The 57,671-nt window shown below is 70.8% G+C and carries 42 protein-coding genes and 1 pseudogene (2 of these 43 only partly in view); 20 read left to right on the top strand and 23 right to left on the bottom strand.

Translation table 11 applies throughout. The annotated features are described in order from the left end of the window. On the top strand, nt 1-2,405 hold the 3' portion of the coding sequence (locus FNV62_RS08395) for a helix-turn-helix transcriptional regulator (protein WP_143611084.1). It extends 487 nt beyond the left edge of the window; 2,405 of the gene's 2,892 nt are visible here — the last part of the coding sequence; its start codon lies off the left edge, out of view; the stop codon is at nt 2,403-2,405. A 215-nt stretch (nt 2,406-2,620) separates the two neighbouring features. Continuing rightward, entirely contained in the window at nt 2,621-3,118 is a 498-nt protein-coding gene (locus tag FNV62_RS08390; protein ID WP_054232928.1) for a hypothetical protein, read from the top strand. A 16-nt stretch (nt 3,119-3,134) separates the two neighbouring features. Here the strand turns inward: FNV62_RS08390 and FNV62_RS08385 are convergent, their stop codons facing one another. Further along, nucleotides 3,135-4,154, bottom strand: a complete 1,020-nt coding sequence (locus FNV62_RS08385) for an LLM class flavin-dependent oxidoreductase (RefSeq protein ID WP_054232927.1) — start codon at nt 4,152-4,154, stop codon at nt 3,135-3,137. 257 nt (nt 4,155-4,411) lie between these two features. Between FNV62_RS08385 and FNV62_RS08380 the strand changes: the two genes are divergently transcribed. Both FNV62_RS08380 and FNV62_RS08375 read left to right on the top strand, forming a co-directional pair. Next, on the top strand, nt 4,412-8,233 hold the full coding sequence (locus tag FNV62_RS08380) for a S8 family serine peptidase (RefSeq protein ID WP_144314984.1): 3,822 nt from the start codon (nt 4,412-4,414) through the stop codon (nt 8,231-8,233). A gap of 126 nt (nt 8,234-8,359) precedes the next feature. Then, nucleotides 8,360-9,364 carry a helix-turn-helix domain-containing protein gene (locus tag FNV62_RS08375; protein ID WP_144314982.1) on the top strand — a complete coding sequence of 335 codons (1,005 nt, stop codon included), beginning with the start codon at nt 8,360-8,362 and terminating at the stop codon, nt 9,362-9,364. A gap of 193 nt (nt 9,365-9,557) precedes the next feature. On the opposite strand, the pseudogene tnpA reads toward FNV62_RS08375, so the two are convergent. Next, a pseudogene (tnpA, locus tag FNV62_RS08370) lies at nt 9,558-9,958 on the bottom strand (IS200/IS605 family transposase). Between the two features lie 53 nt (nt 9,959-10,011). Here tnpA and FNV62_RS08365 point away from each other — a divergent pair. Then, nucleotides 10,012-11,226 (top strand): RNA-guided endonuclease InsQ/TnpB family protein, encoded by a 1,215-nt coding sequence (locus FNV62_RS08365; RefSeq protein WP_144314980.1) that lies wholly within the window; start codon nt 10,012-10,014, stop codon nt 11,224-11,226. 55 nt (nt 11,227-11,281) lie between these two features. Beyond that, nucleotides 11,282-11,626, top strand: a complete 345-nt coding sequence (locus FNV62_RS08360; RefSeq protein ID WP_205523139.1) for a hypothetical protein — start codon at nt 11,282-11,284, stop codon at nt 11,624-11,626. Nucleotides 11,627-11,686: 60 nt separating this feature from the next. Here the strand turns inward: FNV62_RS08360 and FNV62_RS08355 are convergent, their stop codons facing one another. Then, nucleotides 11,687-13,678, bottom strand: coding sequence for an N-acetylmuramoyl-L-alanine amidase (locus tag FNV62_RS08355; protein ID WP_144314976.1), 1,992 nt, complete (start codon nt 13,676-13,678; stop codon nt 11,687-11,689). Nucleotides 13,679-14,006: 328 nt separating this feature from the next. After that, nucleotides 14,007-15,149, bottom strand: a complete 1,143-nt coding sequence (locus tag FNV62_RS08350; protein ID WP_144314975.1) for an aminoglycoside phosphotransferase family protein — start codon at nt 15,147-15,149, stop codon at nt 14,007-14,009. 233 nt (nt 15,150-15,382) lie between these two features. On the opposite strand from FNV62_RS08350, the gene FNV62_RS08345 reads away from it, so the two are divergent. Beyond that, the gene (locus tag FNV62_RS08345) at nt 15,383-16,885 is read left to right on the top strand and encodes a hypothetical protein (RefSeq protein ID WP_143600515.1); all 1,503 of its coding nucleotides are present in this window, start codon (nt 15,383-15,385) and stop codon (nt 16,883-16,885) included. Nucleotides 16,886-16,965: 80 nt separating this feature from the next. On the opposite strand, the gene FNV62_RS08340 is transcribed toward FNV62_RS08345, so the two are convergent. Next, nucleotides 16,966-18,396: a PP2C family protein-serine/threonine phosphatase gene (locus tag FNV62_RS08340; RefSeq protein WP_143607255.1), complete on the bottom strand. Its 1,431-nt coding sequence runs from the start codon at nt 18,394-18,396 to the stop codon at nt 16,966-16,968. Between the two features lie 445 nt (nt 18,397-18,841). On the opposite strand from FNV62_RS08340, the gene FNV62_RS08335 reads away from it, so the two are divergent. Then, nucleotides 18,842-20,863: a phosphocholine-specific phospholipase C gene (locus FNV62_RS08335; RefSeq protein ID WP_144314973.1), complete on the top strand. Its 2,022-nt coding sequence runs from the start codon at nt 18,842-18,844 to the stop codon at nt 20,861-20,863. Nucleotides 20,864-20,881: 18 nt separating this feature from the next. On the opposite strand, the gene FNV62_RS08330 is transcribed toward FNV62_RS08335, so the two are convergent. Both FNV62_RS08330 and FNV62_RS08325 read right to left on the bottom strand, forming a co-directional pair. After that, a complete protein-coding gene (locus tag FNV62_RS08330) occupies nt 20,882-21,895 on the bottom strand; it encodes a Gfo/Idh/MocA family protein (RefSeq protein WP_054232918.1) in 1,014 nt (337 codons plus the stop codon). Between the two features lie 51 nt (nt 21,896-21,946). Next, complete coding sequence (locus FNV62_RS08325) at nt 21,947-23,044, bottom strand: chemotaxis protein (protein ID WP_054232917.1); 1,098 nt, start codon at nt 23,042-23,044, stop codon at nt 21,947-21,949. Nucleotides 23,045-23,172: 128 nt separating this feature from the next. Between FNV62_RS08325 and FNV62_RS08320 the strand changes: the two genes are divergently transcribed. After that, entirely contained in the window at nt 23,173-24,591 is a 1,419-nt protein-coding gene (locus FNV62_RS08320; RefSeq protein ID WP_144314971.1) for a basic amino acid/polyamine antiporter, read from the top strand. Nucleotides 24,592-24,624: 33 nt separating this feature from the next. Continuing rightward, nucleotides 24,625-25,887, top strand: a complete 1,263-nt coding sequence (locus FNV62_RS08315; protein WP_097283289.1) for an arginine deiminase — start codon at nt 24,625-24,627, stop codon at nt 25,885-25,887. Nucleotides 25,888-25,891: 4 nt separating this feature from the next. Here FNV62_RS08315 and FNV62_RS08310 read toward each other — a convergent pair whose 3' ends face one another. Beyond that, complete coding sequence (locus FNV62_RS08310) at nt 25,892-27,406, bottom strand: FMN-binding glutamate synthase family protein (RefSeq protein WP_205523138.1); 1,515 nt, start codon at nt 27,404-27,406, stop codon at nt 25,892-25,894. A gap of 368 nt (nt 27,407-27,774) precedes the next feature. On the opposite strand from FNV62_RS08310, the gene asnB reads away from it, so the two are divergent. Further along, a complete protein-coding gene (gene asnB / locus FNV62_RS08305; RefSeq protein ID WP_143600509.1) occupies nt 27,775-29,616 on the top strand; it encodes an asparagine synthase (glutamine-hydrolyzing) in 1,842 nt (613 codons plus the stop codon). Here asnB and FNV62_RS08300 read toward each other — a convergent pair. Both FNV62_RS08300 and FNV62_RS08295 read right to left on the bottom strand, forming a co-directional pair. Next, nucleotides 29,609-30,109, bottom strand: coding sequence for a DUF4232 domain-containing protein (locus FNV62_RS08300; RefSeq protein WP_143600508.1), 501 nt, complete (start codon nt 30,107-30,109; stop codon nt 29,609-29,611). The genes asnB and FNV62_RS08300 overlap by 8 nt on opposite strands. Before the next feature lie 113 nt (nt 30,110-30,222). After that, a complete protein-coding gene (locus tag FNV62_RS08295) occupies nt 30,223-31,785 on the bottom strand; it encodes an alpha/beta hydrolase (protein WP_143605263.1) in 1,563 nt (520 codons plus the stop codon). 218 nt (nt 31,786-32,003) lie between these two features. On the opposite strand from FNV62_RS08295, the gene FNV62_RS57530 reads away from it, so the two are divergent. Next, nucleotides 32,004-32,687: a chaplin gene (locus FNV62_RS57530; protein ID WP_143600507.1), complete on the top strand. Its 684-nt coding sequence runs from the start codon at nt 32,004-32,006 to the stop codon at nt 32,685-32,687. Nucleotides 32,688-32,763: 76 nt separating this feature from the next. Here the strand turns inward: FNV62_RS57530 and FNV62_RS08285 are convergent, their stop codons facing one another. Continuing rightward, complete coding sequence (locus FNV62_RS08285; RefSeq protein ID WP_097283283.1) at nt 32,764-33,291, bottom strand: GNAT family N-acetyltransferase; 528 nt, start codon at nt 33,289-33,291, stop codon at nt 32,764-32,766. Nucleotides 33,292-33,403: 112 nt separating this feature from the next. Between FNV62_RS08285 and FNV62_RS08280 the strand changes: the two genes are divergently transcribed. Further along, nucleotides 33,404-34,258 (top strand): GNAT family N-acetyltransferase, encoded by an 855-nt coding sequence (locus FNV62_RS08280; RefSeq protein WP_143600506.1) that lies wholly within the window; start codon nt 33,404-33,406, stop codon nt 34,256-34,258. 34 nt (nt 34,259-34,292) lie between these two features. Here the strand turns inward: FNV62_RS08280 and FNV62_RS08275 are convergent, their stop codons facing one another. Then, nucleotides 34,293-35,321: an aldo/keto reductase gene (locus FNV62_RS08275; RefSeq protein WP_143600505.1), complete on the bottom strand. Its 1,029-nt coding sequence runs from the start codon at nt 35,319-35,321 to the stop codon at nt 34,293-34,295. Between the two features lie 114 nt (nt 35,322-35,435). Here FNV62_RS08275 and FNV62_RS08270 point away from each other — a divergent pair, with 114 nt between their 5' ends. Then, complete coding sequence (locus tag FNV62_RS08270; protein WP_143600504.1) at nt 35,436-36,062, top strand: TetR/AcrR family transcriptional regulator; 627 nt, start codon at nt 35,436-35,438, stop codon at nt 36,060-36,062. 44 nt (nt 36,063-36,106) lie between these two features. Here FNV62_RS08270 and FNV62_RS08265 read toward each other — a convergent pair whose 3' ends face one another. Then, nucleotides 36,107-37,306, bottom strand: a complete 1,200-nt coding sequence (locus FNV62_RS08265; protein WP_144314967.1) for an MFS transporter — start codon at nt 37,304-37,306, stop codon at nt 36,107-36,109. 74 nt (nt 37,307-37,380) lie between these two features. On the opposite strand from FNV62_RS08265, the gene FNV62_RS08260 reads away from it, so the two are divergent. Beyond that, nucleotides 37,381-37,758, top strand: a complete 378-nt coding sequence (locus FNV62_RS08260; protein ID WP_060898043.1) for a MerR family transcriptional regulator — start codon at nt 37,381-37,383, stop codon at nt 37,756-37,758. Between the two features lie 22 nt (nt 37,759-37,780). On the opposite strand, the gene FNV62_RS08255 is transcribed toward FNV62_RS08260, so the two are convergent. After that, nucleotides 37,781-38,530: an MBL fold metallo-hydrolase gene (locus FNV62_RS08255; protein WP_097288766.1), complete on the bottom strand. Its 750-nt coding sequence runs from the start codon at nt 38,528-38,530 to the stop codon at nt 37,781-37,783. A gap of 247 nt (nt 38,531-38,777) precedes the next feature. On the opposite strand from FNV62_RS08255, the gene FNV62_RS08250 reads away from it, so the two are divergent. Continuing rightward, a complete protein-coding gene (locus FNV62_RS08250; RefSeq protein ID WP_143600501.1) occupies nt 38,778-40,784 on the top strand; it encodes a ricin-type beta-trefoil lectin domain protein in 2,007 nt (668 codons plus the stop codon). A 104-nt stretch (nt 40,785-40,888) separates the two neighbouring features. After that, the gene (locus FNV62_RS08245) at nt 40,889-41,662 is read left to right on the top strand and encodes a GNAT family N-acetyltransferase (protein WP_144314966.1); all 774 of its coding nucleotides are present in this window, start codon (nt 40,889-40,891) and stop codon (nt 41,660-41,662) included. Nucleotides 41,663-41,714: 52 nt separating this feature from the next. Here FNV62_RS08245 and FNV62_RS08240 read toward each other — a convergent pair whose 3' ends face one another. Beyond that, nucleotides 41,715-41,978 (bottom strand): GlsB/YeaQ/YmgE family stress response membrane protein, encoded by a 264-nt coding sequence (locus FNV62_RS08240; protein WP_054232904.1) that lies wholly within the window; start codon nt 41,976-41,978, stop codon nt 41,715-41,717. A 233-nt stretch (nt 41,979-42,211) separates the two neighbouring features. On the opposite strand from FNV62_RS08240, the gene FNV62_RS08235 reads away from it, so the two are divergent. Next, nucleotides 42,212-43,663 (top strand): hydrolase, encoded by a 1,452-nt coding sequence (locus FNV62_RS08235; RefSeq protein ID WP_143600499.1) that lies wholly within the window; start codon nt 42,212-42,214, stop codon nt 43,661-43,663. A 102-nt stretch (nt 43,664-43,765) separates the two neighbouring features. Here the strand turns inward: FNV62_RS08235 and FNV62_RS08230 are convergent, their stop codons facing one another. Together FNV62_RS08230 and FNV62_RS08225 are read right to left on the bottom strand one after the other, a co-directional pair. Further along, complete coding sequence (locus FNV62_RS08230; protein WP_225900201.1) at nt 43,766-46,522, bottom strand: glycoside hydrolase family 2 protein; 2,757 nt, start codon at nt 46,520-46,522, stop codon at nt 43,766-43,768. Between the two features lie 188 nt (nt 46,523-46,710). Further along, nucleotides 46,711-47,910, bottom strand: coding sequence for an ROK family transcriptional regulator (locus FNV62_RS08225; RefSeq protein ID WP_375336696.1), 1,200 nt, complete (start codon nt 47,908-47,910; stop codon nt 46,711-46,713). A 116-nt stretch (nt 47,911-48,026) separates the two neighbouring features. Here FNV62_RS08225 and FNV62_RS08220 point away from each other — a divergent pair, with 116 nt between their 5' ends. After that, a complete protein-coding gene (locus FNV62_RS08220; protein ID WP_143600497.1) occupies nt 48,027-49,481 on the top strand; it encodes an APC family permease in 1,455 nt (484 codons plus the stop codon). A 176-nt stretch (nt 49,482-49,657) separates the two neighbouring features. On the opposite strand, the gene FNV62_RS08215 is transcribed toward FNV62_RS08220, so the two are convergent. The 3 genes from FNV62_RS08215 to FNV62_RS08205 form a co-directional block, all read right to left on the bottom strand. Next, nucleotides 49,658-50,869, bottom strand: a complete 1,212-nt coding sequence (locus FNV62_RS08215; protein ID WP_225900200.1) for an aminoglycoside phosphotransferase family protein — start codon at nt 50,867-50,869, stop codon at nt 49,658-49,660. A 246-nt stretch (nt 50,870-51,115) separates the two neighbouring features. Next, the gene (locus FNV62_RS08210) at nt 51,116-51,922 is read right to left on the bottom strand and encodes a hypothetical protein (RefSeq protein ID WP_144314963.1); all 807 of its coding nucleotides are present in this window, start codon (nt 51,920-51,922) and stop codon (nt 51,116-51,118) included. A gap of 29 nt (nt 51,923-51,951) precedes the next feature. Beyond that, nucleotides 51,952-53,745 carry an Hsp70 family protein gene (locus FNV62_RS08205; RefSeq protein WP_143607245.1) on the bottom strand — a complete coding sequence of 598 codons (1,794 nt, stop codon included), beginning with the start codon at nt 53,743-53,745 and terminating at the stop codon, nt 51,952-51,954. 5 nt (nt 53,746-53,750) lie between these two features. On the opposite strand from FNV62_RS08205, the gene FNV62_RS08200 reads away from it, so the two are divergent. After that, nucleotides 53,751-55,679, top strand: coding sequence for a helix-turn-helix domain-containing protein (locus tag FNV62_RS08200; RefSeq protein WP_143600494.1), 1,929 nt, complete (start codon nt 53,751-53,753; stop codon nt 55,677-55,679). Nucleotides 55,680-55,803: 124 nt separating this feature from the next. Here the strand turns inward: FNV62_RS08200 and FNV62_RS08195 are convergent, their stop codons facing one another. The 3 genes from FNV62_RS08195 to FNV62_RS08185 form a co-directional block, all read right to left on the bottom strand. Beyond that, a complete protein-coding gene (locus FNV62_RS08195; RefSeq protein WP_097283268.1) occupies nt 55,804-56,616 on the bottom strand; it encodes an SAM-dependent methyltransferase in 813 nt (270 codons plus the stop codon). Nucleotides 56,617-56,734: 118 nt separating this feature from the next. Continuing rightward, complete coding sequence (locus FNV62_RS08190) at nt 56,735-56,947, bottom strand: DUF397 domain-containing protein (RefSeq protein WP_054233852.1); 213 nt, start codon at nt 56,945-56,947, stop codon at nt 56,735-56,737. Between the two features lie 24 nt (nt 56,948-56,971). Beyond that, nucleotides 56,972-57,671: the 3' portion of a helix-turn-helix domain-containing protein gene (locus FNV62_RS08185; protein ID WP_097283267.1), read on the bottom strand. 176 nt of this gene lie beyond the right edge of the window; only the last 700 of its 876 coding nucleotides appear in the window; its start codon lies beyond the right edge, outside the window; it ends in the stop codon at nt 56,972-56,974.

Raw genomic sequence — 57,671 nt, 5'->3', positions numbered from 1 at the left:
ACGACGCGCACTGGGCCGACCCCGAGTCACTGAGCTGGCTCGCCGCCTTCGCGCCGCGCGTCGAGGAACTTCCGCTGCTGCTCGCCGTCGCCTACCGGCCCGACGAACTCCCCGACCACGCCGAGGCGTTCAGGAGCCTTCCCGGACGCGCGGGCCTGCGTCCCCTCGACCTCGAACCGCTCAGCGCCGCCGCCGTCGCCGACCTCGTCCGCGAGGACCTCGGCACCCAGGCCGACGACGTGTTCTGCCGCGAGTGCTGGGCGGTCACCGCGGGCAACCCCTTCGAGGCGGTGGAGCTGACCGCGAAGGTCCGCGACCGCGGGCTGGTCCCGACCGAGGAGGGCGCGCACCTGCTGCGCGACCTCGCCGCCGCCGTCAAGGGCAGCGGCCTGATCGCCCGCCTCGAACGCCTCGGCGCCTCCACCGTGCGCTTCGCCTGGGCCTGCGCCGTCCTCGGCACCGAGATCCCGCCGACCCTGGCCGCCGCCGTGGCCGGCCTCGGCTCCGAGGAGGCCGCCGACGCCGCGGACGCCCTGCGCGGCGCCCGTATCCTCGCCGGCGCCGACACCCTGGAGTTCGTCCACCCCCTCATCGCCACCGCCGTCTACCGCGCCATCCCCGCCGCCGTCCGCGTGGCCCTGCACGGCCAGGCCGCCTGGTGCGTCATCAACGAAGGGCTCGGCCCCTCCGCCGCCGCCCGCCACCTCATGGAGACCCACCCCGAGGGCGACAACTGGGTCGTCCAGCAGCTGCGCGCCGCCGCCCGCGAGACCCAGCGCGCCGGAGCCCCCGACGCCGCCCGCCGCTACCTCGCCCGCGCCCTGCGCGAACCGCCACCCCTCAAGGAGCGGGCCGCGGTCCTCCACGAACTGGGCTGCGCCTCCCTGCTCACCGAACCGGCGACCACCGTCAACCACCTCCGGGCCGCCCTGGAAGAACCCATCACCGACCCGGAACTGCGCCACAACATCGTCTACCGGCTCTCCCAGGTCCTCGCCCACAGCGACCGGCTCGCCGAGGCCTCCGAGACACTGGCCCGTGAGATCCGTATGACCGGCGACGCCCGGGTGCGGCTGCGGATGCAGTCCGAACAGTTCATGTGGGACGCCTTCCGCGCCGACGAACCCGACTCCCCGGCCCGCTCCCGCCGCCTGACCCGCCTCGCCGACCGGCTCACCGGCCGCGACCTCACCGAGCGCTATGTCATCGGCCTGCGCGCCTGGGACGCCACGCTGCGCGGCGAGCCCGCCCACGTCGCGCTCCACCACGCCGAACGCGCCCTCGCCGGAGGGATCCGCTGGGCCGAGGCCGACCGCGGCTTCGAGGTGCCCGTGCTGGTCGCCTTCACCTTCATGTACGCCGACCGCCCGGGCCGCACCGAGGAACTGTTCGCCGCCGGGATCGCCGACTTCGAGTCCCAGGGCTGGCACGGCGCCCACCTCTCCTTCGGCTACACCCTCCTCGGATACGTCCGCTACCGCCGCGGCCGACTCGCCGAAGCGGAGGACTTCGCCCGCGCCGGCCTCAGGCTCGCCGAACGCGTCGGCGCCCGAACCCCCGTCCACTGGTACGCCGTCGGCGTCATCATCCAGATCCTGCTCGCCCGCGGTCGCGTCACCGAGGCCGCCCAGATCGGCGAGGAGCACGCGTTCGGCGCGCCCTTCCCGGCCGCCGTCACCTTCCCCGACGTCCAGACCGTGCACGGCGAACTGCTGCTCGCCCGCGGCCTCACCAAGGAAGCCGCCGCCGAGCTCGAAGCGGCCGGACGCCGCCTGGACCCGCGCGGCATGCGCAACCCCTCCTGGTGCCCCTGGCAGCTCCACCTCGCCCGCGCCGAAAAGCACGACGCGCCGGAACGCGCCGTCGCCACGGCACTCGAAGCGGTGCACCGCGCCCGCCAGTTCGGCGCCCCCTCGGCCGTCGGACAGGCACTGCGGGCCGCGGCCGACGTCTCCTCCGGCTCGACCCGCGTCAAGCTCCTCGAAGAGTCCGTCAGTCACCTGGAGCGCTCCCCGGCCGCCTATGAACTGGCCTGCGCGCTGGTCGCCCTGGGTACCGAACTGCGCCGCTCGGGCTCTCCCAAGGAAGCCGCCGAACATCTCTACCGAGGACTGGACGCGGCCATGCAGTGCGGCGCCGACGGCCTCGGCGACGAGGCCCGCGCCGAGCTGGCCGCCGCCGGACTGCGCCCGCGCCGCCTGCACAGCACCGAGACGGACACCCTCACCGCCCGTGAACGCGCGGCCGCCGCGCTCACCGCACGGGGCCGCACCACGACCGAGGTCGCCGAGGAGCTGGGGACCGAGGAGCCGACCGTCGTCCGCCTGCTCTCGGCGGTCTACCGGAAGGTGGGCACGGACCGTACGGGACTGGCGGCGGCGCTGGGCCAGCAAACGGCCCGGTAACCACGCGCGCCCGGTCCGGCAACCCTCCACAACCGGTCCGGCGACCGCGCACAGCCGGTCCGGCAACCAGGCACAGCCGGGGCCGGGGGCCACGCGCGCCCGGTCCGGCAATCATCCGCAACCGGGTCCGGCAGCCACGCACAGCCGGGGCCGGGGGCCACGCACGGGGGACGCCCCCGAGGCCCGGTTCGCGCCCGGGCACGTACCATTGCGGCATGTCCTTCCTCCGCCGCCGCAGCGCCACGCCCGCCGGGCCCGACTTCGACGTTCTGGCCATGGATCCGGGTGACTGGCCGGGCAATCTCGGTGCCGGTCTGCTGCCCGCCCCGGACGGCAGCTGCCAGGGTGTCTTCCTGCGCTACGACCTGTTCGGCGGCCGTGGGCCCGCGATGATCATCGGCAATCTGCCCGAGGGCTCCCCGGCCCGCGAGGTCGCCGAGGACGAGATCCCCTTCGAGGTGGCCCAGCTGCTGCTGGCGCTGGAGAACGACGAGGAGGTCACCGTCACCGGGACCGAGGACATCCCGGTGATGCAGGGCGACGGTCTCCTCATCGTGCGCCGTCTCAAGCTCTCCGAGACCCGCATCTCCTGCGTGCAGTTCGACCGCAGCGACAACGTCCTGGTGACCATCGCCGCCTGGGACCGTCCCATCACCGACGACCTGTACGCCCTGCTGAAGCCGCTGCCGCCGGAGCTTTTCCAGCAGGGCTGAGGCCCCGGCGCCGCCTTCAGGCGGCCGGCTGCCACCCGAGTGCCGGACCGAGCCGGGTGGCGAGGTCGGTGAGGATCTGCACGTAGTCCTCGTGCCCGAACGTGAACGGCAGCGCGAACGCGACCTCGTCGACCTCCCGGAACGCGGCGTGGGCGTACAGCCGTTCGGCGATCTCCTCGGAGGTGCCGACGAGATCGGGCGCGAACATCATCCGGGCCGGGCCCTGCGGGGTCGCGGTACGAGGAGTGCGCTTCAGGGCGTACTCCTCGTACTTCTCGCGCTGCTCGGGTGAGGCGCTGTCGGTGGGAATGACGACGAGGCCCTGGGAGACCCGGGCACGGTCGCCGTCGGGGTGGTGGGCGCGGAACGTCCGGATGTGCGACCGCTGGATCTCGGCGAAGTCCTCGGACTCCTCCGCCTTGACGACACTGCTGGTCAGCAGGTTCATCCCGTGCTCGCCCGCCCACTGCGCGGAGCGCAGGCTGCCGCCCCCGTACCACATGCGCCGGCCCAGACCCGCGGCGTGCGGCTGGACGCGGTCGGAGAACACCTCGAAGCCCTCGACGCCGCTGAAGTCGGTCGCCGACTTGCCGCGCACGAAGTCCAGCAGCCGTTCCACGCGGGCGTAGCCGAAGTCCTCGACGTCGCCGGTGTCGGGGTAGAGGGCCTGCTTGACCTGGTCGTAGTGCATCGGCGGGCCGACGCTGACGCCCGGGTTGAGGCGGCCCCCGGACAGGATGTCGACCGTGGCAAGGTCCTCGGCCAGCCGCAGCGGGTTCTCCCACCCCACCGGGATGACCGCCGTCCCCAGCTCGATCCGGCTGGTGCGCTGCGAGGCCGCCGCCAGTACGGCCACGGGGGAGGAGATCCCGTACTGGAGATGGCGGTGTCGCACCCACGCGCTGTCGAATCCCAGCCGCTCACCGAGCTCGATGATCTCCAGCGTCGACTCGTGACCCCGCCGCGGGTCGGCCTCGTCGAACAACCCGATGGTCAAGAAGCCCAGCTTCCGCAAGGGGTGTGAGGGCAGTGGCACGAGGCTCCTCCAACGTTCGCGACGATCTCTGTTGAACAGTCGAACGTCAGCGCCACGGCGGCTATGCCCAGGGTGGCAGGCGCTTTCCGCGCTCCCGCCCCGACGTCCACGGAGTCCGCGGGGTGGCGCGGTTGCGACATGTCCCATCCGCGCCATCGGGAAACGGTGACATCGCGTCCGGCGGCAGCGGATTCTGTGCAGCACCCGAATGAAGATCTCCTCACGCGCACGACCATGCACGGAAAGGTGCCGATCAGATGAGACGCATCCGCCTCGCGGCGGTGATATCGGCCGGCCTGGCGCTGACCGCCGGCGGCATGCCATCGGCGGCCGGCGCGGCTGGTGTGTCCGGTACGGCCGGGACGACCACGACGGCAACGGCAGCCACGGCTGTCTCGGGGAGAGGCTCGGCGGGTGGCAGCGCCACCGTGCGGCTGATCACCGGCGACCGTGTGACCGTCACGACGGACGGCGACGGCAAGCGGATCGCCGCCGTCGAGCCCGGCAGCGGCAGGCGCGGCATCCTGTTCCGGACCGTGGAACAGGACGGTGACCTGACGGTTCTGCCCTCCGACGCCCAGGACCTGGTCTCCGCCGGGCGCCTGGACCGGCAGCTGTTCAACGTCAGCGCACTCATCAAACAGAAGTACGACGCGGCGCACACCGACACGCTCCCCCTGATCATCGGCCGCCCGGCCGGTGTCCCGGCCACCGCGGTGCGCAGGCTCACCACGCTGACCGAGGACGACGCGCCCGTCCGCGCGCTGGACAGCATCGACGCGCAGGCGGTCCGGATCTCCGACGACGACCTGGGCCGGTTCTGGAAGCAACTCGCCCCCGCCCCGAACAGGGTGAGTGCCGCGGGCGTGGCCGCCACGCCCAGGATCTGGCTCGACGGCCGGGTGGACGCCACCCTCGACCGCAGCACCGGACAGATCAACGCCCCGGCGGTCTGGAAGGCCGGGTACGACGGTACCTCCGTCAAGGTCGCGGTACTCGACACCGGTGTCGACCAGACACATCCGGACCTGGCCGGACGCATCAGCCAGGCGAAGGACTTCTCGGGCAGTTCCGGGACCGGTGACGTCTTCGGTCACGGCACCCACGTCGCCTCCACGGTCGGCGGGACCGGCGCCGCGTCCGGCGGCACCCGCAAGGGGGTGGCACCGGGCGCCGACCTGCTGATCGGCAAGGTTCTCGGGGACGACGGCTACGGAACCGAGTCGCAGGTCATCGACGGCATGGAGTGGGCCGCCGCCGAGGGCGCCAAGGTCGTCAACATGAGCCTGGGCTCGGACGAGGTGAGCGACGGCACCGACCCGATGAGCCTCGCCGTCGACGAACTCAGCAGCACCAGCGGCGCCCTGTTCGTGGTGGCGGCCGGCAACAGCGGAGAGCAGGGCCAGGAAACCATCGGCTCGCCCGGCGCCGCGGACGCCGCACTGACCGTGGGCGCGGTGGACCGCGACGACTCACTCGCCCCGTTCTCCAGCCGCGGTCCGCGCCACGGCGACCGTGCGGTCAAGCCCGATGTCACCGCGCCGGGCGTGGGCATCGTCGCGGCCCGCGCGGCGGGCACCACCATGGGCGAACCGGTGGACCAGTACTACGTGGCCGCCTCCGGTACGTCGATGGCCACCCCGCATGTGGCGGGCGCCGCCGCCCTGCTCGCCCAGGCGCATCCGACCTGGAGCGGACAGCGGCTCAAGGACGCGCTCATCAGCACGGCGCACACCGTCGGGGGACAGCAGGTGACCGAGGAGGGCGGCGGCCGGGTCGACGTGGCCGCGGCGGCGCTCGGACCGGTCACCGCCACCGGGAGCGTGGCCCTGGGACCCTATGGGACCGGCGGCGACAACGGCGCCCCGCGCACGGCCACCGTCCGCTACACCAACACCTCGGACAAGGACGTCACCCTCGCGCTCGCGGCCCACCTCGCCACCACCGGCGGCCGGGAACTCACGACCGGTGCGCTGCGGCTCGGCTCCGACGCGGTGCGGATCGCCGCCGGTGCCACCGTGGACGTGCCGCTGACGGTGGACCCCTCCCGGGCCGGCCGGGGCGACTACTACGGCTATGTCACCGCCACCACGACCGACGGCGCGGTCAAGGTCCACACCACGGTGAGCATCGTGGTGCACGGCCCCACCCACAAGCTCACCGTCACCACCTACGACCACGACGGGAACCGCGTCCAGGCACTGCCCACCATCTGGGGCACGGACGGATTCGTCGGCTACGTCAGCACCGAGCCCGCCGTCGCCGAAGTCGAGGAAGGCACCTATCAACTCGACTACTCCAGCCTGGACACGGCCGACGACGGACAGGAACTGCGCCACGTCGTCCTGCCCGAGGTGAAGGTCACCAAGGACACGGCCGTCACCCTGGACGCGCGCAAGACCACCAAGGTCGACATCCGCACGCCGCGGCCCGCCGAACAGCGCGGCATCCTCGACTACCAGACCTACCGGCAGATCGACGGACACAGCCTCCTCCAGGGCACGATGTACTTCGACCTGGCCAAGCGGCTCTACGTCAGCCCCACCGCGGCCGTCACCGACGGCACCTTCGAGTTCGCCTCGCGCTGGCAGCTGGTCGCCCCGCTGCTCGAGGCGAAGGTGTCGGGCAGCGACCTCGCCCTCAATGCGTACTACATGCCGAGTTCACCGCTGTTCGACGCCGACGGCACCACCCTGACCGCCGTGGACGCGGGCACCTTCGCCAAGCCCGACTTCAGCCGGGCCCGCGGCAAACTCGCGATCGTCCGCAACGAAGAGGGCACGGACGAGCGGGAGTTGACCCGGCAGGCGGCCGCGGCGGGCGTACGCGGACTGCTGATGACCCACTTCGCCGACATCGCCTGGACGCGCTGGAGCCCCGACGGCGAACGCACCGCGGTGCCGACCGTCCGCGTCGGCAAGGCGGTAGGCGCCGCCCTGCTCGACCGGCTGAAGAAGCACCCGACCACCACCGTCAGGTTCACCGGAACGGCGAAGAGCCCCTACCTCTACGACGTCATGCAGACGTCGTCCCAACAGATACCCCGGCAGGTCGTGTACACGGTGTCCGAGCGCAACAGCGCGGTACTGCGGACCACATACGCCGACAACGGAGGAGCGCCCTGGGCCAGTGAACAGCGGTTCGCCCGGCGCCCCTACCAGGACACCGCCTGGTTGCAGTACACCCGCTATGTGCCGACGGGCTTCGTACGCACCGAGTACGTCAGCGCGAACGGCACGGCCTGGCTCCACCGGGTCCATCACACGACCACGTTCGACGTCGACATGCCGCTGGCCGTGGGCATGCACGACGCGCCGCGCACCTACCGACCCGGCGAGCACCTCGACGAGCGCTGGCAGGGGGCAGTGGTGCGCCCCTCGATCCCCCGGGGCACCACGACGCCCTCGGTACGGACCGGAGACGTACTGGCCCTGCGCATCCCGGAGTTCACCGACTCCACGGCGGGTCACTGGTCACGGCTGCTCGCCGGTGACGGCGGCGGGGTGGGCGGACTCGCCACGGCGGCCGACGCGCCGGGCGGTGACACGGCAGCCGCGGCGCTCTACCGCGACGGGGTGAAGGTCGCCGACGCCGACAGCGCCTGGACCGATTTCGAGGTCTCCCCGGGCGCGGCCGACTACCGGCTGGACCTGACGACCTCGCGCGTGGACGACGAGTGGGCGTTCGCCGCCCGTACGGACACCTCCTGGTCCTTCCGCTCCGCGACCACGGCCACGGCGACACCGCTGTCCCTGCTGCAACTCGACTACGACGTACCGGTCGATGCGCACAACGCGGTGCGAGGCGGACGGACGCACACCATCGGCCTGGCCGTCCGCGCCCAGGACGGGCAGCCCGCCCCGCAGGGAGTGTCCCTGCGCGTGGAGGTGTCCTACGACGACGGCAAGCACTGGGGCGGTGCGGCGGTCCAAGGCCGCGGACACAACGCCTTCCGGGCCACCGTCACCAGGCCCTCCGGCCACGGCGACGCGTATGTGACCCTGCGGGTCACGGCCCGGGACCGGCTCGGCAACAGTGTCCGACAGACGGTGCAACGCGCCTACCTGCAAAGGGGGTAGACACGGCCGCGCACAACGCGCACGGCGGGTGCACGGCGAAGCGACGCGGCCGTGCACCCGCCGCCCGTCCACACGGATGCAGTACGGTGTTCAACCGTTGGACGGGGTGGGACCAAGGAGAGCGCCGTGACACTGGAAGCCGCCGGGGTCACCGATGCCGAGGAGTCCGCCTACCGGATCCTGGTGACGATGAGCAACACCTCGGCGCGCGAATTCGCGATCCGCTCGGGTGCCACCACCGCGGACGCCGCAGGGACCCTCGAGGCGCTCACGGCCAGGGGACTGGCCAGTCACACCGACGGATCACCACGGCTCTACCGGGCCACGCCACCCGATGTGGCCCTCATGCCCCGGCTCAAACGCAACGCCGACGCCCTCGACCAGGCCCGCGCCACGGCCACCGCCCTGCTGGCGACCTACCGGGACACCATGCGCCGGCGCGACGCCGGCGAGCTCATCGAGGTGATCACCGGGGCGGACGCGCTGCGCCAGCACCTGCGCCGCATCCAGGCGGACACCCAGGACGAGATGCTGTGGTTCTGCAAGGCCCAGTACGTCGCCATGCCGTCGGGCAGCAACGAGGCGGAGTTCGACGCCCTGGCCCGCGGGGTGCGCTATCGGGTCCTCTACGAGAAGGCGTTCTTCGACGACGAGGGAGCCGTGGACAACGTTATCGAGGGCGTACGGGCGGGTGAGGTCGCCCGCGCGGTACCCCATCTGCCCCTGCGACTCGCCGTGTCCGACCGCGCCATCGCCATCTGCCCCCTCGTACCCGGTGGTCCGCACGGCAGCCCCGAGGAACCCACCGCGGCCCTGGTGCGCGACAGCAGCCTCCTCGCCGCGCTCATCGCACTCTTCGAACGCTACTGGGACGACGCCATCCCCCTGCACGTCGACGACACTGGAACGGTCAGCGGCACTGACGGGACATCCGGCGCCGACTCCCTCTCCACCACGGACCGACGGCTGCTCTCCCTGCTCGTCGCAGGCGTCACGGACAAGGCGATCGCTTCGCAACTGGGCCTGAGCAGGCGTACGGTCCAACGTCATATCCAGCAACTGATGACGTTCGCCGGGGCGGCCACCCGTATGCAACTGGCCTGGCAGGCCGCTCGCCGGGACTGGGTGTAGCGGAGACGGGCGCCGGGTCCCAGGGCCCCGGCGCCCGTCTCCGGGCAGTACGCCCCGCCATTCTCTGAATCTTCGCAGGGAATCCCGGCCTTCAGGCCGGGCGGGAATGCGATCCTCGGCCCGGAGGTGCGAAACGCCGGAGTTCTCTGCGCCTTTGTGGTGACGGTCAGGCTGGGCGCTTTTGGCTGTCGATCTAGTCCTTGACGACGCTCAGCGGTGCGCCGCCGCAGGAGCCCGCGAAGTAGGACGGGGACCAGAACACAGGCCCGGTGCCGATTCGGTTGATCCGGCCGGTGTACTCCGCCCGCAGGTAGCGGGAGCTGACGCCTTTGGGGTGTTGACGAGTTTAGACAGGGCGATTTTCGGTGGGTAGTGGACGAGCAGGTGGACGTGGTCGCCTTCGCCGTTGAACTCCCGCAGCTGTGCGCCGAAGCTCTCGCACACGTCCCGCATGATCGCCTCGCAGCGCGTCAGCATTTCGCCGTTGAAGACTTCCCGGCGGTACTGGGTGGCGAATACCAAGTGTGCATGGAGGTTATAAATGACGTGGTTTCCCCGGCGGATATCGGGATCTGGTTCCCAGCGTGGCGACATACGCCAAGGGTAGTAGGATCGAGCGAACTCGACCGGAGGGGGCGGGCGTTGGGGTGATCCGTGCGTACAAGTTCCTCATGCGGCCCACCGTCCGGCAGGCTCAGGCACTCGGCGAGATGCTGCGGGATCACTGCTCCCTCTACAACGGGGCGTTGCAGGAACGCCGTGACGCCTACCGGCATGTCTCGAAGACGAGCGTCAGGTACGGGATGCAGTCCGCGCAGCTCAAGGGGATCCGGGCGTTCGACCCGGAGCGTCAGGGCCGCTGGTCGTTCTCCTCGCAGCAGGCCACCTTGCGCCGTCTCGACAAGGCGATGCAGGCGTTTTTCCGCCGGGTCAAGTCCGGTGAGACGCCCGGCTATCCGCGTTTCCGCGGGGTGACCTGGTTTGACACGGTGGAGTTCCCGAAGGATGGGGACGGCTGCCGGTGGAACTCCACCCCGCACGACCCCGTTACTCGCGTCCGCTTCCAGGGCGTCGGCCACGTCAGGGTCCACCAGCACCGCGCCGTGGCCGGCCGGGTCAAGACCGTGTCGGTCAAGCGTGAGGGCCGTAAGTGGTTCGTCGTGCTCACCTCCGAGCAGGACCAGCCCGAACCGCTGCCCGCGACCGGCAGCGTGATCGGGATCGACTTGGGCATCGCGAACTTCCTCGCCGACTCAGGCGGCGGGTTCGTGCCCAACCCGCGCCACGGCCGCCGGGCAGCCGGAAAGCTCCAGGCAGCACAGCGGGCATTGTCCCGGTTCCCGCGCCGCAAGGCGAAGGACCGCACCGCCAGCCACCAGCGCGCGGTGGAGAAGGTCGCTCAGCTCCACGGCAAGGTGCGTCGCCAGCGGCTCGACCACGCGCACAAGACCGCGCTGGGCCTGGTCCGCGCACATGACGTCATCGCGCACGAAGACCTCAGGATCCGCAACATGAGCAAGGCCCCCGCGCCGAAGCCCGACCCCGGCCGGCCGGGCACCTTCCTGCCCAACGGGGCCGCCGTCAAGGCCGGGCTCAACGCGTCGATCAGCGATGCCGGATGGGGGGTGTTCCTGACGATCCTGCACGCCAAGGCTGAAAGCGCCGGACGGGAAGTGATCGCCGTGGACCCCCGCAACACCTCCCGCACCTGCCCCACATGCGGGCACACCGCGAAGGAGAACCGGCCCACACAGGAGAAATTCCACTGCGTCGCCTGCGGCCACAACGCCCACGCCGACACGGTGGGAGCCACCAACGTTCTACGGGCCGGGCTGGCCCGTCGCAACGCCAACCCGGCATAGCGAGAAGCCCCCGGCTTCAGCCGGGGGAGGAGTCACGACCGACGGTTCACTCATCGTGGAAAGCCTGAAGGTCGGTACCCACCTGAAGGACCTGCGGATAGAAGCCCGGGAGATCTATCGGTTCCGTCCGCAGAACGTCGGGCCCGGGCAGCCGGACGTCTGGACGGTCATCGAGTTCAGCGTGTCGGCGGCGCGCGCGGCGGAGGTCGCCGAGGCGATATCGGGGGCCTTGGACCAGCCCGGCTGGTACGCGGATCTGCGGTCCGCCGACGAGACGTTCGTGGTGTTCCCGGGGCGGGTTCTGCGTTATGCGCGGGGCGACCGTACGGCCCGGGCCGAGGCCCGGGCGCTGGGCTGGACCTTCGGGAGGCCGGAACACCAGCTCGACTGGTCGGAGTAACGACGGTACGGGAGCCGGGGCCGGGGCGCTGTCCGCGGCCCGGCCCCCGCCCCCCGGCACCTATGTGCGCGAGCGCGTCAGGTTCACGTCCGCCGCCCGCACGAACGCGACCCGGTGGCCGAACTGGATCTCGTAGTACATGTCCTTGCCGATCACGACCCTGTGCGGGGCCGTGTCGAACGTCGGCGCGTAGAAGTACTCGCCCGGCACCTTGTCACCGACCGCGTACTTCTGGCCTGCCTGCATCTTGTACGGCAGCGGCGAGACGGCCTGGACGGGCACGCCCGCGGGGTACGCAGCCGCCTCCGGGTAGGCACGCCCGTACACGGGGATCTCCGTGACGCCGGCCTTGGGGGTCACGACCTGGCCCGAGGCGTTCACCGCCGTCGGCCGGCCCTGCGGGTTCTTGAACCAGGCCTTCTGGCCCAGGTACCAGATGGCCGTCCAGTCGCCGTTCCGGTCCGCGACCGCGTACCGCTGTCCGGTGGAGACCCGTGAACCCACGTCGTTCACGTCGATCGTCGAGTCGTCGCCCTTGGGACGCAGCCCGATGTCCTTGATCAGGGGCGAGGTCTCGTCCGGCCGGGAGTAGAGCCGCACCTCGCTGGAGCCGTGCGCCGCGCAGGGCTCGCCGCTGGTGACACATCCCGTGTACCGGGGCTGATTCTGGGCGAAGTTCGGCAGGATGGTGACCAGACCGCCACTCGTCCTCGTCTTCGCCTTCGTCGCACGCTGCAAGGGGTGGCCGAGCAGGGTGAAGTAGTGCTGCCAGTCCCAGTACGGGCCCGGGTCCGTGTGCATGCCGGGGATGGTCGAGGTGGTCGGGCCCGGCACGTTGTCGTGGCCCAGGATGTGCTGCCGGTCCAGCGGAACGCGGTACTTCTCGGCGAGGTAGGTCACCAGGCGCGCCGAGGCCCGGTACATCTCCTCCGTGTACCAGGCGTCCGGCGAGGCGAGGAATCCCTCGTGCTCCAGGCCGATCGACTTGGCGTTGATGTACCAGTTGCCCGCGTGCCAGGCCACGTCCTTCGCCTTCACATGCTGGGCGATGTGACCGTCGGTCGAGCGCAGGGTGTAGTTCCACGACACGTAGGTCGGGTCCTGGACCAGCTTCAGAACGCCGTCCCAGGTGCCCTCCGTGTCATGGATGACGATGTACTTGATGCTCTGCGACGTGGGCCGGTCACCGAGGTCGTGGTTCCCGTAGTCATTGTTGCCGAACTCCGAGTACGGGGCCGGAATCCACTCGCAGGACACGGACGTGGGGCACTCCGTGCTCTTGGCGGAGACGGTACGCAGCCCGGCCCGCCGCAGCTGCGCGGTGTCGGGGCGCAGTTCGGGCCGGGCGGCCAGCGCGACCTGCTGACCGGCGTCCGTGGTGCGCTCCTCGCCTTCGCGGATCACTCCGTAGACGTCATTGGCGTACGTCGCCGCGGTCGCGGTGTCGTCCGCGCCGGAGAAGCGCGCCACCGCGCCGTACCAGTCGGCCGCGTCGTCGCTCAGCGGCTCGCCGAGGTCCTTCTGTGCGGCGGCCAGGAGCGCGGCCCCGCCCGCCACGTTCGCCGCGGCGTCGGTGCGCAGCCGTTCCTCGGGCAGGCCGGTGAGCCGGGCCGCCTTCGTCAACGTCTTGAGGCGGGCCGGGAGTTGGGAGTTCTGCGGCACCTTGGTGGTGGGCAGCAGGGCCGCGCGCGAGCTGTCACCGCGGGCGTCCTCTGTGCCATCACTGTGGTGCGGTGCCTCCGCGATCGCCGTGCGTGCGTCGGTGAGGTGCATGGGGCCGTAGCCGCCGCTGGCGCTCGGCACGCCGGCGTGCGCGTCCCAGCGGGACTGGAGGTAGGAGACGCCGAGCAGGACGCTCAGCGGCACGTGGTACTCGGCGGCGGCGCCGGCGAATGCCCGCTGGAGCCCATCGGAGGACGCCTGCGCGGTGCTGTTCGACGGTGCCGCGCCGAGGAGCGGCAGCAACAGCGTCGCCGAGGCGACGGCGCCCGCGGTACGGCGCGCGCGTCTGTGCCCGGCGGTGGCCTCGGGGTCGGTGACGGATCCTCGCAATGCAGCCTCCTGGGACGGTCGAGCGCGGTGGGGCGTGCGGGCCGAACGTGGGTCAGTGGTATCGGCTCTCCGACGATCCGTCAATCATGCCCAGGGGCAGGCGATTCTCCATGTCAGCGGGGGACGAACACGATTTCGTGGCGGCAGCGGGACGGCCTGCAAGGCGTCAGTGGAGTGGACCGGTGGCGCGAACGGGTGAAGATGCCCCGGAAGGGATGCCGGCGGGGACGCGCCGCTCGCCGTACATCGGCGCCGCACGGCAGTGCCCCCGCATGACGAAGGCCCGCGGTGTGCCGCCGTTCAGGCGCACCGCGGGCCTTCGTCCCCGTCAACGAGTGCCGACCGCCGCTCGAACGGCCCGCCGGGCCATCTGGCAGTCGTCGTGCAGCCGCCGCAGCAGCAGCCGCTGTTCCTCGCCGGACGGCGCAGCACCCGGATGGGCCGGTCCCGGTGCCGCCGGGGTCGCGTCGTGCATCGAACGCTGCACGGCCGTCTCGTACGTACGGATCTCCCGGGTCAGTACGAGCATCAGGTTCACCAGGAAGGCGTCGCGCGCCGCGGGACCGGCGGACTGCGCGAGCTGACTGATCTGCCGGCGCGCCACGGGAGCGTCACCGAGGACCGCCCACAGCGTTGCCAGGTCGTAGCCCGGCAGGTACCAGCCCGCGTGCTCCCAGTCCACCAGCACTGGACCGGCCGGTGAGAGCAGGATGTTCGACAGCAACGCGTCCCCGTGACAGAACTGGCCCATGCCTTGACGGCCTGCCGAGTGCGCGATGCCGTGCACCAGCTTCTGCAGGTCGCCCATGTCCCGGTCCGTGAGCAGACCCAGCTCATGGAAACGGGAGATCCGCTCCGCGTAGTCCAGCGGGGCGTCGAACGTCCCCGCCGGCGGCCGCCACGCGTTCAGCCGGCAGATCGCACCCAGTGCCGCCCGGATGTCCGCGCGGGGCGGCGCCTCCGCCGGGTGCCGCTGCAGCGCGGCCACCCGCCCCGGCATCCGCTCGATCACGAGGGTGCAGTTGTCCGGGTCCGCCGCGATCAGCCGGGGCACCCGGACCGGCGGCCGATGCCGCACGAACGATCGGTATGCCGCTATTTCGTGCCTGATCCGCTCCGCCCAGATCGTGGAGTGGTCCAGTAAACACTTGGCGACGGCCGTGCTGCGCCCCGTCGTGCCGACGAGGAGCACGGAGCGCCCGCTGCGGCGCAGTACCTGGACCGGAGCGAACTCCGGACAGATCCGGTGCACCGACGCGATCGCCGTGCGCAGCTGCGCGCCCTGAGGGCCGGACAAGTCGATTCTCCCGCTGAGCGGTTGGGTGCCGAGCCCCGGAACGCGCCGCGTCCTGCCGGCGCCGAGCACGGGGGCCGCCGGTCGAGCGGGGTCGAGGTAGGGGCCGCTGCCCGCCGCCGGGCGGGGGTGAAGCGACCGGGGCGGAGCGGACACGGAGGACGATGCTGTGTACATGGGCGAAACAGATCCCTTCGTGTGCCTGCAAGTTGCTGCGCTACCCGCCCCGGCCGCCCTGGTACACCCTGGGGGAATGTCCCTCGGCAACCGGGTCGGGGTGGCGCTTTCCTACCTGACACCGGATGCCCAGTGGCAGACCATCTGGCGCACCCTGGCGAACCCTGGCGAATAGTCGCTCAGCAACTGACAGAGGGTTACTGTCAACTCAGCCGAGAACCTGGGGGCTTGATGTGAACGGACAACCCAACACTCGTCTGTCGGATCTGTTCGGCCTGGCCGGCTGGTCCAAGGGCGAACTCGCGAGGCTGGTCAACAAGCAGGCGGCGGCCATGGGTCACCCTCAGCTGGCGACCGACACCTCACGGGTGCGGCGTTGGATCGACGTGGGAGAGATCCCGCGCGATCCGGTTCCGCGAGTGCTGGCGGCTCTTTTCACCGAGCGTCTCGGCCGTGTCGTGACCATCGAGGACCTCGGTCTGGTGCGGCACGGGCGTGTGGGGAAACGGCCGGGCGGCGGGAATGTGGAACATCCCGACGGTGTGCCGTGGGCGCCCGAGCGAACCGCTGCGGTCCTCACCGAATTCACGGGAATGGACCTCATGCTCAACCGACGCGGCTTGGTGGGCGCGGGTGCCGCGCTCGCCGCGGGATCCGCACTCAGCAGTGCCATGCACGACTGGCTCCACACCGATCCGGCCCTCGTGGCCGACGCCCCTGTAGTCGACAATCCCCTGCACGCCGACCCCGCTGGGTTCGACCGTTACGAGGCCGCCCCCATCGGGTCGCAGGAGATCGAGGAACTGGAGCGCTCGGTCGAGGTGTTCCGGGCCTGGGACGCGGCCCGCGGCGGCGGGTTGCAACGCAAGGCCGTGGTGGGCCAGCTCAACGAAGTGGGAGGCATGCTCTCCTACCGACACCCTGACCATCTGCAGCGCCGCCTGTGGGGCGTCGCCGCCAATCTCGCCGTCCTCGCGGGCTGGATGTCGCACGACGTCGGCCTGGAGCCCACGGCCCAGAAGTACTTCATCATCGCCGCGCACGCGGCCAGAGAAGGCGGCGACCGGCCGCGCGCCGGGGAGGCGCTCTCCCGCGCCGCCCGTCAGATGGTGCACCTCGGCCGGCCCGACGACGCCCTGGACCTGATGAAGCTCGCCAAGTCGGGCTCGGGTTCCGAGATGTTGCCGCGCACCCGCGCCATGCTCTACACGATCGAGGCCTGGGCTCAGGCGTCGATGGGCAAGGGCCAGGCCATGCGGCGCACCCTGGGGGAGGCGGAGGACCTCTTCGTCTCCGACAAGGGTGATGTGCCACCGCCGAGCTGGATGCAGATGTTCGACGAGGCGGACATGCACGGCATGCAGGCGCTTGCCTACCGGACGCTCGCGGAGCACGACCCGGCCGCGGCGACCACGGCGCAACGCCACGCCAAGGAAGCGTTGCATCTGCGGGAGAACGGGCGGCAGCGGTCACAGATCTTCGACTGGCTGTCGCTGGCCTCGGCGTGCTTCATCGCGGACGACCCCGAGCAGGCGGACCGCTATGCCCGGCTGGCCCTGGTGTCGATGGGGGCGAACTCCTCCCACCGCACCTGGGACCGACTGCGCGAGATGTACCGGCTCACCGCCGAGTACTCCGGCTACCCGAAGATCCACGAACTGCGTGAGGAGATCCAACTCGCCCTCCCCAAGGGCTTGCTCAGGCCGAAGCGCGGGGGCACCACCACACAGGCATGAGAACTCCTTGCCTGTGTGCACAGTAAAGGGTTTCAGGCCGGGTCGTTCCAGGTCGGTCTGTGAGCCGATCTCGGCGAGGTCTATGAGCCGATCCTGGCGATGAGCACGCAGGCGTCGTCCTCGCGCTCACTCTCGCCGAATTCCTCGACAACCGTCCGTACGCAGTCCTGGGCCGTACGGGCTCCGCGGAAGCGCGGGGCCAGGTCGAGCAGCCTCTGGACGGCTTGCTCTCCATAGTGCCCGGGGACCAGTCCGTCGGTGTGCAGGAGCAGCAGGTCGCCGTCTTCGAGGGTCTCTTCGGCCTGCCCGTAGACGGCCCCCGAGGTGGCCCCGAGCAGCACGCCGTCCGGCGCTGCCAGCATGCGCCCCGTCCCGTTGCGGAACAGCAGCGGGGCGGGGTGTCCTGCCTGCGCCCAGGTGAGGGTGCGGGTCTCGGGCCGGTAGCGGCAGCAGACGGCGCTGCCGAGGGACGGCTGCACCGAGGCGTCGAGCAACTGGTTGAGCCAGGACATGAGTTGCCCGGGCCGGGTGCCCGCGACGGCCATGCCGCGCAGGGCGCCGAGCAGCATCGCCATGCCCGAGGCGACGGTGACGCCCTGCCCGGTGAGGTCACCGACACTCAACAGCGTGGCTCCGTCGGGCAGTTCCATCGCGTCGTACCAGTCGCCGCCGATCAGCGCGCTGTTCGAGGAGGGCAGATGGCGGGCGGCGAGGTCCAGGGCCTCGGGGCCCCGCTGCGGGAAGCGCAGGGAGCCGCGCCAGGGCGGCAGGACGGCCTCCTGCAGCTGGACCGCGAGCCGGCGCTCGCTCTGCGCGTGGTGTCGGTGCAGCTGAAGCGACTCACGGCTCTCGCTCACCGTCCGCTGGCTGCGTCGCAGTTCGCTGACATCGCGCAGCACGGCCCACATCGCGGCGGTGCTGCCGTCGATGTCGAGCACGGGCTCGCCCATCATGTGCACGGTCCGTACCCCGCCGTCGGGGCACACGATGCGGAACTCGCCGTCGATGGGCTTCGCGTCGATGAGGCAGTCGGTGACCATCGCCGTCAGCATCGGCCGGTCCTCGTCGAGCATCAGCGACGGCAGTTCGTCGAGGGTGAGCGGGGGAGCGGCGGGGTCGCGGCCCAGGATGTCGTAGAGCTCTCCGGACCAACTGGCCTCGTCCGTGAGCAGGTTCCACTCGGCACTGCCCACCCGGCTGAGCAGCGAGCCGCGCCGGGACGCGGCCGACACGGCAGGTACGGCGGGCGCGCGGGCCGGCTCCGCGGGCACGGGCGGGGGCCCGTCCCGCAACTGTGCCAAATGCTGGTCGAGGTCGTCGAGTTGGTGCATCGCCAGATCGCACAGCGCGCGCTGCCAGCGTCCCTGGGGGTCCGTGCCGTCGAGGGGAGCGTCCCGCCGGACGGCGTCCATCTCGCCGCGCAGCCGTCGCGTCTGCGAAATGAGCGCGTCGACCGAGCCGCGCGGGGGCGGCTGGGCGGCTGGGCGGTCCGCAGAGAGATGGGACGGCATGACGCACTCCGATGGGGGACGGTACGACCAAGGCTGGGCGGAGGGACCGTTACGACTGTTGCACAGCCCGCGACGCCCTGTAAGGGATTTGGCAACACACGATCCGGTGGTGCTTCTGGCATATGCCGCAGTCCAGACGGACGGGTCGACCGGCATGGATTCGGTACGCGGGTCGCGCGCCCAAGTCGTAGAAAGGGTACGTGACTTGAGGGGCTCCAGGGGTGGCCGGACGCCTTCTTCATTTCTTTGTTCGACGGTCATATGTACGCGGCGTGTCCATGCCGGGGAACGAGGGGGCAACGTTCACAGTGAACAGACGAAGGGCGTCGGCGTTCGGCCGCTGTTCATTCGTCTCTCACCGCATCGGTAGGGCTCCCGGCGATCGCCGCGTGCACGCTGGCGCGCGGTGTGCCGCAGGGGCATTCCGGTCACGAGGGGCGGGCGAATGACACCGATCAGCCGAAGAGGTTTCGTGGGACTCGGCGCATCCGTGGCGGCGGGCGCCGCGCTGGGCGTCGGCTCGCGCCCGGCGGCGGCCGCCGGCGCGACGACCGGCACCATCTCGGACGTACGGCACGTCGTCGTCCTCATGCAGGAGAACCGCAGCTTCGACCACTACTTCGGCCGCCTCAAGGGCGTCCGCGGCTTCGACGACCGCAGCGCCATCACCCTGTCCGGCGGGTACTCCGTCTTCAACCAGCCGAACGGTGCCGGACGGCAGTACCCGTGGAAGCTCAGCTCCACGCCCGCCGCGGGCGGCAAGGACGGCGAGACGCTCGCGCAGTGCAACGGCGACCTCCCGCACTCCTGGTCCTCGCAGCACTCCGCCTGGAACAAGGGACGCCTCGACAACTGGGTCTCCGGTGTCGGCAACGTCCGCTCGCTCGGCTATCTCGACCGCTCCGACATCCCCTTCCACTACGCGCTCGCCGACAACTACACGATCTGCGACGCCTACTTCTGCTCCGCACTCAGCGCGACCGGCCCCAACCGCACCTACCTGTGGAGCGGCAAGGTCGACGGCTCCAGCTACGACGGCGGCGACGAGTCCGGACTGACCTGGCAGAACTACGCCGAGGCGCTCCAGACGGCCGGAGTGACCTGGAAGGTCTACCAGAACGCGCAGGACAACTACGGCGACAACGGCTGCGCCTACTTCAAGAAGTTCGCCTCCGCGAAGGCGGGCGACCCGCTGTACGACCGCGGCATGGCCTCCGTGCCGAAGGTCACCGGCTCCACCCCCGACGACATAGCCGCCGCCATCAGGGCCGACGTCCTCGCGGGCACCCTGCCCCAGGTCTCCTGGGTGGTCGCCAACCAGGCCTTCTCCGAGCACCCCTATGCCCCGCCCGGGGACGGCGCCCACTTCGTCGACCTGGTGTACAAGGCCCTCGCGGCCGACCCGGACGTCTTCGACTCCACCGTCCTGTTCCTCAACTACGACGAGAACGACGGCTTCTTCGACCACGTGCCGCCCCCGGCCCCGCCCGCGAACACCGCGGGGGAGTTCCTCAACGGCGTCCCGTACGGTCTCGGTTTCCGAGTCCCGATGCTCGTCATCTCGCCCTGGACGCGTGGCGGCTGGGTCTCCTCGGAGGTCTTCGACCACACCTCGGTCCTGCGCTTCCTGGAGACATGGACGACGGCGCTCGGCAAGCCCGCCGCCTGCCCCAACATCAGCGCCTGGCGCCGCAAGGTCACCGGCGACCTGACCGGGGTCTTCGACTTCGGCAACCCGGCCTACGGGACGGTCCCGCTGCCCGCCACGAGCGTGCTCGGGATCGCCACCTGCGGCCCTCTGCCCAACCCGGTGCCGACCACCAACGCCCTGCCCGCCCAGGAGCCCGGCACCCGGCCCGCCCGCGCCCTGCCCTACCAGCCGAACGGCTACCTGGACCACCTGGAGTTCGGGTCGGGCGGCAAGATCCTCGCCTGGTTCACGATGGCCAACCAGGGCACCCCGGCCGGCAGGGCGGCGCACCTGTCGATCCACCCGAACGCCTACCGCGACACCACGCCCTGGCAGTACACCATCGACGCCGACGGCACCGCCTCCGACTCCTTCAACATCGGCTCGGGGTTCGGCAACGGCAAGTACGACCTCACCATGGCCGGCCCCAACCGCTTCCTGCGCCGCTTCAAGGGCGACGCGACCCAGGCGGGCAAGTCGGCCGAGGTGAGCACCCGTTACGCCACCGAACCCGGCACTGGCAAGACCGCCCTCTACTTCAAGATGACCAACTCCTCGGCCGCCCCGGTGAAGTTCACGATCACCTCGAACCAGTACCGCGGCGACGGGCCGTGGACGTACACCGTCGCCGCGGGCGGTTCGGCCGAGGACTACTTCAACGCCGTCGCGTACCAGAACGGCTGGTACGACTTCACGATCACCGTCGACTCCGACGCGAGCTGGTCGCGCCGGTTCACGGGGCACATCGAGACGGGCACGGCGAGCGTCAGCGGCTGATCACGCGTAGAGGACCGATCACGCGTAGAGGTCCGGGCGCGGGGCGAGTTCGACGGTCACCCGGCCGCCGCTCTCCAGCGCCCGGACCCCGGCCTCGGCGACGGCCGAAGCGGCGTACCCGTCCCACGCGCCCGGCCCGGTCACCTTCCCCTGCCGGGTGGCGTCCACCCAGGCCTGCACCTCGCGGTCGTAGGCGTCGGCGAACCGTACGAGGTAGTCCTGTGCCACCTCCTCGCGGGCATCGCCCGCCGTCGTCACCACCATGGTGTGCTCGTCCCCGATCCGCGCGCTCCCGGACTCGCAGACCGCCTCGCAGCGCACCTGGTAGCCGAAGCCGGAGTTGACGAAGACCTCGACGTCGACGAGGGCGCCTTCGGCCGTCTCGAACACCACGAACTGGGGGTCGAGAAGACCCTCGGGGGCACCCGCGGACGGCCGTGGGCGCAGCACGGTCACGGCGGTGAGTTCCTGGTCGAGCAGCCAGCGTGCCACGTCGATCTCGTGCGAGACGGAGCTGTTGACCAGCATCGCCGAGGTGAAGCCGGGCGGGGAGGACACATTGCGGTGCGTGCAGTGCAGCATCAGCGGACGGCCCAGCCGTCGACTGTCCAGCAGGGACTTCAGGCGCTGGTACTCGGCGTCGTACCGGCGCATGAACCCGACCTGCACCAGCCTCCGGCCGAGCCGCGCCTCCGCCTCCACCACCCGCAGTGCCCCGGCCGACTCCGGCACCATCGGCTTCTCGCACAGCACCGGCAGACCGCGGTCGAAGGCCGCGAGCACCGCCTCCTCGTGCGCGGGCCCGGGGGAGGCGATCAACACCGCCTGTACACCGGGCGCGTCGAGGGCCGCCGCCACCTCGGTGTGCACCGAGACACCGTCGATGCCGGTGACGGCGTCCTTGGCGCGCCCGGTGTCGGGATCGGCCACCGCCGCCACCCGGGCGCCGTTCACCACCCGATCGATCCGTCGTACGTGGTCGGCCCCCATGTGGCCCGCACCCAGGACCGCGACACCCAACAGCTCACTCACGCGCTCACCTCTCCGGCAGACAGCTCTGGAGGCGATTGTCTGCCGGAATGATCAGTAGCGCAGCACCCCGGCGATGCCTTTCGCGTCACCGAGACTGCCGTCGGGGACGAAACGGACGTCCGCTCCGGTCTCCAGGCACTGTTCGACGATCTCGTCGACGATGTCCTCGCGGGCGTCCAGATCACCGCTCTCGGCCGGGACCAGATGGTCGCCGCCGTCGTCGCGTACCGTCACGCGGTAGTTCTCCTCGACGGCCAGCAGCCGGACCCGGCCCTGGGAGGCGTTCTGCCACACCTCGTCGACCCCGGCCGCGAACTCCTTGCGGCCACGGGCCGACTCGAGCTCCCGGGCCACCGCGTCGGTGTCCCTGCGCTCCTCGGCGCTGATCAGCGGACGGACCGCCTGCCACACGGCGTCGGGGGTGCCGTGCGCGAGTCCGCCGTGCGGGATGTGCGTGGCGTCCTTGGTGACCGTGCCGACCTCGTCCAGGAGGGAGAGCGCGGCGGTCTCGCCGGTGACGTACAGCGGACGCGGATCCTCGCGCAGGACGGCACTCATCGCGGTGTCGGCGTCCCGCACGAAGTGCTTGGTCCGCTCGTCGCGGAAGGTGCTGGGCAGGTCTCCGATGCGCTCCTTGCGCTCGGCGTTCGGGTCCTCGAGGCTGCGGGTCCGCGGGAAGCCGCCGATGCGCTCCTCGGTGACCCGGTCGGCGCCGCCGTTCCACAGCGTCACCCGGTCCGCCGACACCGCGAGCACCCAGAACGGCCGCTCCGAGACCTGCGCGGCGACGAGGTTGCGGGTCAGGAAGGTGTCCGAGAGCACCACGCGTTCGGGCACCGTGCGGGCCAGCGACCACACCTGGTGCTCGCCGGGCGCCGCGAAGATCGCGAGGCCCTCCTCCGCGTGCGCCAGGTCGACCTCGGCGAGGGCCTGGTCGAGCTGCTGGACGAGGTCGGTGCGGCGTTCGCGGGTGACCGCCGGATCGGACTCGATCTGTTTTTTGGCCTCGGCCACGACATTGCGCAGCCGGACCGGATCCTGGGCGTTGTCGGGTTCGCGGCGGTGCGTGGGCGTCAGCACCGACACCGCGGGATAAGGCCGCGGCCTGCGCAGCATGGTGAGGGTCGCTGGGCTGAGTGCGTGCTCCATAACAGCACGATAGAGCCGATTCAGTTATCGGGCATTTGGGGCAATTGATTGTTAGTGTCGTTGAGGTCGCCAGATGACGTTCCCCCACGTCGTCGTCGCAGGACGACGCCCGCCTCCGCAGGACGCCCATGACGCAGGCCGACACCGAAACCCATGCGCCCCCGGCCGCCAAACTGACGCTGCCGACCCTCACCACGATGGTCGTCGGCTCCATGGTCGGGGCCGGCGTGTTCTCCCTGCCCCGCCTCTTCGCCCAGGAGACGGGCGTGGCGGGCGCCCTGATCGCCTGGGCCGTCGCGGGCACCGGAATGCTGATGCTCGCCTTCGTCTTCCAGCGGCTCGCGGTCCGCAGGCCCGACCTCGACGCGGGCGTGTACGCGTACGCCAAGGCCGGTTTCGGCGAGTACCTGGGCTTCTTCTCGGCGTTCGGCTACTGGGCCAGCGCCTGCGTCGGCAACGTGACGTACTGGGTGCTCATCATGTCGACGATCGGGGCCGTCGCCCCGGCGCTCGGCGACGGTGACACCCTGCTCGCCGTCGCCCTGTCCTCGGTGGGCCTGTGGTGCTTCTTCTTCCTCATTCGCAGAGGGGTGAAGGAGGCCGCGGCCATCAACCGGATCGTCACCGTCGCCAAGGTCGTGCCGATCCTCGTCTTCGTCGTCCTGGCGCTCTTCTACCTCAAGCCCCGTGTCTTCGCCGAGAACTTCGCCGGCGCCGACTATGCCGGTTCGCTGTTCAACCAGGTCAAGGGCACCATGCTGGCCACCGTCTTCGTGTTCCTCGGCGTGGAGGGTGCCAGTGTGTACTCGCGGCACGCCCGGCGCCGCGAGGACGTCGGCCGGGCGACCGTCCTCGGCTTCCTGAGCGTCTTCGCCGTCTTCGCCTCCGTCACCATCGTGTCGTACGGACTGCTGCCGATGAGCGAGATCGCCGAGCTGCGTCAGCCCTCCATGGCCGGGGTCCTGGAGAGCGCGGTCGGCACCTGGGGCAAGGTCTTCGTGAGTGTCGGCCTGATCGTCTCGGTGCTCGGCGCCTATCTCGCCTGGACGTTGATGGCGGCCGAGGTGCTCTTCGTCGCGGCCGAGGACGAGGACATGCCCCGCTTCCTCGGCCGCTCCACCGCCGCCGACGTGCCCGTGCCCGCGCTGCTGATGACGACGCTGCTCACCCAGGTCGTGCTGGTCGTCACGCTGTTCTCGGACGACGCGTTCAGCTTCGCGCTCGACCTGACCAGCGCGCTGACCCTGATCCCGTTCCTGCTGGCGGCGGCCTTCGCCCTGAAGACCGCACGGGGGAGTCCCGGCGGTGACCTGGCCGTCGCCGCGCTCGCCACCCTCTACACCGCGTTCCTGCTCTACGCGGCCGGACCGAAGTACCTTCTCGTCTCCTTCATCGTCTACGCGCCCGCCACGGTGCTGTTCGTGATGGCCAGGCGCGAGCAGGGCAGACGGCTGTTCTCGCCCCGGGAACTCGTCATCCTTCTCGTCTCGATCGCCGGCGCGGTCCTGGGGATCGTCGCCCTGGCGCTGGGCTGGATCAGCCTCTGACCCGCCCGTCCCCGCCCCGGAGAAAGGCACACCGTGACCAGTCAAGACACCACCGGCCGCCCGGCGTACGGCGTCCACTCCGAGGTCGGCAGACTGCGCAAGGTACTCGTCTGCGCGCCCGGTCTCGCGCATCGCAGGCTCACCCCCACCAACGCCGACGACCTGCTCTTCGACGACGTCATGTGGGTCGAGAACGCCCAGCGCGACCACGCCGACTTCGTCAACAAGATGCGCGAACGGGGCGTCGACGTCGTCGAACTGCACGATCTGCTCGCCCGGACCATGGCGCTCCCGGTCGCCAGGGACTGGCTCCTGGACCGGAAGATCACCCCGAACGAGGTCGGTATCGGGCTCGTCGACGACACCCGCGCCTTCCTGGAGACACTGGAACCGGCCCGGCTCGCCACGTTCCTGATCGGCGGCCTCGCCACCGCCGACCTGCCCGAGGACCACCGCTCCGCCTACCTCGCGCTGGCCCGCGAGTCCACGGGCGTACGCGAATACCTGATGCCACCGCTGCCCAACACCCTCTACACCCGCGACACGACCTGCTGGCTGTACGAGGGCCTCACGCTCAACCCGCTGTACTGGCCGGCCCGGCACGACGAGACGCTCCTGATGAAGGCGATCTACACCTTCCACCCCGACTTCGCGGGCTCGACCGTGTGGTGGGGCGATCCCGAACGGGACTGGCGGGAGGCCACGTTCGAAGGCGGGGACATCATGCCGGTCGGCAACGGCGTCGTGCTCATGGGCATGAGCGAGCGCACCTCACGCCAGGCCATCACCCAGGTCGCGGCGGCCCTGTTCGAGAACGGCGCCGCCGAGCACGTGATCGTGGCGGGCCTGCCGAAGCTGCGCTCCGCGATGCACCTCGACACGGTCTTCACCTTCGCCGACCGTGACCTGGTGACCCTCTACCCGACCATCATGGACGCCGTCCGCACCTTCTCCCTGCGCCCGAGCGACAAGGCCCCCGGCATCGAACTCACCGACGAGGGCGCACGCCCCTTCACCGAGGTCGTCGCCAAGGCCCTCGGACTGTCCGAACTGCGGATCGTGGAGACGGGCGGGGACGTGTACGCCTCCGAGCGGCAGCAGTGGGACAGCGGCAACAACGCGGTCGCGCTGGAACCGGGCGTGGTGGTCACCTACGACCGCAACACCCAGACCAACACCCTGCTGCGCAAGGCCGGGATCGAGGTCATCACCATCGTCGGCGCCGAGCTGGGGCGTGGCCGGGGCGGCGGCCACTGCATGACCTGCCCCATCATCAGGGACCCGGTGGAGTTCTGAACGCTCAGAACGCGTCCGGATCCGCCGCCTTCCAGTCCGCCTCCCAGGACGCGGGCGGCTCCGCGAGCAGCACCCCGGGCTCCAGCCACGCGTAGAGCTGCGCGTACGACCGTACGGTCGCCGGGTCCGTACGCCGCAGCAGCTGATGCGGTCCGAGCTCGGCCGGATCGCGTACCCCCATGGCGGCCATGATCCGGCTCGCGCTGCGGACCGTGGCCCGCTGGTAGTGGTGCACGCGCGCCGACTTGTCGGCCACGTCCAGGGCGCGCACTCGGCGCGGGTCCTGGGTCGCGACCCCGACCGGGCAGGTGTTGGTGTGGCAGCGCCGGGACTGGAGACAGCCGAGCGCGAACATCATCGCGCGGGCCGCGTTCGTGTAGTCGGCGCCCTGCGCCAGCCGTTTGACGATGTCCGAACCGGTGGCGACCCCGCCGCTCGCGCCGATCCGCACACGGTCGCGCAGCCCGGTGCCGACCAGCGCGTTGTGCACCGTGATCAGCCCTTCGGTCAGGGGCGTACCGAGGGAGGCGGCGAACTCCGGCGGCGCGGCCCCCGTACCGCCCTCGGCGCCGTCGACCACGATGAAGTCGGGCGAGACCCCCTCGGCGAGCATCGCCTTGCAGACGGCGAGGAACTGGCGGCGCGAGCCGACGCAGAGCTTGAAGCCGGTCGGCTTGCCGCTCGCCAGCTCCCGCATCCGGGCGAGGAAGCACACCAGCTCGCGCGGGGTCGAGAACACCCGGTGGTACGGCGGTGACACCACCGCCTGGCCCTCCGGGACCCCGCGGGCCCGGGCGATCTCGGCGCTCACCTTGACGCCGGGCAGCACCCCGCCGATACCCGGCTGCGCCCCCTGGGAGAGCTTCAGCGACACGCACTTGACCTCCGGCAGCGCGGCCTTGTCCGCGAACTCCCGTGCCTCGAAGCCCCCTTCCGGGGTGCGGCAGCCGAAGTACCCGCTGCCGATCTCCCAGATCAGGTCGCCGCCACCCCGCAGGTGGTGGTCCGAAAGACCGCCCTCGCCGGTGTCCTGCGCGAAACCGCCGAGCGCAGCGCCCCGGCTGAGCGCCAGGATCGCGTGCGAGGACAGCGCCCCGAAGCTCATCGCGGAGACGTTCAGCAGGGCCATGTCGTACGGCTGGGTGCAGTCCGGGCCGCCGACACGCACCACGGGCGGCTCGTCCGGCATCTCCACCGGGCGCATCGACGGTTCCAGGTACTCGTACCCGTCCGCGTACAGGTCCAGCCCGGTGCCGAAGGGCTCCTCGACCTCGACGCCCCCGGCGCGCTCGTTCACGAGGCCGCGCACATCACGGTCGTAGGGCCGAAGGAGGAAGCGGAGGTGGCCGAGCAGGGGACGGTTCCGCAGGACCGCGTGGCGGCGCTGGGCCAGGTCCCGGACGGCGAGCGCGGTCAGGGCGAGCAGTACGGCGGCCGCCCACCACCACCAGGGCGAGACGGCCCATGCCAGGACCAGCGCCCCGGCCGCACCCAGGGCGACGAACAGCGGCAAGAGCATCCGGCGCACACCATGAGTCAAACCCATGGGACGGAATGGGGCGAAAGCGGGCATGCCTCCCGGGTCCCCGAGGATCCCCCCCGCGGGCGCCCCGGCGGATGTTGAGGAAGACTTTGCCCGTGGCCGATTCCCGTTCGCGGACGCCCGGCAGCGGGCCGATCCGTCCGTCCGCGGGACGCAAAGCGCGGCCGAAACCGTCGGGGTGACTGGTCCGGTCAGGTTACGTACGTGTTGACGTCACTTGCGCACATGACACAACCTCGTCATATAGCTGCTCAATACAACTGGTTTTGCGGAAGCGCTGGACCGCCCATGAAACCGCAGGCTGGCGCGGTGTTCCCGGCAGAACCGGACGCGGGAGGTAACGCATGTGCGGCATCACCGGCTGGGTCTCCTTCGACCGCGACCTGCGCGCCGAGGCTGAGACATTGGATGCAATGACGGAGACGATGTCCTGCCGGGGCCCCGACGACCGCGGCACCTGGACCGAGGGACCCGCGGCCCTCGGGCACCGCCGGCTCGCGATCATCGACCTGCCCGGCGGACGCCAGCCCATGACCGCCGAGACCCCGGACGGCACGGTCGCGCTCGTCTATTCGGGGGAGACCTACAACTTCACCGAGCTGCGCCGCGAGCTGACCGACCGCGGGCACCGTTTCTCGACCGACTCCGACACCGAGGTGGTCCTGCGCGGCTACCTCGAATGGGGCGAGGCGCTCCCCGAGCGGCTCAACGGGATGTACGCCTTCGCGGTCTGGGACGGTCGGCACGACAAGCTCGTGATGATCCGCGACCGCATGGGCATCAAGCCGTTCTACTACTACCCGACCCCCGACGGCGTCCTCTTCGGCTCCGAACCCAAGGCGATCCTCGCCAACCCGCTCGCCCCGGCCCGGGTCCGCCTCGACGGACTGCGCGAGCTGTTCACCTTCGTCAAGACGCCCGGACACGCGATCTGGGACGGCATGCGCGAGGTGGAGCCCGGCACCGTCGTCACCGTCGACCGCTCCGGTCCGCGCCGCCGCGTCTACTGGCAGCTGGAGACCCGGCCGCACACCGACGACCGCGACACCTCCATCGCCACCGTCCGCTCGCTCCTCGAGGACATCGTGCGCCGCCAGCTCGTCGCCGACGTGCCGCGCTGCACCCTGCTCTCCGGCGGCCTCGACTCCTCCGCCATGACCGCGCTGGCCGCCCGGCAGCTCGGCGAGCACGGCGAGAAGGTCCGCAGCTTCGCCGTCGACTTCGTCGGCCAGAGCGACCACTTCGTCGCCGACGAGCTGCGGGGCACCCCCGACACCCCCTTCGTGCACGACGTGGCCCGCGCCTCGGCCACCGACCACCAGGACATCGTCCTCGACGCGCACGCCCTGGCCGACCTCGACGTCCGGGCGAAGGTGATCAGGGCCCGCGACCTCCCCATGGGCTTCGGCGACATGGACGCCTCCCTGTACCTGCTCTTCCAGGCCATCCGCGAGCACTCCACGGTCGCGCTCTCCGGGGAGTCGGCGGACGAGGTCTTCGGCGGCTACCTGCAGTTCTTCGACGAGGAGGCCCGCAGCGCCGAGACCTTCCCCTGGCTCGTCCGGTTCGGCCGGGACTTCGGCGACGACGCCGACGTACTGCGCCCGGACCTCACCGAGGCGCTGGACCTGGAGTCGTACGTCGCCGACGGCTACCGCACGGCCGTCGCGGGCATCCGGCGGCTCGACGGCGAGAGCGACTTCGAGTACCGGATGCGGCGGATCTGCCACCTCCACCTGACCCGCTTCGTCCGCGTCCTGCTCGACCGCAAGGACCGCGCGAGCATGGCCGTCGGCCTGGAGGTGCGGGTGCCGTACTGCGACCACCGGCTCGTCGAGTACGTCTACAACGCGCCCTGGTCCCTGAAGTCCTTCGACGGACGGGAGAAGAGCCTGCTGCGGGAGGCGACCGCCGACCTGATCCCCAAGTCCGTGTACGACAGGGTCAAGAGCCCCTATCCGTCCACTCAGGACCCCAAGTACGCGATCGCCCTCCAGGACCATGCCAAGGACCTCCTGGCCCGGCCCGCGCACCCGGTCTTCGACCTCGTCGACCGGGAGCGGGTCCACCGGGCCGCCCACCGCGACAGCCCGCAGATCACGCAGGCGTCGCGGCGGGGCCTGGAACGCACCCTGGACCTGGCGCTGTGGCTGGACATGTACGCCCCGGACGTACTGCTCACCTGAGCGCCCGGTCGGCGGCCGCCTGCGAGGACTTCCACCACGAGGTCACCGGCTCCCAGACCAGGACGACCCGACCGACGCCCAGCTCACGCGCGGTGAACGTACGGCCGAAGCGCGCGGGGTCCGCCGAGACGCTGATCGCCTCCACCCGGCGGGCCTCCGGGTCCGCCGGGTCGGCGATGGTCCGCAGCGCCGCGTACGCCGTCCGGCCCGCATCGAGCAGGTACGGTCCACTCCGCCCCGCGGGAACCGGCAGGGCGGCGCCGTCGAGGTCCCCGAAGACGACGGTCGGGATGCGGTCGACGGTGCACGCCCGGGTGGTGCGGTTGGTGACGCCGAGGTGCAGCAGAGTGGGGTCGGCGGAGCGGTGGGCGTGGACGGTGACGGCCTTCTCGGCGCAGCGGGCGGGCCGCGCGGCGGCCGAGCCGCTCTGCGGCACGGCGAGAAGCAGCGCCGCGGCGACGGCCGGGAGGGCGAGAACGGGTCGGATGCGCATCGGTGGGTTCCCCCTGTTTCGGTCACGAGCGGTGTCGTGAGCGATGTCACGAACGGTGAGCAATGCCTGCTCAGTGTGACGGCCGAAGTGCCCTACGGGTGGTGTCCGACCCCTCAGGGGGCCGTCGCGTCCTCCGGGCCGCAGGAACTGCCGTTGTCCGGCAGTGAGCCGTACAGCAGGAAGTCGGTGACCTTCTGGCGCACGCACTTGGACGACGCGTAGCCGGTGTGGCCCTCGCCCTTGTTGTCGAGCACGACGGCCGCGGAGCCGAGCCGCTCGGCGGTCTCCTCGGCCCAGCGGTACGGGGTCGCCGGGTCCCCGCGGGTGCCGACGAGGAGCATCTTCGGCGTGTGGACATCGCGTACCTTCTCGCGGATGTAGTCGCTGCCCTTGGGGCGTCCGTAGCACATCAGCAGCTCGTTGAGGCGGAGGGGGCCGAAGATCGGCGACGCCTCCTGGTAGGCGGCCTTCAGATCGTCGATCTCCTTGGTGAGCTGTGCGGCGCTGGGCCGATCGGGGTCGTCGGCGCAGTTGATCGCCAGGAGTGCGCTCTCGAGGTTGTCCGGGGGCACGTTCGCGGGGTCGACCAGCCCGCTGTACGTGGCGTGGGGCAGGGCACTGCCCCCGGCCGCCTGCAACAGTGGGCTCGGGTCGCCGTCCTGGACGAGTGAGGCGAGGGACCGCTCGAGCTTCGGCCACCCCTTGCGGTCGAAGAGTTCGAGACCCATGGTCGCCACCAGGTCCTGGCCGGAGAACTGCTGCCCGAAGTTCGTCGGCACCGGGTTCTTGTCCAGCGAGTCGACGAGCCGCGCGACCCGCTGACGGGCATCGCGCGGATCCTGCCCGAAGGGGCACGACGTGTCCTGGGTGCACCAGGTGAGGAAGTCCTCCAGGGCGGTCTGCTGCCCCTCGGCGCTCACCAGGCCCGACTCGGACAGCGGCTCGGTGAGCGTGTCCACGCCGTCGAGCACCATGCGGCCCGTCTTGTCGGGGAACTGGCTCGCGTACACCGCACCCAGGCGCGTTCCGTACGAGAACCCCAGGTAGTTGAGCTTCTTGTCACCGAGGGCCTGGCGTATCACGTCCAGGTCCCGGGAGGCGTTGACCGTGCCGATGTGGGCCAGTACCGGGCTGGAGTGCTTGGCGCACTCGTCGGCGTCCTTGCGCACCTGCTTGAGGAGTGCCTCCGGGCTGCTGTCGTGGGTGGCCGGGCCCGTCGCGTCGGCGCCCTGGCCCATGCCGCCGCCGCAGCTGACGGGAGAGGACCGGCCGACACCGCGCGGGTCGAAGGTCACCACGTCGTAGCCGTTGGTGAGCGGCATGAAGTCCTTGCCGCCGGTGGCGAGCTGCGGGACTCCCGGGACGCCGGGGCCGCCGAAGTTCAGCAGTACGGATCCCCTCGACGGGCCGGTGGCGCGGTAGCGGGCCAGCGCGAGGTCGAGCGTCCCGGCGCCCGGGTGCGCGTAGTCCAGCGGGACGGTCACCTGCCCGCACTGCAGATCCGCGGGCATCGCGTCGCCCTTGCAGGTGCCCCACTTGATCTGCTGGTGGTAGAAGCGGGAGAGGTCGGGGCCCTCGGCAGCCGTCGCCACCCCCGAGGGCAGACCCGCCGCCAGCAGGGCCAGTGTCACGACGCCGGCTCCGGCGTACGCCCAGCGTTGGTGCGCGGACAGCATGGATGCCTCCAGGGACGCCCGGCGTCGTACCGGGCGCCAGGGGGATAGCTCCTCGCTCACGATAAGCGGGTGTCCGGGAGCGCGCCTCTGGGCGGGCGTTCGATAAACGTGACCCTCGATGGGGTGAAAGCACGATCAGCCATAACGTCGGATGGTCCTTCCGCGTTTTACGCGGTGCGGGCGAGTGCCCGCGTCCATGTCTGGAAGGCAGGGAACCTATGAAACGGGTTACCCGAAATGGTTTGATCGCCGCGGCCGCCGCCTCGGGCGCGGCGATGGCCGTGGCGATGCCGGCGCACGCCGACGCCTCGGCGGACGGCGGCACGGCGGCTTCGCCCGGGCTGATCTCCGGCAACACCCTCCAGCTTCCGGTGCACGTTCCCGTGAACGTGTGCGGCAACACCGTGAACGTGGCCGGGCTCCTGAACCCTGCCGCGGGCAACGGCTGCGCGAACGTGAGCGAGGGCGGGGGCCCCGGCGCCGGCGGGAGGAGCCACGGCAGGAGCGGCGAAGGCGCTGGTGCCGTCACACGCGGCGGTGCTGTCGCGGTCGGGAGCGGAAAGGATTCTCCGGGCGTGCTCTCGGGCAACGGCCTGCAGCTCCCGGTGCACCTCCCGGTGAACCTCAGCGGCAACTCCGTGAGTGTGGTCGGCCTCGGCAACGCGTCCGTGGGGAACACGTCCACGAACACCTCCGGCGACCACCCGCAGCCGGTGAAGACCGCCCCGAGGCCGCACACGACGCCCAGGGCGCAGGTGCCGCGCTACCAGGCCCCGCGGCCGATGGCCTCCCTCGCCCACACGGGCGCCGACCAGACGATGCCGGCGGTCGCCGCGAGCGCCGCCCTGCTGCTGGGCGGAGCCGTGCTGTACCGGCGGTTCCGGCCCACGGGGGTCCGCTGACGCGCCAGGCCCCACCGGGCACACGACCCGGTGGGGCCCCGTTCGGGTGGTTTCCGCGAGTGGTCCCCGGGCGGGGTCAGCGCATCTCGGGAAGGTCGTCGCGCAGGATGCTGTAGCGCACGCCGTCGCGCCACCGGCCGTCCCGGAACCCCACACTGCGCAGCACGCCCTCGCGGGTGAACCCGGCCTTCTCCAGGGCGCGTTGCTCGGCGATGTTCTCCGCCTCGGTGTCCGCCTCGATCCGCACCACGGTCGTGTGCGCGAACAGGTAACGGACGAGCTGCCGCTGGGCTTGCGTACCCCAGCCCTTGCCGCGCGCCTCCGGCAGCAGACCGATGCCCATGTTCCAGTAGTACGTGCTCGGGGTGGGCCGGATCTTCCGCCACCCGACGAAGCCCAGGCGCTCCTCGCCGCGCACGACCATCAGATAGCCCGCGTCGTCGCCGAGCATGCGGTCCTCCGCCCACTTGCGCCGCCAGCGGTCCGGGTCCCGCCAGCCGAACCACTGGAAGGGTATGGAGGTCTCGGGTTCCGTCAGGAACCGCTCCATGACGGGCAGGTCATCCTCGGCCACCGGGCGCAGGGTCACGTCATCGACACTCATGGACGACAAGCCTATGAGTGACGGAGGCTGAAATCCCCGTGGAGATCGGGAAGGATGCTGCGGGCGCGGGCGACCGCCGCGCACCCCCGCCGCAAGCGAATGGAGCGCACACATGACTTCTCCTGGTCCCGCGGATCTCGTCGTCGCCCGGGCCTCGCTCGACGACTGGTCGGTGATCAGCGGGTGGGCGGGGGACGAGGGATGGAATCCGGGGCTGTCCGACGCACCGAGCTTCTTCGCCCAGGATCCCGAGGGTTTCTTCATCGGCAGGATCGACGGGCAGCCGGTCTCGGCGGTGTCGGTCGTGACGTACGACGCCGACTACGCCTTCCTGGGCTTCTATCTCGTACGACCGGATCTGCGCGGCCGCGGCCACGGCCTCACCACCTGGAAGACGGCCCTCGCCCACGCCGGCGGCAGGACCGTCGGTCTGGACGGTGTGGTGGCGCAGCAGGAGAACTACCGCAAGTCCGGCTTCGAACTGGCCCACCGCACCGTCCGGTTCATCGGAACTGTGCCGACGGCACAGACGCCACCGGGGGTGCGGCCCGCCGCGGCGGCCGACTTCGCGTCGATCGCGGCGTACGACGGTGCCTGCTGTCCGGCCGACCGCCCCCGCTTTCTGGAGCGGTGGCTCACCGGTCCCGGCCACCGCACCTTCGTCCGCGTCGCCGACGGCCACCTCACCGGCTACGCGGTGGTCCGGCCCGCCCTCGACCGCCCGCGCGTGGGCCCGCTGTTCGCCGACACCGCCGAGGACGCCCGCGCCCTCCTGCTGGCGCTGGCCGCCGACGCTCCCGGGGGCGAGGTCGCCATCGACATCCCCGAGTCGAACGCGCCGGGCGTCGCCCTCGCCGAGGAGTTCGGCCTCACCCCCTCCTTCGAGACCGCCCGGATGTACACCGGCCCGGTCAGGCCGTTCAGCGCCGAGCGCGTCTACGGGGTCACCACGCTCGAGCTCGGCTAGGTCCTGTCCGGCGGATCAGGGGTCGGGCGCTGGTTCAGGCGGCGGAGCGTTCGGCGGGCAGGCGACGGCGCAGGGCGGTCTGCTGGACGGCGGGTGGGTTGTAGGCCATGTCGAGCGTCCCGATGTCGGTGCCGGGCGGCACGATCGCGTCGATCTGGTCGAGGATCTCGTCGGTCAGCGTGGTCTCCGCGCCCGCGAGCAGGTCGTCCAAGTGGGCCATCGTGCGTGGTCCGATGATCGCGGAGGTGACGCCGGGGTGGGCGATCGCGAACGCCATGGCCAGGTGCGTCAGCGGCATCCCCGCCTTCTCTGCCAGGGGGATGAGCTGTTCCACGGTGTCGAGCCGGCGTTCGTCGCTGAGGTGCTTGAAGCCGAACGCGGCACGGTGACTGTCGGCCTGGCGGTCCTTGCGGTAGCGGCCGGTCAACAGGCCGCCCGCGAGCGGGCTGTAGACCAGGGCGCCCATGCCGTAGCGCTCGCAGACGGGCAGCACCTCGCGCTCGATGCCGCGGTTGAGGACCGAGTACGTCGGCTGCTCGCTGCGGAACCGCGTCAGGCCCCGTCGCTCGGCGACCCACTGCGCCTCGACGATGTCCGAGGCGGGGAAGGAGGAGGTGCCGATGGCCCGGACCTTGCCCGCGCGCACCAGGTCGGTGAGGGCCGAGAGGGTCTCCTCCACGTCGGTGTCCGGGGCGGGCCGGTGGATCTGGAACAGGTCGACGTGGTCGGTGCCGAGCCGGCGCAGCGAGTCCTCCAGCGCGCGGACCAGCCAACGCCGCGAGTTGCCCCGCTGGTTGGGGTCGTCCCCCATGGGGAGGTGGGCCTTGGTGGCGAGTACGACGTCGTCCCGGCGGCCCTTGAGGGCCTTGCCGACGATTTCCTCGGACTCGCCGCGTGAGTAGGCGTCCGCGGTGTCGACGAAGTTGATGCCCGCGTCCAGCGCCTTGTGGATGATCCGGACGGAGTCGTCGTGGTCGGGGTTGCCGATGGCGCCGAACATCATCGCGCCCAGACAGTACGGGCTGACCTTGATGCCGGTTCGGCCCAGTGTGCGGTACTTCATGAGTCTCCTTGTGCGTCGGCCGGTGCCCGCCGCGGCGCGTTAGGCTGGCGGAAACGGAACAGCGTTCAACATAGACGATACGGAACAGTGTTCCGGTTAGCAAGGGGAAGCATCGTGAGCGAGGAATCGACTCGGGAAGGCGACGCCGCCGCGGCGGAAGGGCCGCCCCGTAAGCGGCTGCGCGCCGACGCGCAACGCAGCACCGACGCCCTGCTCACGGCTGCCGCGGAAGTCTTCGCCACGTCGGGAGTGGACGCACCCGTACGGGAGATCACCGCCAAGGCGGGCGTGGGGGCCGGCACCCTCTACCGCCACTTCCCGCAACGCTCGGACCTCATCGCCGCGGTCTTCCGCCACGAAGTCGACGCCTGCGCCGACGCCGCACCCTCCCTGGCGGCGCGCTACGAACCCGCCGAAGCGCTCGCCAAGTGGCTCCAGCGCTTCGCCGGCTTCATCGCCACGAAACGCGGACTCAGTGCGGCCCTGCACTCGGGGGACCCGGCCTACGACACCCTGCCCTCCTACTTCCAGCAGCGCTTCATGCCCGTCCTCGGCGCGCTCCTCGACACCGCGGCGAAGGCCGGCGAGATCCGCTCCGACGTCGACCCGGAAGACCTCCTGGTCGCCACGCGCAATCTGACCCTGCCCGCCCAGGAAGACGGCAACGGCCACACCCCCCGCATGATCGCCCTGCTCGTCGACGGACTCCGCTACGGCGCCCCCGTCCGGGAAACTCGCTGAAGGACCGGCGTCCGGACAGGCACTGGTGCCCTGCGGCCGGGGTGTCAGGCAGGCCGCCGCGCGGGAAACGCCCGCCACCGCCCCACCGCCACCACACCGACCGCGGCGGCGATCAGCGGGAGCGACGTCCAGGGAAGAGCCGTGGCTCCCGCGCTCTCCAGCACAAGTCCTCCGGTGAGGGAACCGGCCGCGATGCCGGCGTTGTAGACGGTGGTCTGCAGGGAGGTGGCCACGTCGGCGTGGGCGGGCCCGGAGGCGTCGACCAGTGCGGTCTGGATCAGCGTCGGTGCCCCGCCGAACGCGGCGCCCCACAGGGCGACCGAGACGAGGAGCACGAGGGGATCGCCCGCGGACACGGCCAGCGCCGCCATCGCGCAGGCGATCAGTGCGAGAGCCGTCAGCAGCGTACGGCGCAGGTGCGCGTCCACCAGGGCGCCGACGATCCAGATCCCCACGACCGTCGCCACCCCGAACACCAGCAGGACGACACCGGTATGGCCGAAACCGGTGTGCGCGGCGAAGGGGGCGACGTACGTGTACATCACCTGGTGCCCCAGCAGCAGGAGCAGGGTCACGGAAAGGACGGTCACGATGCCGGGCAGCGCGGCCACCCGGCGCAGGGGTACCCGCCCGTCCGCCGGTTCGCCGGGCAGGCCAGGCACCCGCCACCGCACCCACAGAACGAGCAGCGCGGCGAGTACGGACAGCACACCGAAGGCCGCGCGCCAGCCGACGGCGTCCGCCAGCGCGGTGCCCGCCGGCACGCCCAGCGACAGGGCGAGGGTGATGCCCCCGAGGACGATCGCGATGGCACGGCCGCGCCGCTCGACGGGCACCATCCGGGCCGCGTAGCCGACGAGCATCGCCCACAGCGTGCCGCCCATGACCCCGGCCCCGAGCCGGGCCGCGAACGTGAGCGCGTACCAGGACGACAGCGCGGTGACGGCGTTGCAGAGGGCGAAACCCAGGAGGGTGCCGGTCAGTACCCGGCGGCGCGGCAGCCCGCGCAGTGCGGCCGTCAGGGGCACCGCGGCGAGGAACGAGGCGAGTGCGTAACCGGTCACCAGGAATCCGACGCGCCCCTCGGACACTCCCAGGGCCGGAGCCATCCGTGGCAGCAGACCGGCGGGCAGCAGTTCGGTCAGTACGGCGGTGAAGGCGGCCGTGGACAGAGCGAGCAGCCCCGAGAGCGGCAGCCCGGAGGCGGGCGCAGCGGTGCCCTTGGCGGGCGGTGCGAGCGACATGCGACCATGCTGAAACCTTCACATCAGTGTGAAGGCAAGCGCGTCTGCCCCGGAGAGCGGAGTCATGCGGAGTCATGAGGATCGGTGAGTTGTCGCGCCGCACCGGCGTCCCCACCCGGATGCTGCGCTACTACGAGGAGCAGGGCCTGCTGCGCCCCGAGCGGGCCGCCAACGGCTATCGCGCGTACGGCGACGGGGCCGTCGCGTGCGTACGGCAGATCCGCGGGCTGCTCGACTCCGGGCTCACCACCGAGATCATCCGTGTCATCCTGCCGTTCCTGTCCGACCCCGGCGAGATCCATCTCCACCCCGAGTGCCTGACCCAGGAGACCGCCGCACTCCTGCGGGGCGAGATCGACCGCATCCAGAGCCGCATCGACTGCCTGGCCCGCAACCGGGACGCGCTGCGGGCCTACCTCGACACCGTCCGGCCGGGAACCCCGCGGCCTTGAGCCGGCCGGCTCGAGGCGGCCGTCAGTTGGCGAGCGCCTGGGCGCGCTGGGCCGCCTCGCTCACGGATCCGCGGTGCACCGGGCCGTGCCCGGGCAGCAGGACGTCCGCCGAGAGTGCCTCGATGAGTTTCAGCGAGGCGAGGGCGTTCGCGCGCTCGGCGTGGAACATGTCGGGCAGCAGTTGCGGGCCCTGTATCCGCGAGGTGGGGTGACCGCTGACCAGGGCGTCGCCGGAGATCACGATCCCGGCGTCCGGCAGGTGGTAGACGCAGTGTCCGGAGGTGTGCCCGGGTGTGTGCACCGGCACCGGACCGCCGGGAAGATCGAGCGCCCCCTGGCCGGGGAACGGCTCGGGCCGGGTCATCCGGACGTCCGCCGTGCCGCCGGACCGGATCGCGTGCACCGCCCAGGGCAGCACGCCGGGACGCCAGGCCTGGCGCATCACCTCGCCCACGCTCACCTGCTGGAGGAACTCGCGGCGCGCGTGCGCCACCTCCTCCTCGTGCAGATGGACCGGGACGCCGTAGGTGCTGCTCAGGTACTCGGCCGACCCGAGATGGTCGTTGTGCGCGTGGGTGATGAGTACGGCGCTGATGGCCTCGGGGGAGTGGCCGAGCGCGTCGAGCGAGGCGAGGACGTCCGGGCGGTCGCCCGGATATCCGGTGTCGATCAGGGTGACGGCGTCCCCCTCGGTCAGGATCACCCAGTTGGTGTTGCTGCCGTGAACCAGATGGATTCCGGCCGCCACCTCGACGATCGCGTCCTCGCGCATGACCATCCCGATGCTTGAGATCTCTGCCGGCCGGGTCGGGCCGGGTCGAACCGAAAGGTACCGCGTGCGGCCGGCAACGCGACGGGCGGCCTCCGGGGCCGCGGACGCGTTCACCGACGGCCTGGCCGAACGTGAACGGGCTCTGCGCGCAAGGGACTTGACGCGCCCGCGGAATGGCGGCTCCCATATGGCGAGTCTCGTTGACTTTTGTTCGAGTCTGCGAACAAACCGCTCAAGGGAGAGCCGTATGTCCCCCCATTCGCACACCGCGCGCCTCAGAGCCCTCCTGAAGCGCGCAGCCGTTCACGGCGCGGTCCTTGGCCTGGCCGTCGCCGGATTGGCCGGAGTCGGGCGCTCCGCCACTGCGCTCACCGCCGAGCCGACCGCCGTCAGCACCAACCAGATCGGGGTCGCCCCGGCCCCGATGGGCTGGGCGTCCTGGAACACCTTCGCCAGCGTCATCGACTACGACACCATCAAGGCCCAGGCCGACGCCCTCGTGTCGTCGGGCATGGCCGCCGCGGGCTACAAGTACGTCAACATCGACGAGGGCTGGTGGCTGGGCACCCGCGACAGCAGCGGCAACATCACCGTCGACACCGCCAAGTGGCCGGGCGGGATGAAGGCCATCGTCGACTACATCCACAGCAAGGGCCTCAAGGCCGGGATCTACACCGACGCGGGCAAGAACGGCTGCGGCTACTACTACCCGACCCCCTCGGGAACGCCCGCCGCGCCCAACACCGGTATGGAGGGCCACAACCAGCAGGACCTGGAGACCTTCCAGAACTGGGGCTTCGACTTCCTGAAGATCGACTGGTGCGGCGGTGACGCCGAGGGCCTCGACCAGGAGACGACGTACAAGGCGATCCGTGACGCCAACACCGCCGCGACTGCCGTCACCGGCCGCCCGCTCGTCCTGTCGCTGTGCGAGTGGGGCACGGGCAACCCCTGGAACTGGGCCGCCGGCACGGGCGCGATGTGGCGCACCAGCACCGACATCGTCTACTACCCCGACAACCCGACGATGACCAACATCCTGGCCAACTTCGACAAGTCGCTGCACCCCGCCGCCCAACACACCGGCTACTACAACGACCCGGACATGATGACGGTCGGCATGAACGGCCTGAGCGCCGCCCAGAACCGCACCCACATGGGCCTGTGGGCGATCTCGGGCGCCCCCCTGCTCGCGGGCAACAACCTGGCCACCATGAGCTCGACGACCGCCTCGATCCTCACCAACTCCGAGGTCGTCGCGATCGACCAGGACCCGCGCGGCCTCCAGGGCGTCAAGGTCGCCGAGGACAGCACCGGCCTGCAGGTCTACAGCAAGATCCTCTCCGGTACCGGGAAGCGCGCGGTCCTGCTGCTGAACCGTACGTCCGCCGCGGCGAACATCACCGCCCGCTGGCAGGACATGGGTCTGACCACCGCCTCCGCCGCCGTACGCAACGTCTGGTCGGCGTCCAACGCCGGTTCTTTCGCGACGAGTTACACCACCAGCGTCCCCGCGGGCGAGGGCGTGCTGCTCACCGTCTCCGGCACCGAGGCGTCCGGGACGACGTACGAGGACACCACCTCCGCGACGACCCCGACCTTCACCGGAGTCACGGCGTCCGCCGCGGGCACCAAGCTGATCGACATCACCTACGCCAACGGCGGTACCGCGGACCGCAAGGCGACGCTTCAGGTGGGTGGCCAGTACGCGCAGACGCTGGCCTTCCCGCCCACCGGCTCGGCGACCACCTATCGGACCGTCTCCGTCCTCGCGTCCCTGGCGAAGGGCTCCAACACGCTGACCTTCGGGGCCTCGGGCACCGCGCCCGACATCGACGCCGTGGCCGTGCGCGCCGTCCCGGGCACCAACGGGACGGCGGTCGTCGGCACCGGTTCCGGACGGTGCCTGGACTTCTTCAAGAGCACGATCACCAACAACAGCCAGGCCGAACTGTGGGACTGCGGCGGTGGCCAGAACCAGACGTTCACCTACACCTCGCGCGGTGAACTGGTGGTCTACGGCAACAAGTGCCTCGACGCCTACAACAGCGGTACCGCCAACGGCACCAAGGTCGTCCTGTGGGACTGCAACGGCGGCACCAACCAGAAGTGGACCTTCAACTCCAACGGAACCGTCACCAACAACGTCTCGGGCCTGTGCCTGGACGCGCTGGGCGCCGCGACGGCGAGCGGAACCCTGATCGACCTCTGGTCGTGCAACGGCGGATCCAACCAGCAGTGGACCCGCAACTGAACCGCGCCTGACCAGGGACGAAACACCGGGGCGGGGCGGCCTGATCGACTCCGCCCCGGTGCGGAGCCGTTGCCCTATGCGCTCCGGGGTGCTGGAGTGACCCCATGGATCACGTTGGGGTACTTGCCCTGTTCGACCGGGACATGCGGGAGGGCGCGCGGCCCGACAGCCCGGGAGCCCGGGTCGAGCGCGTCGACAAGGTGGTGCGCCAGGTCGGCACCGAGCACGGCTGGAACGGGGTGATCTGGTCGGACCTGGACGAATCGAACGCCGATGCCGCGATCGCCGAGCAGATGCGCTACTTCGGCGAACTCGGCCGCGAGTTCGAGTGGAAGCTGTACGGGCACGACAAGCCCGAGGACCTGGGAAAGCGGCTGCGTGCGGCCGGGTTCGTCGCCCAGCCCGAGGAGACCCTGATGATCGCCGAGTTGGGCGACCTCGCGCTCGACGCCCAGCCGCCCGAGGGCGTACGCCTGCTGCCCGTCACCGACCGCGCGGGTGTCGACCTCGTCGCGGACGTCCACGAACAGGCCTTCGGCACGGACAGCACCCGGATGCGCCACCAACTCCTCGCCCAACTCACCAGCGACGAGGACAACGTGGTCGCGGTGGTGGCCCTCGCCGGTGACGTCCCGGTCAGCGCCGCCCGCATGGAGCTGGTCCCCGGCACCCGCTTCGCCGGCCTCTGGGGCGGCGGCACCATCGACTCCTGGCGCCGCCGCGGCATCTACCGCGCGCTGGTCGCCCACCGCGCCCGCGTCGCCGCCGAGCGCGGCTACCGCTACGTCCAGGTCGACGCCACCAGTCAGAGCCGGCCGGTCCTCGCCCGCCTGGGCTTCGAACCCCTGACCACGACAACGCCGTACGTGTACGGGTGACACCGGACGCCGTCCGGGCAGGGGCGGCGTCACCGACCGCAGGTCGGCCCCGTCAGCGGCGCGCCTTCACCCGGTCGAGGGCCGCGACGCCCACCGCCGCGAGTCCGATCTGAATGATCCACTCGATCCAGTCGACGCCCTTCGTGTTCGCCACGCCGAACGCGGCGGCGATCCCCGAGCCGATGAACGCTGCCACGATGCCGACGAGGATCGTCCACAGGATGCCGATGCGCTGGCGTCCCGGGACGACGAGCCGGCCCAGCACGCCGATGATGATGCCGATGAGAATGGCACTGATGATGCCTGAGATCTCCATGTCCGCCCCTTTTTGTCAGGACCCCCGCAGTTAGGTGTGTTCCCCCTGCGGGCGAAGACAGTCCGTTCCGCTTTCCGGCCGTCCCGCATCCGCTCAGGCGGGCTCCTGTTCAGTCGCGTTCCTGCCATGTACCGTTCAAGAATCTGTCGCTCGGCAGACGGCCAACCACCGTTCTACGCGCGCAGACTTGGCGCCCGCACCGCCTCTCCCCACCCCTCATGGAGGTTTGCAGGATGCTCGGATTCAGAAGATCCCGCCACAGACTCACCACGGCCGCGGCCGTGTTCGGACTGCTCGTCGCGGGTGCGGCCGTCCAGGCGTCCGCGGCCGCTCCGGCCGCCGCCGCGACCCCGCACCGCATCCTGTTCGACAACGCCCACGCGGAGACGGCCGGCAACGCCGACTGGATCATCTCCACCAGCCAGCCCGATCCGCTGGGCCAGGACTCCTCGCCGTCGGCGGAGACCGACTGGACCGGAGCCCTCTCCTCCTGGGGTGTGGCCCTGCAGAAGACCGGCGACTACAGCCTGAAGACGCTGCCTTCGGGCTCCAGCCTGGCCTACGGCGGCTCGACGGCCACCGACCTGTCGAACTTCGACACGCTGGTGCTGCCCGAGCCCAACACGCTCTTCACGACCGCCGAGAAGACCGCGATCATGACGTTCGTGAAGAACGGCGGCGGTCTGTTCATGATCTCCGACCACACCGGCGCCGACCGCAACAACGACGGCTACGACGCGGTGAAGATCCTCAACGACCTGATGACCAACAACAGCGTCGACTCCACCGACCCGTTCGGCTTCTCCATCGACTCGCTGAACATCACCTCGGGCTACCCGGCGGCGATCAGCGACAGCACCAACGCCGTCCTGCACGGCTCGTTCGGCACCGTCACCAAGAGCCTCATCGCCAACGGTACGACGGCCACGCTGAACCCCGCCGACAACTCGGCGGTCAAGGGCCTGCTCTACCGCTCCGGTTACTCGGGCAACACCGGGGCCTTCTTCGCCACCAGCACCTTCGGCAGCGGCCGAGTGGCGTTCTGGGGCGACAGTTCGCCGATCGACGACGGCACCGGCCAGTCCGGCAACACGCTCTACGACGGCTGGAACGACACCGGCGCCACCAACGCCGCCCTCGCCCTGAACGCCACCGAGTGGCTCGCGGGCGGCAGCAGCAGCGGCGGCGGTGGCGGTGGAGGGGGCGGCGGTACCTGCACGGCCGCCCAACTGCTCGCCAACCCCGGCTTCGAGTCCGGCAACACGTCCTGGACCGCGACCAGCGGTGTCATCACCAACAGCTCCGGCGAGGCCGCTCGTACGGGCTCCTACAAGGCCTGGCTGAACGGCTACGGCTCGGCCAACACGGACACGCTCTCCCAGTCGGTCACCATCCCGTCCGGCTGCGCGGCCACCCTGAACTTCTATCTCCACGTGGACACGGCCGAGACGACCACCACCACGGCCTACGACACCCTCAAGGCCCAGGTGCTCAACAGCAGCGGCACGGTCCTGTCGACGCTCGCCACGTACTCGAACCTGAACGCCGCGTCGGGCTACACGCTGCGCAGTTTCGACCTGTCCAGCTACGCCGGGCAGACGGTCACCGTCAAGTTCACCGGCACCGAGGGCTCCACCCTGCAGACGTCGTTCGTCCTCGACGACACGGCGCTCAACGTGAGCTGAGCACGAACGAGCGAGAGGGCGGGCCCGGAAACGGGCCCGCCCTCTCACGCACCGGAGTTCGGCACGTTCTTCGTCACAAGGCGTGAAACATGTGGGCCACTGTCACCCTCCGTGTCGGGTCGATCGGGTGCCGGCCGCCGGGACGGTCGTCTCCGGTGTGTTCCATCCCGAGACCCGAACCCGGGGGGCCGAACCATGCAGGTCGGCCGTCCGGTAGGTGGCGGTGACCGTTGTGGACTCGCCGGGCCACAGGCTGACCTGGTTGTCGGACCACCGAACGGGCAGGACGGGCTTGCCTGCGGCGTCCACGAGGTGCACGTCGGTCAGCAGGGACGGAGTCTTCCCGGTCCCGGTGTTCCGTAGCGTCACCGTCGTCGTGGACGCGCCGTCCGTGCCGGCCGAGGTCGTGGCCGTCGCCGAAACCGGCACCTGTGCCATGGAGTTGAGCCCCTTGAGGTCCGCGTAGCTCGTCGTCGGCGTGTAGTACCAGTCGGTCTTGGCCCAGTCGAGGGTGTCGGACTTGGTGGACAGCCAGTAGACGTTGCGGCTGACCTCCTTGCCCTCGGCGTCGGTGAGGACGAGGCGTGCCAGGTAGGTCGTCGACAGGCCGCTCACGGAGGACGGCACGGTGAGGGGGGTGCTGTGGGCGCCGTCCCCGTTCACGTCCACCCCGGTCGCCGTCCTGTCGTACTTCTGCGTGCCGTCGGTGTTGAAGAGCGTGACCCGGGCCGTGAGTCCGGACGCGGAGGCGTGCCGGTTGTTCACGACGACGATCGAACGGGTGTCGTAGGAGTACTGGATGTGCAGCGGCTCGTTCGCCTTCCTGGCGCCGAAGTAGGCACCGCCCTGGTCGAGGTAACGGTCCATCAACTGCCAGTGCAGCGACGTCCATCCGCTGTTGAACATCCAGTAGACGACCCCGGTCGCGGGCTGGGCGGAGTCGGTGGCGTTGCGCCCGTACGCCTCGTACTGCGCGCGTACGTTCTCGTACTGGGCGAGCTGTGCCTTGCGTACGTAGTCGGTCAGGCCGCTCGGCGCTCCGTACCGTCCCGCGAGCGCGTCGTCGTACAGCTTGAGCGTGCCGAAGGTCGACGACGGTGAGCGGTGGTACTGCTTGGTGGTCGGGCTCTTCCACAGGGTGTCCAGCTCGGCGGGCGACATCATGCGACGCAGGGTGTCGAGGGTGGGGATGTCGGGGCCCGCGCTGGTCTCGGAGTTGAAGCCGGTGGCGCCGCCCTCGCGCTTGGCGTACCAGTAGTTCGGCGGGATCCAGTCGTAGGGACCGGTCATCTTCATGCCCGAACTGCCACTGATCGGGGAGGACTTGTCGGAGGCGGCGGCGACCACGGGGTTCGGCCAGTCGGCGGCGTCCAGCGCGTCGAGGTAGTTCTTCTCGATCGTCGCGTCCGGCGCGAAGTCGCTGCCGATGAGGAAGGAGATGACGCTCGGGTGGTCGCGCAGCCGGGCGGCCTCGGCGGCCATCGACGCCTTGGCGACGGGGTAGTCGGACACGGTCCACTTGTCGCCGGCCTCGCTGCCGTTGACGTTCCCCTCCCATTTGTCGCAGCATTCCCAGCCGGGCAGCGTGAGGATGCCGTACCGGTCGGCGAGGTCGAAGAACTCGTCCGGCTCGAGGTGGCCCTCGAGACGGATGGTGTTGAGGCCGAGGTCGAGCGCGTACTTCAGCCGGTCCTCGACATACCTCCGGTCCCAGCGCAGGAACTCGTCCGGGGACCAGCCGCCGCCCTTGATGAGCAGTCTGCGGCCGTTGACGCTGTACTGCCGGGCGCCGTCGGAGTTGAGCGGCGCCTTCACCTCGCGGATGCCGAAGTGCTCGTGCGCGGTGTCCGAGGCGCTGCCGCCGACGGAGGCCGTCAGGTCGAGGCCGTACAGCGGCTGTCCGCCCATGCCCGCGGGCCACCACACCTTCGGCGCGCTCAGCCGCAGGCCGGGGGTGTCGGTGGGGGAGAAGGTGACGGTCTTCGTCTCGTGCGCGGCGAGGGAGACGGTTTTGCTGAAGGAGGCGTCCGGGCCGATGGTGCCGGACACCGTCGCCGTGACAGGAGCGCTCGTCTCGTTGCGGGCCTGTGCCTTGACCGTCAGGTCCGCGGAGGCGAGCGAGGGGACGGCGAGGTCGGTGACGACGTGTGCGTCGCGCAGTGCGACCGGACCGCCCCGGCGGACGAGAACGTCACGCACGATGCCCATGTTCTGGTCGGGCGGGGGCTGGAGCCAGTCCAACCAGCCCATGGTCAGGTTCTTGTTGGGCGTGTTGGGCCGGATGCGGAAGGCCACCGTGTTCGTGCCCGACCGCACCAGCGAGGTGATGTCGAGTTCGTGCCGTGTGTAGGCGCCCACGACATCGGCGGCGGTGGCGACCTGCCTGCCGTTGACGTAGACGTCGGCCGCCGAGATCACGCCGCTGAAGTCCAGGTAGCTGCGCTCGGTGGTGTCGGCGACCGTGAAGTCCGAGCGGTACCACCAGGGGACCTGGAAGTCGGCCTTGGGGATCTTCTGCTGGTTGGTCGAGAAGAACGGGTCGGCGTACTTCCCGTCCGCGAGCAGCGCCGCGAGGACGGTGGAGCGGGAACCCGCGGGGTACCAGCCGCTCGCCGGATAGCCCGGGCTCGAGACGTCGGACGCCGCGTCCGTGACCTTGGCCGTCGACTGGATCGCGTACCCGGACAGCGCGGTGGTGCTGCCCGCGGTGGCGGGCACCGGGGTGACCGGCACGCGTGCGGCCGCGTCGGGTCCCGCGCTCCGGGACCCGGCCCACGCGCTGGTCGAGAGGGTGCACAGGAGGCACAGGGCGACGGCGGCCGTGGCGGAACGCCGTCTTGGGGCAGGGTGATGGAACACGGTGGTCTCCTTGGGGGTGGGGAGCATCCGCGCTACGAGACTGCATGTCGGCACTGTGAGGCAGGAGCAAGGGAGGGGCGGGAGCAGGGAGGTGCGAGCCGGGCCTGCAAGTTAGGAAACTTTACTAACTGGCGCACAAGCTAGGCGGCCGAGCAATCCGTGTCAATCACCGAAGGCGAGTGCCCCGCTCAGGACGCCGAGCGTCGCTCGAACACCACGTCCCTCGCGGTCCCGAGGGCCGTCGCCACCGCGCCCAGCAGAACCGCGTCCTCGCCCAGCCGACTCGGCACGATCTTCGGGCGCAGCGGCGTGAGCGTACGCAGGGTCTCGCGCACGGGCCGCAGCAGCAGGTCGATGCTGTGGCCCACGCCGCCGCCGAGCACCACCAGATCGGGATCGAGCACCGCGGCGGCCGCGGCCACCGTGTAGGCGATCCGCTCACCCTCCAGCCGTACCGCGCGCACCGCGGCGGAGTCCCCCGCGCGCGCCGCGTCGAACACGGCCTTGGCCGTGAGCTGGCCGGTCATGCCGAACTGCCGCGCGGCCTCGACGACGGCCTCCCCCGACACCGCGTCCTCCAGCTTCTCCGGCTTCTGCAGCCCCGGCCACGGCAGGAACCCGATCTCCCCGGCCCCGCCGTGCGCCCCCGTGAACAGCCGCCCCTCGCTCACCACACCCATGCCGAGACCGGTGCCGATCAGGATGTACGCGAACAGCCGGCTGCCCGCGCCGACGCCGTACGTGTACTCGCCGAGCGCCGCGAGGTTCGCGTCGTTGTGCACCTCCAGCGGGATGCCCAGCTCCTCGCGCATCCGGTCGAACAGACCCGCGCGGCCCCACCCGGGCAGATGCATCGCGTACCGCACCCGGCGCCGTTCCCCGTCGTACACGCCCGGGGTGCCCACCACCGCGTGCGCCACCTCGTGCGCTCCCAGGCCGGAGTTGGCGACGACCTGACGGGCGGTGGAGACGACGAGGTCGGCCATGGCGCCCGAACTGCGCGCCCGATTGCGCACATCGGCGCGTGCGACCACGCCGCCGTCCAGATCGGCGACCGCCACCCGCAGCCAGCTGCGCCCGATGTCGATGCCGAGCGCGTATCCGGCCGCGGGATCCGGGGCGTAGAGCACCGCCACCCGGCCGCGCTCGGGTGCGTGCGTGCCCGCCTCACGCACCAGCCCCGCTTCCTCCAGGGCCGCGAGCGCGCTGGAGACGGTCGGCTTGGACAGCCCCGTCTCCCGTGCGAGCTGAGCCCGTGAGGCGGCGCCGCCCGTGCGCAGCCGGTCGAGCAGCAGCCGCTCGTTGGTACTGCGCAGCCGCTGCCGGTTCCAGGGCTGTTCGGGCTGCGCTATGGCGTCGCTGGCGGGCATCGCACCATTCTCACGCATGCCTGACACCCTCTTGACGCATCTAGTAAGTCTCCTTAACTTTATCGCCCAGTCAGCCTCGCCGGGCCGGCCGAAGGGGAGCCCGCCTCCCCGCGTCCCGATATCAGGAGACCCCTATGTCCGGTAGCCCGCCACCCACCGGCGGTTTCGTCCGCCGCGTCGGCCTGTTCCAGGCCACCGCCATCAACATGAGCCAGATGTGCGGCATCGGCCCGTTCGTGACGATCCCGCTGATGGTCGCCGCGTTCGGCGGCCCGCAGGCGATCATCGGTTTCGTCGCGGGCGCGCTGCTGGCCCTCGCGGACGGACTGATCTGGGCCGAACTGGGCGCGTCCATGCCCGGCTCCGGCGGCAGTTACGTGTATCTCCGCCAGGCCTTCCAGTACCGCACGGGACGCCTCATGCCGTTCCTGTTCGTCTGGACGGCGATGCTCTTCATCCCCCTGATCATGTCCACCGGCGTGGTCGGCTTCGTCCAGTACCTCGGCTACCTGGCCCCCGACATGGGCAAGACGACGGGCGACCTCATCGGCCTGGCCGTCGTCGCCCTCGTGGTGCTGCTCCTGTGGCGCGGAATCGAACACATCGCCCGCATCACGGCGGTCATGTGGGCGGTCATGATCACCTCGGTCCTCCTGGTGATCATCGCCGCGGCCACCGACTTCAGCCCCCATCTGGCCTTCACCTACCCGGCGCACGCCTTCGAACTGACCAGCAGCCACTTCTGGATCGGCTTCGCCGCGGGCCTGACCATCGGCATCTACGACTACCTGGGCTACAACACCACCGCGTACATGGGCGCCGAGATCAAGGATCCGGGCCGCACCCTGCCCCGCTCCATCGTCTTCTCCATCCTCGGCATCATGGCGATCTACCTCCTCCTCCAGATCGGCACGCTCGGTGTCATCGACTGGAACCGCATGACCGATCCGACGGACATCGCCTCCACCTCCGTCGCCTCGGCCGTCCTCGAAAAGACCTGGGGCAAGGGAGCCGCCGACACCGTCACGGTCCTCATCCTCATCACCGCGTTCGCCTCGGTCTTCACCGGACTCCTCGGCGGCTCGCGCGTCCCCTACGACGCCGCCCGCGAGCGCGTCTTCTTCCGCCCGTACGCCAAGCTGCACCCCAAGCACCGCTTCCCGATGCTGGGCCTGGCGACCATGGGCGTCATCACGGCGATCGGCTTCCTCATCGGCCGCCACACCGACCTGGCCACCCTGATCCAACTCCTCACCACCGTCATGGTGATCGTCCAGGCCCTGGCCCAGATCGTCGCCCTCTCCGTCCTGCGCAAGCGCCAGCCCACCCTCCGCCGTCCCTACAAGATGTGGCTCTACCCGATCCCCAGCCTCCTCGCCCTCGTCGGCTGGCTCACGATCTACGGCTACGCCGACAAGAACTCCCCGGGCCGCCACCCCATCGAATGGTCCCTGGCCTGGGTGGCCCTGGGCTGCGTCGCCTTCGTCGTCTGGGCGAACCTGGAAAAGGTATGGCCCTTCGGCCCGAAGGAGATCAAGGAGGAGTACCTGACCCCTTCGATCCCGGACACGGAGCCCGCCGGCACGTGAACGCCCCACTTGCCGCACCCGAGGACACACGGAAGGGGCCGCGGCGGTACGTCGCAAGCCCGTCGCTTACGTCCGGATCTGGAAACGGCTCCCTATAGGGCAACGCCTGATCCGGCGGCGACGGGCTCGACGTACCGCCACGGCCCCGACCCACGCACCCACAGTCGGCGCAGGGATCACCCGAGCGACGCGCAACGCAACGCCGCCCGGACCTCGTCCACCGGATCCCCCCGGTGGTAGGGCCGCTCCGAGGGTTCGATGCCGTCCAGGAACTCCTGATAGCGGACGGCGTACGTGAGATGGGCCAGCGGCTCGGCGAGATCGAGCGCCCGAGCCGGGTCACTGCCGGGCACCCGGGATTTCCAGGCCGCCACCCAGTCCCGGGCGGCCGCCGCACGACCCGACTCGGGAAGGAAGCCCTGGACGCGCAGACCGTCGAGCACCGGATTGCCCCAATGGGCATCGGCGAAGTCCATCACGACAGGCGCCCCACCATCGCTGCGCCAGTTCCCGGGGTGGAAGTCACTGTGCACCAGTGTGTCGGGCAGCCCGCACTCCGACAGAAGCTCCCACCGCCCGGCCAACTCCCGGGCTCCCCGCACCTCCCGCTCGGTCAACTCCTCGGCGAGGGGCCCGTCGAGCAGATCACGAACCGCCACCTCGAGAACCGGCGCGCGCCAGTCCCGCACCCCCGCCACGAGGCCGCACCCACCCGAACCCCCGGAGGCGACCGCGGCCTGCGCGGCAACGAACCGCCCCACCGCCGCGCCGACCGTCTCAGGCGAGGCCCCCCAGCAGTCCTCACCGGGAATGTGCTCCATCAGGACGCGCCGCTCACCCACGCCGAGGAGCGGGGGAACGAGCCCCGGGTCGACCCCCGCGAACGCGGCGATGACGGCGGCCTCGTCCGCCGCGAAGCGCGGTGTCGCCTTGAGCCACACCGGACCGCGCGCGGTGGGCAGACGAAAGAGCCCGGACAGATTCCAGGTACGCCGCTGTACGACCGGACCGATCACAGGCCGCCCCGCCGAAGCCAGCTCCCCGGCCGCCCAGTCGAGCAGCTCGCGCAGCCCCTCCGCCCGGGCCCACGGCGATCTGAGCGTCTCCGCACCGTCCAACACCACGGTATCGACGCGACGTTGATCCAGCAGACCACTCGCCGAACGCTCCAACGCCTCGACGTGGTACGTCACATGACCGTCCCGCCCGCCCGCGCCCCCCTGCACGTCCAGCAGACGCAGTACCAGCACGGGCACCCCGAGGAGCCCCTCCAGCCACCCCACGACCGGACCCACTTCCGACCACCAGGGGACGTCCACGGCGAAGGGCCCCGCGCTCCCGAGGAACTCGTCGCCCGAGGTCACCCACGCACTCACAGTTCTTGTCACCGCGCGAGTGTGAACGACCGGATGCGCTCCCGGCCAGCGAATAACGGCGGCCGGGACGCGCGCATCGGAAGGGGAGCGGAGCCGATGCGGCGACTCCGCTCCCCTTCCCCCGGGTCCCCCAACCCGGTCCCCCCTCGGGCCCTGTGGCCTTCCGGGCCGGAGCGCCCCCCGCGCGCCCCGGACCGAAATCCTTCTGTCCGCCCCGGACCCGAGGGCCGGACAGCACATCGAACGAAACCCCCGGCGTCAGCCCTCGGCCTCGGTGTAGACGAAGGTCTCCAGCAGCCGGCGGTCCGCCGCCCGGTATCCCGGACACACCACGAAGGCGACGGGTCGCCCGGCCTCGCACGAGGGCCAGAGGGCGTGTTCCTCCGGATCCGCCGGGGCGCCGGGTTCCACCGCGAAGTCGAAGTGGCTGGCATGGCCACTGACAGTCATGGCCCGGAACAGATGGGCGGCCTCCGTGCCGACCCGCTCCAACAGCCGCTGGTGGCGTGCGTCGAGCCCCACCACCCCGGCGTCGGTGGCGATGCGGGCCAGTTGGGCGAGGTCGGGCTCGCCGAGCCCACCCTGCTCGTCGGGGCCGAACAGCACCACACACAGCCGGCTGATCAACTGCGCCTGGCGCCGTACGACGTCACGGGGCCGCTCCGCCGTCAGCCGAGGCTGGATCAGGTCGGGCATCCGCTGGGTGTACAACGCCCGCAACCGCTGCGCGAGTTCGTAGTGGACGAGAAAGTCCTCACGGGTGAGATCGGCCCGTTCCGCGACCTGGGTGACCCGCACCAGGTCCAGTACCTCGCTCTGCTCGTCGAGCACGCGGCGGGTGTCCGCGACGGCCGTCTCCAGCGTCCGGGCCCGTTCCTCCGCGCGTTCCTGGCGCATCCTCAACTCGATCAGCCGGTCACCCAGCGGGTCGAGCGCGGCGAGTGCGGCCCGTTGGTCGTCCGCAGCGGCCTCCAGCTTCCGGATCCGCGACTCCAGGGTGTCCAAGCCGTCCAGCCTGATGCTCACTTCCTGCGGCCGTTTGCCCTTGTCGCGGTTGAACAGCACGTCTCCTCCTTCGGGGCGGCAGGCCATGGCTATACGCGGTCGAAGTCGACGGAGACCCGGCTGGTCCCCCCGGTGGCGGGGTCGAACACCTCGACCCGGAGTTCGGCGGCGCCGAAGTAGAACAGCAGCATGATCGGACGCTCCCGCAGCGGTCTGCCGACAGTGCCGGACAGGTCGACGGTGAGTCGGCCGATCTCCTCGGACCCGTCCTCGTCGACGTACCGGGGATCGGTCTTCGCGGAGCGGTACAGGCGTACGTCGAGCTCGTCCTGGTCCTCGCGGACCGGCACGATCCGGAAGGGGTGGGCGTCGTTCACCCGCACGCTGTCCATGCGTCGGACCGCGACACCGAAGCGGCCGACGCACAGGAGGTCGCCCTCGTCGTCGCGGTACATGCGCATCGTGGAGTCGACCCCCTCCTCGAAGGGCTTGGCCGTCTCGAAGCCGTAGGTGTACTTGGCCTGCCGGGAGACGAACACGTCCGGCCGGTAGGCGAAGTGGACGGCGCCCTCCAGGACGGCGAGGGCCGGGTCCGGCGGGACGAGGATGCGGTGCCGATCGCCGAAGCGGGCCCGCATCCGCTCGCACAGCCACGGGGAGCGGGCGAATCCGCCGACCAGGACCAGGGTCTCCGGCTCGGCGCCCGCGCCGCTGGTCCTGCCGATGGTCGCGAGCTGCTCCGCGACCTTGTCCAGGATGCCGTCCACCCTCTCGTCGAGCAGCCCCTCCACCTCCTCGGGAGGCAGCACGATCTGCCGTGGCAGGCCGGCGGCGTCGTGTGTCAGCCGCGTCCGCACCTGCTCGTCCAGGAGGTCCCACACGGTGACCGGAACCTCGATCCGCACCGGGTCCAGCACATGGGCGACCGCATCCGCCTCCCGGTCCAGTTCCACCGTCGCCTTGGCCCGCTCCCACTGCTCGGACAGCTCGAGCAGCTCGCCGGGGTGATCCCGTTCGATCCGCTTCAAGGCCGCCGGTCCGAAGCGGTCGCCGAGCGTCTTGTCGAGGAAGGCCTGGTTGACGTATTCCGAACCCAGCCACCCACCGGTGGCGAGGCCGATCTCGCGCAGCGCGATGGACGGACCGGCGTCGCCGTGCGACTCGTACGCCGTGATGTCGACCGTGCCGCCGCCGCAGTCGACCACCACGGACCGGAAGCCGTCGAGGTGCAGGGGCAGCCGGGGCCGCCGGTGCGGACCCGAGGCGGCGTCGGGCATCCGCAGATGGCAGTACAGGGCCGCCGCCTCCGGCTCGATGGCCAGCAGCAGCCGCTCCGGATCACCGGGGAACCCCGCGTCCACGGCCAGCCGCCGCAGCACCGCCTTGTCCTCGTCGTCCCAGATCGCGGGGACGGTGATGCACCAGCGGACCTCTCGTTCCGTGTACGTCATCCTCTTGATCTCCGCGGTCGCCAGTTCGCGGATCTCCTTGAGGTAGGCGGTCACCAGTTCCCGTATCAGACCGCGGTCGGAGCGGTCGACGAAGCCGCCCGTGATCGGCAGGTCCGCCATCGAACCGCCGCTCTTCAGGGCCGTCTTGAAGGCGTAGGCGTAGCCGAGCCCTTCGGTCTCCCGCTTCGCCAGGGCCTCGACCCACCGAGCGCGCGCCTCGTGGCCCCAGGCGACGGTGTCCCCGTCGTCCGTCACCAGGATCGCGGTCAGGTTCTTCGCGCTGTCCAGCTGCCGGCCGGGGAACCGGGTGAAGAACTGGACCCGCCTGGTCAGCGGATCGTCGTTGAGCGGCGTTCGCACCGTCCAGGCGAAGCCGGTGCCGTGGGTGCCGAAGTCGACGGCCGCCACCACCTTGGCTTCGTCCGATCCCATGACCAGTGCTCCTGTCCGCCGGTGCTCGCACCCTTGCTCGCTGTAAGCTCGCTCACAGACAGAGTGGTGGGTTTCCGCGGCAACGTGGAGCGGTCGGCTGTTGCCAACGCTTTCTGGCAACACAGGGCGGGGAGCGGGCCGTTGGGAGGATCGCGATCGAAGAGAACGCGTTCGGCGCAGAGTTGCGCCGACGTCGGACGGCGGCCGGCAAGTCACTGAGCGAGCTGGCCGAAGAGGTGCACTGCAGCCGCAGCTTTCTGAGCAGGATCGAGACGGGCCAGCGACGTGTCACGCACGAGCTCGCGCAGCTGTGCGACGAACGGCTGGAGGCGAAGGGCGCGCTGCTCGCCCTGGTTCCCGATCCGTCCACCGAGCGGATCTCCAAGACGATCGGCCCGGGCCCGGGGGAGCGGGCGGCCAAGCTCGTCAAGTCCGGTGCGAGCAGGGGAGGTTCGGACACCGCCCGACATCGGGACGAGTTCGACCGGCTGCTGCGGCGCGGCGACCTCAGCCACACCGCCGGGGACATGCGCGAAGCGGACCGGCTCTACCGCGCGGCGTACGCGAGCGCCGAGGCGGATCCCACGGCCCGGGCGGAGGCCGTCATCAGGATGGCCCGCCGCTGGTCGGACCCCGGTCAGGTCGACCACGAACTGCTCCAGCTGATCAGGGAGAGCCTGGCCGCGCTGGGTGACGACGGGAGCGTCGAGGCCGCCGGACTGCGCCTCAGGCTCAACGCGCACCTGGCGAAGAAGCTGTCCATGGCGGTCAGCCAGGACACCGCCGCCGGCCAGGCGGGCCCGGAGCAGGGCGCACGGCTGGCGCGCAGCACACTGCGCAGGCTGTCCGTGGACGGCAAGGACGACGAGGTGGCCTGCGAGGTGCTCACCGAATGCCGGTGGGGACTGTACGACTTCATGTCCACCGCCGAGTCCTTGACGCTCTCCGAACGCCTGCGGGACGCCGCGGCCCGGCACGGCTCGGCGTACTTCCGCGGCGAGGCGCTCATGGCCGTCGCCCTCGACCAGCTGCGGGCCGGGAAGGTGTACAGCGCGCTGGCCACGGCGAACCAGTACCGCAAGCACGCCGCGGACACCCGCGGCGTGCTGACCACCTGGCAGCAGCACACCCTGGACGCCCTGCTCGACCTGTGGCACGGCCGGTTCGACAAGGCCGCGGGCTGGATCCTCGGCGACGCGCTGACGTTCGTCGAGCGATTACCCGCCGATCTGGCCGTCCCCGCCGACAACCTGCACCAGACCCGCCTCGGCCAGGCCTACTGGCTGTTGCGCGAACAGGGCCGGATGGCGGACCTGTTCGCCTCCGGTCTGGCCGACACCGTCGAACGGCACGGCTACTTCCCCGTCTGGCGGGCCGGGCTCGCCCTCGCGCTGTGCGAGACGGGTCAGTACGCCGAAGGGGCGGACCGGCTCGTCGGATTCGCCCACGACACCGCCGACTTCAGCCGGTTCCCGCCCTCCGGATGGGCGGTGCCCACGCTGGTGCTGCTGGCCGAGGTGAGCGCCGCGCTCGACGCCCGGGGCGGATTCGAGGCCGAGCTGCGCCAGGTCCTGCCGGCACTGAGGGAGCGGCTCGCCGCCCACGACGGCGAGCAGATCGCCCTCGCGGGCTGGCCCACCGTGCTGATCGGGCCGACCGCCCGGGCCCGCGGACTGCTGGCCCTGGCCGCCGGAGAGCCGGACACCGCCCTCTCCCACTTCCGCACCGCGACCGAACCGGTCCGCTCCTCGCAGCCCCAGCTGGCCCGCCTCCGGCTGGCCCAGGCCCGCGCGCTGCGCAGGTCCGACCGCCCCGGCGCCGCCGCCCACGCCTCCGGACTGCTGCGAGAGGCCCTGCGCGTGGCCCGGACGTACGGCATGGCGGCCCTCGCGACCGAGTGCGCGGCCCTGCTGGACTCCACGGCGGACGCCTGAGCCGGACAGGCCCGGGCGCTCGGCCGACGAGAACGCCCGTGCCGCCTGGCACCCGCAGGGACACCCGTGCCGCCGGGCCCCTTTCGCGTGGGGCCGGCGGCACGGGTGGTGGGGAGCGGACGGCCTACGGCTTGCGGGCCACCACCCCGTACATCGCGATGTCCTCGTCGCGGATGCCCGTCTCCGTGCCGTCCGGGTGCCACTTGTGGACCTGGACGACGCCGGGCTCGACGAGTTCGAGGCCCTCGAAGAACTCCTCGGCCTCCGCGTGGGTGCGAAGCCGCATGGGCATGTTGCGGGCCGCGTACTCGCGGGCGACGCGGGCCACCTCGTCGGGTGCGAACTCGGCGGTGCCGATGGACATCGCCAGGTAGCTGCCCGAGGGAAGGGGCTCCAGGAGGCGCCGGACGATGCCGACCGCGTCGTCCTCGTCCAGGACGAAGTGGACGATCGCGATCACCGTGAGGGCGACCGGCCGGGTGAGGTCGAGGGTGTCGCGCAGTTCCGCCGCGCCCAGGATCGTCGCCGGGTCGAGCATGTCCGCCTCGACGTACGCGGTCTTGCCCTCGGGGGTGCTCGACAGTAAACCCTGCGACAGGGTGAGGACGATGGGGTCGTTGTCCACGTAGACGACCCGGGAGTCGGGGGCCACCGACTGGGCGATCTCGTGGAGGTTGGGGGAGGTGGGGATGCCGGTGCCGATGTCGAGGAACTGGCGTATCCCCGCCTCCTTGGCCAGATAGGCCACCGCGCGGTTCATCCAGTCGCGGTTGGCCTTCATGTGGATCGGCAGGGCGGGCCACTCCCGCGCCATCGCGTCGCCCGCCTCCTTGTCGGCGGGATAGTAGTCCTTACCGCCCAGGATGTAGTCGTAGATGCGCGCGGAGTGTGCGCTCTCGGTGTCGATACGGTCGGCAGGCCATCCGTTGTCGGGCAACGCCGCCCCTCCCATCAAGTCGTCGGTACACGGCTGGTGTTCGTGGGGAACAAGAACTTCGTGGGAAAAGAGAACTTCGTGGGGGAAAGAAGCAGGACATAGGAATCAGACAAGGTTGTCAGAGGAGGAAGTCGGCCTCCCCCGCCTTGACGCCCGCAAGAAAGCTCGTCATTTCACGGGGCGTGAAAACCAGGGCGGGCCCTTCGGGATCGGTGGACTGACGCAGCGCGATCCGGCCGTCGCCCAGTTTCTTCGCCTCGACGCAGGCGCCGCCCGCGTCGTCGCTCCACGGCTTGGACCAGCCCTGTGTGCCCAGTTCCCGGGACGGCATACCGTTGCGTATGTGGTGGTGCACTCATAGCTCCTTGCGAATCGCACCGAGAAGTTCCTCGGTCTTCCTGGCGGGCGCCGACTGTGCGCCCAGCCGGTCCAGGGCCTCGCGGTACACCACGACGTCGTCGTCCTTGTCGAGGTAGACGGCGCCCACCAGGCCGCTCAGATAGACGATGTCCGGCAACTCGGGTGCCCTGAACCGGAAGAGATGGAACGCGCCGGCCCGCATGGCCGGATGCGGGCCGTTTCTGAACGGCATGATCTGCAGGGTCACATGGGGGAGCCTGTTGACCGCGATCAGATGGTCGATCTGCGCGCGCATCACCTCGGGCCCGCCGACCGGCCACCTCAGCACGGTCTCGTCCATCACCACCCAGACGCGCGGCGGAGCGGGCCGGGACAGCAGCTCCTGACGGCGCATGCGCAGCGCGACCCGGCGCTCGGTCGCCTCGGCCGAGGCGTGCGGATTGCCCGCGCCGAGCAGGGCGCGGGCGTACGCCTCCGTCTGTAGCAGCCCGTGCACGAACTCCGCCTCGTACGCGCGGATCTGGAGGGCCGCCTGCTCCAGGCTCAGATACGCCGCGAACCAGTCGGGCAGGACATCGCGGTACGTGTGCCACCAGCCGCGCTTGTTGGCCTCGCGGACCGACTTCAGGAAGGTGTCGATCTCCTGCTGGTCCGTCACGCCGTACGTCTGGAGGAGCTTCTCGGCGTCGGTGAGC

This window comes from Streptomyces sp. RLB3-17, from assembly GCF_007113425.2.
Lineage (GTDB): Bacteria > Actinomycetota > Actinomycetes > Streptomycetales > Streptomycetaceae > Streptomyces > Streptomyces mirabilis_D.
The sequence above is the reverse complement of the archived record's forward strand: the minus strand, read 5'-3'. Positions and strand labels throughout refer to the sequence as shown.

Excerpts from the sequence above, each read along its gene's own strand:
- FNV62_RS08390 (WP_054232928.1), top strand. The coding sequence starts at position 2,621 with ATGTCCTTCCTCCGCCGCCGCAGCGCCACGCCCGCCGGGCCCGACTTC.
- FNV62_RS08380 (WP_144314984.1), top strand. The coding sequence starts at position 4,412 with ATGAGACGCATCCGCCTCGCGGCGGTGATATCGGCCGGCCTGGCGCTG.
- FNV62_RS08350 (WP_144314975.1), bottom strand. The coding sequence starts at position 15,149 with ATGTACACAGCATCGTCCTCCGTGTCCGCTCCGCCCCGGTCGCTTCAC.
- FNV62_RS08340 (WP_143607255.1), bottom strand. The coding sequence starts at position 18,396 with ATGCCGTCCCATCTCTCTGCGGACCGCCCAGCCGCCCAGCCGCCCCCG.
- FNV62_RS08335 (WP_144314973.1), top strand. The coding sequence starts at position 18,842 with ATGACACCGATCAGCCGAAGAGGTTTCGTGGGACTCGGCGCATCCGTG.
- FNV62_RS08325 (WP_054232917.1), bottom strand. The coding sequence starts at position 23,044 with ATGGAGCACGCACTCAGCCCAGCGACCCTCACCATGCTGCGCAGGCCG.
- FNV62_RS08320 (WP_144314971.1), top strand. The coding sequence starts at position 23,173 with ATGACGCAGGCCGACACCGAAACCCATGCGCCCCCGGCCGCCAAACTG.
- FNV62_RS08310 (WP_205523138.1), bottom strand. The coding sequence starts at position 27,406 with ATGCTCTTGCCGCTGTTCGTCGCCCTGGGTGCGGCCGGGGCGCTGGTC.
- asnB (WP_143600509.1), top strand. The coding sequence starts at position 27,775 with ATGTGCGGCATCACCGGCTGGGTCTCCTTCGACCGCGACCTGCGCGCC.
- FNV62_RS08300 (WP_143600508.1), bottom strand. The coding sequence starts at position 30,109 with ATGCGCATCCGACCCGTTCTCGCCCTCCCGGCCGTCGCCGCGGCGCTG.
- FNV62_RS08295 (WP_143605263.1), bottom strand. The coding sequence starts at position 31,785 with ATGCTGTCCGCGCACCAACGCTGGGCGTACGCCGGAGCCGGCGTCGTG.
- FNV62_RS57530 (WP_143600507.1), top strand. The coding sequence starts at position 32,004 with ATGAAACGGGTTACCCGAAATGGTTTGATCGCCGCGGCCGCCGCCTCG.
- FNV62_RS08285 (WP_097283283.1), bottom strand. The coding sequence starts at position 33,291 with ATGAGTGTCGATGACGTGACCCTGCGCCCGGTGGCCGAGGATGACCTG.
- FNV62_RS08280 (WP_143600506.1), top strand. The coding sequence starts at position 33,404 with ATGACTTCTCCTGGTCCCGCGGATCTCGTCGTCGCCCGGGCCTCGCTC.
- FNV62_RS08275 (WP_143600505.1), bottom strand. The coding sequence starts at position 35,321 with ATGAAGTACCGCACACTGGGCCGAACCGGCATCAAGGTCAGCCCGTAC.
- FNV62_RS08265 (WP_144314967.1), bottom strand. The coding sequence starts at position 37,306 with ATGTCGCTCGCACCGCCCGCCAAGGGCACCGCTGCGCCCGCCTCCGGG.
- FNV62_RS08260 (WP_060898043.1), top strand. The coding sequence starts at position 37,381 with ATGAGGATCGGTGAGTTGTCGCGCCGCACCGGCGTCCCCACCCGGATG.
- FNV62_RS08255 (WP_097288766.1), bottom strand. The coding sequence starts at position 38,530 with ATGCGCGAGGACGCGATCGTCGAGGTGGCGGCCGGAATCCATCTGGTT.
- FNV62_RS08250 (WP_143600501.1), top strand. The coding sequence starts at position 38,778 with ATGTCCCCCCATTCGCACACCGCGCGCCTCAGAGCCCTCCTGAAGCGC.
- FNV62_RS08245 (WP_144314966.1), top strand. The coding sequence starts at position 40,889 with ATGGATCACGTTGGGGTACTTGCCCTGTTCGACCGGGACATGCGGGAG.
- FNV62_RS08240 (WP_054232904.1), bottom strand. The coding sequence starts at position 41,978 with ATGGAGATCTCAGGCATCATCAGTGCCATTCTCATCGGCATCATCATC.
- FNV62_RS08235 (WP_143600499.1), top strand. The coding sequence starts at position 42,212 with ATGCTCGGATTCAGAAGATCCCGCCACAGACTCACCACGGCCGCGGCC.
- FNV62_RS08225 (WP_375336696.1), bottom strand. The coding sequence starts at position 47,910 with ATGCGTGAGAATGGTGCGATGCCCGCCAGCGACGCCATAGCGCAGCCC.
- FNV62_RS08220 (WP_143600497.1), top strand. The coding sequence starts at position 48,027 with ATGTCCGGTAGCCCGCCACCCACCGGCGGTTTCGTCCGCCGCGTCGGC.
- FNV62_RS08205 (WP_143607245.1), bottom strand. The coding sequence starts at position 53,745 with ATGGGATCGGACGAAGCCAAGGTGGTGGCGGCCGTCGACTTCGGCACC.
- FNV62_RS08190 (WP_054233852.1), bottom strand. The coding sequence starts at position 56,947 with ATGCCGTCCCGGGAACTGGGCACACAGGGCTGGTCCAAGCCGTGGAGC.